General features: G+C 71.6%; 49 protein-coding genes and 1 tRNA gene (2 of these 50 cut by a window edge). 20 read left to right on the top strand and 30 right to left on the bottom strand.

The genetic code is table 11. The annotated features are described in order from the left end of the window. On the top strand, positions 1 to 163 hold the final stretch of the coding sequence (locus ACVGV2_RS00495; protein WP_459163172.1) for an IS30 family transposase. 986 nt of this gene lie to the left of the window's left edge; 163 of the gene's 1149 nt are visible here — the last part of the coding sequence; its start codon lies off the left edge, out of view; its stop codon occupies positions 161 to 163. Positions 164 to 247: 84 nt separating this feature from the next. On the opposite strand, the gene cydD is transcribed toward ACVGV2_RS00495, so the two are convergent. The 7 genes from cydD to ACVGV2_RS00460 all read right to left on the bottom strand — a co-directional run bounded on the left by cydD (position 248) and on the right by ACVGV2_RS00460 (position 11819). Further along, a complete protein-coding gene (gene cydD / locus ACVGV2_RS00490) occupies positions 248 to 3577 on the bottom strand; it encodes a thiol reductant ABC exporter subunit CydD (RefSeq protein WP_459164081.1) in 3330 nt (1109 codons plus the stop codon). 230 nt (positions 3578 to 3807) lie between these two features. Then, a complete protein-coding gene (gene cydB / locus ACVGV2_RS00485) occupies positions 3808 to 4812 on the bottom strand; it encodes a cytochrome d ubiquinol oxidase subunit II (protein ID WP_459164080.1) in 1005 nt (334 codons plus the stop codon). A gap of 28 nt (positions 4813 to 4840) precedes the next feature. Continuing rightward, complete coding sequence (locus ACVGV2_RS00480; protein ID WP_459164079.1) at positions 4841 to 6340, bottom strand: cytochrome ubiquinol oxidase subunit I; 1500 nt, start codon at positions 6338 to 6340, stop codon at positions 4841 to 4843. Between the two features lie 129 nt (positions 6341 to 6469). Continuing rightward, the gene (locus ACVGV2_RS00475) at positions 6470 to 9178 is read right to left on the bottom strand and encodes a glycosyl hydrolase family 65 protein (RefSeq protein WP_459164078.1); all 2709 of its coding nucleotides are present in this window, start codon (positions 9176 to 9178) and stop codon (positions 6470 to 6472) included. Between the two features lie 347 nt (positions 9179 to 9525). Beyond that, complete coding sequence (locus ACVGV2_RS00470) at positions 9526 to 9795, bottom strand: WhiB family transcriptional regulator (RefSeq protein WP_459164077.1); 270 nt, start codon at positions 9793 to 9795, stop codon at positions 9526 to 9528. 265 nt (positions 9796 to 10060) lie between these two features. Beyond that, a complete protein-coding gene (locus tag ACVGV2_RS00465; RefSeq protein ID WP_459164076.1) occupies positions 10061 to 10429 on the bottom strand; it encodes a plasmid stabilization protein in 369 nt (122 codons plus the stop codon). Between the two features lie 238 nt (positions 10430 to 10667). Further along, positions 10668 to 11819 (bottom strand): hypothetical protein, encoded by a 1152-nt coding sequence (locus tag ACVGV2_RS00460; RefSeq protein WP_459164075.1) that lies wholly within the window; start codon positions 11817 to 11819, stop codon positions 10668 to 10670. Positions 11820 to 12321: 502 nt separating this feature from the next. Here ACVGV2_RS00460 and ACVGV2_RS00455 point away from each other — a divergent pair. Further along, entirely contained in the window at positions 12322 to 14436 is a 2115-nt protein-coding gene (locus ACVGV2_RS00455; RefSeq protein ID WP_459164074.1) for a putative bifunctional diguanylate cyclase/phosphodiesterase, read from the top strand. Here ACVGV2_RS00455 and ACVGV2_RS00450 read toward each other — a convergent pair. The 3 genes from ACVGV2_RS00450 to ACVGV2_RS00440 all read right to left on the bottom strand — a co-directional run bounded on the left by ACVGV2_RS00450 (position 14422) and on the right by ACVGV2_RS00440 (position 17501). Continuing rightward, on the bottom strand, positions 14422 to 14913 hold the full coding sequence (locus ACVGV2_RS00450; protein ID WP_459164073.1) for an STAS domain-containing protein: 492 nt from the start codon (positions 14911 to 14913) through the stop codon (positions 14422 to 14424). The genes ACVGV2_RS00455 and ACVGV2_RS00450 overlap by 15 nt on opposite strands. 519 nt (positions 14914 to 15432) lie before the next feature. Next, on the bottom strand, positions 15433 to 16638 hold the full coding sequence (locus tag ACVGV2_RS00445; protein WP_459164072.1) for a fumarylacetoacetate hydrolase family protein: 1206 nt from the start codon (positions 16636 to 16638) through the stop codon (positions 15433 to 15435). Beyond that, positions 16635 to 17501 carry a hypothetical protein gene (locus ACVGV2_RS00440; RefSeq protein ID WP_459164071.1) on the bottom strand — a complete coding sequence of 289 codons (867 nt, stop codon included), beginning with the start codon at positions 17499 to 17501 and terminating at the stop codon, positions 16635 to 16637. Before ACVGV2_RS00440 ends, ACVGV2_RS00445 begins: the two co-directional genes overlap by 4 nt. 239 nt (positions 17502 to 17740) lie before the next feature. On the opposite strand from ACVGV2_RS00440, the gene ACVGV2_RS00435 reads away from it, so the two are divergent. From ACVGV2_RS00435 to ACVGV2_RS00425, 3 genes are all read left to right on the top strand, one after another. Beyond that, the gene (locus ACVGV2_RS00435; protein WP_459166083.1) at positions 17741 to 18523 is read left to right on the top strand and encodes a DUF2470 domain-containing protein; all 783 of its coding nucleotides are present in this window, start codon (positions 17741 to 17743) and stop codon (positions 18521 to 18523) included. A gap of 468 nt (positions 18524 to 18991) precedes the next feature. Further along, positions 18992 to 19792 (top strand): CPBP family intramembrane glutamic endopeptidase, encoded by an 801-nt coding sequence (locus ACVGV2_RS00430; protein ID WP_459166082.1) that lies wholly within the window; start codon positions 18992 to 18994, stop codon positions 19790 to 19792. A 164-nt stretch (positions 19793 to 19956) separates the two neighbouring features. Beyond that, positions 19957 to 21132, top strand: a complete 1176-nt coding sequence (locus ACVGV2_RS00425) for an arginine deiminase (protein ID WP_459166081.1) — start codon at positions 19957 to 19959, stop codon at positions 21130 to 21132. Between the two features lie 27 nt (positions 21133 to 21159). Here the strand turns inward: ACVGV2_RS00425 and ACVGV2_RS00420 are convergent, their stop codons facing one another. The 13 genes from ACVGV2_RS00420 to ACVGV2_RS00360 form a co-directional block, all read right to left on the bottom strand. Further along, on the bottom strand, positions 21160 to 21717 hold the full coding sequence (locus ACVGV2_RS00420; protein WP_459164070.1) for a ferritin: 558 nt from the start codon (positions 21715 to 21717) through the stop codon (positions 21160 to 21162). Positions 21718 to 21841: 124 nt separating this feature from the next. Beyond that, positions 21842 to 22321, bottom strand: coding sequence for a SigE family RNA polymerase sigma factor (locus ACVGV2_RS00415; protein ID WP_459164069.1), 480 nt, complete (start codon positions 22319 to 22321; stop codon positions 21842 to 21844). 408 nt (positions 22322 to 22729) lie between these two features. After that, a complete protein-coding gene (locus tag ACVGV2_RS00410; RefSeq protein WP_459164068.1) occupies positions 22730 to 23635 on the bottom strand; it encodes a glycerophosphodiester phosphodiesterase family protein in 906 nt (301 codons plus the stop codon). A gap of 63 nt (positions 23636 to 23698) precedes the next feature. Next, positions 23699 to 24610 (bottom strand): DUF4328 domain-containing protein, encoded by a 912-nt coding sequence (locus tag ACVGV2_RS00405; protein ID WP_459164067.1) that lies wholly within the window; start codon positions 24608 to 24610, stop codon positions 23699 to 23701. Continuing rightward, complete coding sequence (locus ACVGV2_RS00400; protein WP_459166080.1) at positions 24607 to 24930, bottom strand: rhodanese-like domain-containing protein; 324 nt, start codon at positions 24928 to 24930, stop codon at positions 24607 to 24609. Before ACVGV2_RS00400 ends, ACVGV2_RS00405 begins: the two co-directional genes overlap by 4 nt. Before the next feature lie 115 nt (positions 24931 to 25045). Beyond that, positions 25046 to 26680 (bottom strand): solute symporter family protein, encoded by a 1635-nt coding sequence (locus ACVGV2_RS00395; RefSeq protein WP_459164066.1) that lies wholly within the window; start codon positions 26678 to 26680, stop codon positions 25046 to 25048. Beyond that, complete coding sequence (locus ACVGV2_RS00390; protein WP_459164065.1) at positions 26677 to 27027, bottom strand: DUF485 domain-containing protein; 351 nt, start codon at positions 27025 to 27027, stop codon at positions 26677 to 26679. The genes ACVGV2_RS00395 and ACVGV2_RS00390 overlap by 4 nt, the downstream gene beginning before the upstream one ends. A 242-nt stretch (positions 27028 to 27269) precedes the next feature. Further along, a complete protein-coding gene (locus ACVGV2_RS00385) occupies positions 27270 to 29033 on the bottom strand; it encodes a sodium/solute symporter (RefSeq protein WP_459164064.1) in 1764 nt (587 codons plus the stop codon). Next, positions 29033 to 29452, bottom strand: a complete 420-nt coding sequence (locus ACVGV2_RS00380) for a hypothetical protein (RefSeq protein ID WP_459164063.1) — start codon at positions 29450 to 29452, stop codon at positions 29033 to 29035. Before ACVGV2_RS00380 ends, ACVGV2_RS00385 begins: the two co-directional genes overlap by 1 nt. 9 nt (positions 29453 to 29461) lie before the next feature. Beyond that, positions 29462 to 30400: a LytR/AlgR family response regulator transcription factor gene (locus ACVGV2_RS00375; protein ID WP_459164062.1), complete on the bottom strand. Its 939-nt coding sequence runs from the start codon at positions 30398 to 30400 to the stop codon at positions 29462 to 29464. 235 nt (positions 30401 to 30635) lie between these two features. Next, complete coding sequence (locus ACVGV2_RS00370; protein ID WP_459164061.1) at positions 30636 to 31550, bottom strand: S49 family peptidase; 915 nt, start codon at positions 31548 to 31550, stop codon at positions 30636 to 30638. A 78-nt stretch (positions 31551 to 31628) separates the two neighbouring features. Beyond that, entirely contained in the window at positions 31629 to 33068 is a 1440-nt protein-coding gene (locus tag ACVGV2_RS00365; protein WP_459164060.1) for a histidine kinase, read from the bottom strand. A 314-nt stretch (positions 33069 to 33382) separates the two neighbouring features. After that, positions 33383 to 33820 (bottom strand): DUF983 domain-containing protein, encoded by a 438-nt coding sequence (locus ACVGV2_RS00360; RefSeq protein ID WP_459164059.1) that lies wholly within the window; start codon positions 33818 to 33820, stop codon positions 33383 to 33385. A 237-nt stretch (positions 33821 to 34057) separates the two neighbouring features. On the opposite strand from ACVGV2_RS00360, the gene ACVGV2_RS00355 reads away from it, so the two are divergent. Together ACVGV2_RS00355 and ACVGV2_RS00350 are read left to right on the top strand one after the other, a co-directional pair. Further along, positions 34058 to 34129 (top strand) — tRNA-Gly (locus tag ACVGV2_RS00355). Between the two features lie 126 nt (positions 34130 to 34255). Beyond that, positions 34256 to 34813 (top strand): TIGR03086 family metal-binding protein, encoded by a 558-nt coding sequence (locus tag ACVGV2_RS00350; RefSeq protein ID WP_459164058.1) that lies wholly within the window; start codon positions 34256 to 34258, stop codon positions 34811 to 34813. 266 nt (positions 34814 to 35079) lie between these two features. Here the strand turns inward: ACVGV2_RS00350 and ACVGV2_RS00345 are convergent, their stop codons facing one another. Next, positions 35080 to 35256, bottom strand: a complete 177-nt coding sequence (locus ACVGV2_RS00345) for a hypothetical protein (RefSeq protein WP_459164057.1) — start codon at positions 35254 to 35256, stop codon at positions 35080 to 35082. Beyond that, on the bottom strand, positions 35253 to 35516 hold the full coding sequence (locus ACVGV2_RS00340; protein WP_459164056.1) for a zinc finger protein: 264 nt from the start codon (positions 35514 to 35516) through the stop codon (positions 35253 to 35255). The genes ACVGV2_RS00345 and ACVGV2_RS00340 overlap by 4 nt, the downstream gene beginning before the upstream one ends. A 152-nt stretch (positions 35517 to 35668) precedes the next feature. Between ACVGV2_RS00340 and ACVGV2_RS00335 the strand changes: the two genes are divergently transcribed. Both ACVGV2_RS00335 and ACVGV2_RS00330 read left to right on the top strand, forming a co-directional pair. Further along, the gene (locus ACVGV2_RS00335; protein WP_459164055.1) at positions 35669 to 36607 is read left to right on the top strand and encodes a helix-turn-helix domain-containing protein; all 939 of its coding nucleotides are present in this window, start codon (positions 35669 to 35671) and stop codon (positions 36605 to 36607) included. Between the two features lie 18 nt (positions 36608 to 36625). Further along, positions 36626 to 36826 carry a DUF397 domain-containing protein gene (locus ACVGV2_RS00330; RefSeq protein ID WP_459164054.1) on the top strand — a complete coding sequence of 67 codons (201 nt, stop codon included), beginning with the start codon at positions 36626 to 36628 and terminating at the stop codon, positions 36824 to 36826. 278 nt (positions 36827 to 37104) lie between these two features. Here ACVGV2_RS00330 and ACVGV2_RS00325 read toward each other — a convergent pair whose 3' ends face one another. Both ACVGV2_RS00325 and msrA read right to left on the bottom strand, forming a co-directional pair. Continuing rightward, on the bottom strand, positions 37105 to 37821 hold the full coding sequence (locus ACVGV2_RS00325) for a CAAX protease (RefSeq protein ID WP_459164053.1): 717 nt from the start codon (positions 37819 to 37821) through the stop codon (positions 37105 to 37107). A gap of 280 nt (positions 37822 to 38101) precedes the next feature. Beyond that, positions 38102 to 38767 carry a peptide-methionine (S)-S-oxide reductase MsrA gene (msrA, locus tag ACVGV2_RS00320; RefSeq protein WP_459164052.1) on the bottom strand — a complete coding sequence of 222 codons (666 nt, stop codon included), beginning with the start codon at positions 38765 to 38767 and terminating at the stop codon, positions 38102 to 38104. Positions 38768 to 39042: 275 nt separating this feature from the next. On the opposite strand from msrA, the gene ACVGV2_RS00315 reads away from it, so the two are divergent. The 4 genes from ACVGV2_RS00315 (at position 39043) to ACVGV2_RS00300 (ending at position 42428) form a co-directional block, all read left to right on the top strand. Further along, a complete protein-coding gene (locus ACVGV2_RS00315) occupies positions 39043 to 40656 on the top strand; it encodes a hypothetical protein (RefSeq protein ID WP_459164051.1) in 1614 nt (537 codons plus the stop codon). Between the two features lie 235 nt (positions 40657 to 40891). Next, the gene (locus ACVGV2_RS00310) at positions 40892 to 41200 is read left to right on the top strand and encodes a hypothetical protein (protein WP_459164050.1); all 309 of its coding nucleotides are present in this window, start codon (positions 40892 to 40894) and stop codon (positions 41198 to 41200) included. 60 nt (positions 41201 to 41260) lie between these two features. Beyond that, positions 41261 to 41830, top strand: a complete 570-nt coding sequence (locus ACVGV2_RS00305; RefSeq protein ID WP_459164049.1) for a DUF3558 domain-containing protein — start codon at positions 41261 to 41263, stop codon at positions 41828 to 41830. 16 nt (positions 41831 to 41846) lie between these two features. After that, positions 41847 to 42428 carry a DUF3558 domain-containing protein gene (locus ACVGV2_RS00300; protein WP_459164048.1) on the top strand — a complete coding sequence of 194 codons (582 nt, stop codon included), beginning with the start codon at positions 41847 to 41849 and terminating at the stop codon, positions 42426 to 42428. Positions 42429 to 42702: 274 nt separating this feature from the next. Here the strand turns inward: ACVGV2_RS00300 and ACVGV2_RS00295 are convergent, their stop codons facing one another. After that, on the bottom strand, positions 42703 to 46038 hold the full coding sequence (locus ACVGV2_RS00295) for a methyltransferase domain-containing protein (protein WP_459164047.1): 3336 nt from the start codon (positions 46036 to 46038) through the stop codon (positions 42703 to 42705). A 164-nt stretch (positions 46039 to 46202) separates the two neighbouring features. On the opposite strand from ACVGV2_RS00295, the gene ACVGV2_RS00290 reads away from it, so the two are divergent. The 5 genes from ACVGV2_RS00290 (at position 46203) to ACVGV2_RS00270 (ending at position 51866) form a co-directional block, all read left to right on the top strand. After that, positions 46203 to 46526: a hypothetical protein gene (locus tag ACVGV2_RS00290; RefSeq protein WP_459164046.1), complete on the top strand. Its 324-nt coding sequence runs from the start codon at positions 46203 to 46205 to the stop codon at positions 46524 to 46526. Further along, positions 46504 to 47985 carry a sensor histidine kinase gene (locus ACVGV2_RS00285; protein WP_459164045.1) on the top strand — a complete coding sequence of 494 codons (1482 nt, stop codon included), beginning with the start codon at positions 46504 to 46506 and terminating at the stop codon, positions 47983 to 47985. Before ACVGV2_RS00290 ends, ACVGV2_RS00285 begins: the two co-directional genes overlap by 23 nt. Then, on the top strand, positions 47982 to 48644 hold the full coding sequence (locus tag ACVGV2_RS00280; RefSeq protein ID WP_459164044.1) for a response regulator transcription factor: 663 nt from the start codon (positions 47982 to 47984) through the stop codon (positions 48642 to 48644). The genes ACVGV2_RS00285 and ACVGV2_RS00280 overlap by 4 nt, the downstream gene beginning before the upstream one ends. Before the next feature lie 294 nt (positions 48645 to 48938). Then, positions 48939 to 50588, top strand: a complete 1650-nt coding sequence (locus tag ACVGV2_RS00275; protein ID WP_459164043.1) for an SLC13 family permease — start codon at positions 48939 to 48941, stop codon at positions 50586 to 50588. 102 nt (positions 50589 to 50690) lie between these two features. Continuing rightward, the gene (locus tag ACVGV2_RS00270; protein WP_459164042.1) at positions 50691 to 51866 is read left to right on the top strand and encodes a glycerate kinase family protein; all 1176 of its coding nucleotides are present in this window, start codon (positions 50691 to 50693) and stop codon (positions 51864 to 51866) included. A 195-nt stretch (positions 51867 to 52061) separates the two neighbouring features. Here the strand turns inward: ACVGV2_RS00270 and ACVGV2_RS00265 are convergent, their stop codons facing one another. Next, positions 52062 to 53870 carry a gamma-glutamyltransferase family protein gene (locus tag ACVGV2_RS00265; protein WP_459164041.1) on the bottom strand — a complete coding sequence of 603 codons (1809 nt, stop codon included), beginning with the start codon at positions 53868 to 53870 and terminating at the stop codon, positions 52062 to 52064. A gap of 200 nt (positions 53871 to 54070) precedes the next feature. On the opposite strand from ACVGV2_RS00265, the gene ACVGV2_RS00260 reads away from it, so the two are divergent. Further along, positions 54071 to 55111 carry an NAD(P)-dependent alcohol dehydrogenase gene (locus tag ACVGV2_RS00260; protein WP_459164040.1) on the top strand — a complete coding sequence of 347 codons (1041 nt, stop codon included), beginning with the start codon at positions 54071 to 54073 and terminating at the stop codon, positions 55109 to 55111. 33 nt (positions 55112 to 55144) lie between these two features. On the opposite strand, the gene ACVGV2_RS00255 is transcribed toward ACVGV2_RS00260, so the two are convergent. Further along, positions 55145 to 56800: a TM0106 family RecB-like putative nuclease gene (locus ACVGV2_RS00255; protein WP_459164039.1), complete on the bottom strand. Its 1656-nt coding sequence runs from the start codon at positions 56798 to 56800 to the stop codon at positions 55145 to 55147. 406 nt (positions 56801 to 57206) lie between these two features. Between ACVGV2_RS00255 and ACVGV2_RS00250 the strand changes: the two genes are divergently transcribed. Continuing rightward, positions 57207 to 57671, top strand: partial view of a DUF6474 family protein gene (locus ACVGV2_RS00250; protein WP_459164038.1) — the 5' portion only. The gene runs 156 nt beyond the window's last position; only the first 465 of its 621 coding nucleotides appear in the window; it begins with the start codon at positions 57207 to 57209; its stop codon lies off the right edge, out of view.

Genomic DNA, 57671 nt, shown 5'->3' with positions numbered 1-57671 from the left:
CCGACTGCTCCGAGACTTCCTGCCCAAAGGCACCGACCTGGCCCAACACAGCCAAGCCGACCTCGACACCATCGCCAACAAACTCAACGCCCGCCCCCGCTGGACCCTCAACTGGGCCACCCCCGCCGAAACACTCCACCCCACCCTTGCACCCACCCCCTGAACCCGCCCGAGAAAAGTCCAAACCCCTGGGCACAGGATCGGCAGCGTCGCGGGCATCGCATGACGTAGCGCGCTGCATTCCGCTTCAGGTGAGTGCAGCGGGGGTTTGCCGGTGCGAGTCCGGTCCCGACGCGAGACCGGTCCCGGCACTGGTCCGGTCGCGGAGCACCGCGACCTGCCCGTCGGCCACGCCGAGCACGACGTCGGCGTGCTCGGTCTCGGCCCAGCGGTGCGTCACGTGCACCACGGTCCGGTCGCGCAGCGCCCGGCGCAGGCCGGTGACCACGGTGTCGGCGGTGGCGTCGTCCACGTGCGCGGTCGGCTCGTCGAGCAGCACCAGCGCGGCGTCGTCGACGAGCAGCGCCCGCGCCAGGGCCAACCGCCGCGCCTCCCCACCGGAGACGGCCAACCCGTCCGCGCCGACCAGCGCGTCCAAGTGCTCGGACCAGCCGGACAGCCCGGCCAGCCGCAGCGCCCGCCCGAAGCGCGCGTCCGACGCCTCGGGGGCGGCCATGCGCAGGTTCTCCCGCACCGTCGTGGACACCAGCTGCGGTTCCTGCGGGCACCAGGACAACCGCGACGGCGCCGCGACCGCGCCGCCCTCCGGGGCGAGGTGCCCGAGCAGCAGCGCCACCAGGGTCGACTTGCCGCCGCCGGACGGTCCGACCACGGCCACGTGCGTGCCGGCGGGGACGCGCAGGTGCGCATCGCGCAGCGCCGGTTCCGCCGCCCCGGGCCACCGCGCCGTCACCCCGTGCAGCTGCACCTCCGCGGCGGGCTGCGGCGCGTGCTGCTGCCCGTCGCATTCCTCGGCCGCCGCGAGCACCGGGGCGACCCGCTGCTGCGCAGCGCGCAGCGCGGAGAACTGCTGGGCGGCCGGCGGGAACAGCCCCACCGCCTCCGCCGCGGCCAGCGGCACCAGTCCCAGCACCGGGGCCAGCTCCGGGGCCAACGTCCCCTCGGCGACGGCCGCCGCCCCGGTCCAGGCCCCGCCGAGCACGGCCACCCCGATCGCCAGCGTCTGCACCGCCGTCGCAGCACCGGAGCCGAACGCGGCCCGCCGCGAACGCCGCACCAGCTCCGCGTCCACCGCGGCCAGATCCCGGCGCTGCCGCGCGTCGGCGCCGAAGGCCACGTGCTCGGCGATGCCGTCGAACAGCGCGAACACCCGCGCGGCCACGCGGCGCCGCCCCTCGGCCGCGGCCGCGGTGGCGCGGCGTTCCGCCGCGAGCGCGACGAGCGGTCCGGCCACGGCCGCGGCGACCCCGCCGCCGGCCAGCCACCACCCGGCCGCGGGCAGCACCGCCATCTGCACCGCGATCGCCCCGAGCAGCACGACGCCGCCGACGACCGGGGGGAGCAGCACGCGCGGGACGAGGTCGCGGATCGCGTCCACGTCGTCGACGAGCCGGCGCAGCCCCTCCCCGCGGCGCAGCCCGGCGGTGCGGGCGGGACCGAGCCGCACGAGCGCGCGCCACAGCTGTTCGCGCAGCCGTCCGGACAGGCGGAACGCGGCGTCGTGGCTGACGACGCGTTCCACGTAGCGCAGCACCGCTCGGGACAGCGCGAACGTGCGCACGCCGACGACGGCGACGGTCAGCGACATGATCGGCGGTTGCTGCGAGGCCCGTGCGATCAGCCACGCCGAGGTCGCGGTCAGCGCGAGACCGGACAGCAGCGACAGCGCGCCCAGTGCGATGCCGGCGAACGCGCGGGGAGTGAGCAGCCGCCGCACACGCCGCCTCCGCGGACCGTCCACATCGGAAACGCCGGCGATCTCGCGGGTTTCGCCGCCGCCGGTCTCCGCGACCGGGTCCGGGTCCTCGGGGCGGTGGCTGGCGAGCACCACCACGTTGCCCGCTTCCGCGGCGCGCTGCACCGCCGCGTCGACCCGCCGCGCCGCCTCCGCGTCGAGGTTCGCGGTGGGTTCGTCCAGCAGCAGCACGCGCGCGTGCCCGCGCAGCCGCAGCAGCGCCCGTGCCAGGGCCACGCGTTGGCGCTCCCCCGTGGACAGCCGGTCCACGGGCCGATGCAGCAGCGCAGCGGCGCCGATCTCGGCGAGCGCGGCCTCGGCCGCCTCGCCGGTGCCGGGCGGCTGGTCCGAGGCCGCCAGGGCCAGCTCGTCGGCCACGGTGCCGCCGCTGAACGCGGGCCGCTGCGGCACCCACGCCACGCGTTGCCGCCAGGCCGCCCGGTCCAGGTCGTCGAGCGCGGTGTCGCCGTAGCGGACGCTGCCCTCATCGGCGCGGGTGAAGCCCAGCAGCACCGACAGCGTGGTGGACTTGCCGCTGCCGCTCGGCCCGACGTCGCCGAACCCGTCGAGCCGCAGCACCTCGCCGGGGTGCGCGGTGAAACCGAGCCCGTCGGGCGCGTAGCCGGTGCGGCGCAGCACCCGCAGCCCGCGGACCCGCAGCGGTGCGGCTTCCTGCGCGGGTCGGGCGGTGCCGCAGCTGCGCGCCTCCGGTTCGTCGCGCAGCGCCTCGTCGACGCGCCGCACCGCCTCCACCCCGTCCTCGCTGGCGTGGTGCGCCGTTCCGACCGAGCGCAGCGGCAGGTACACCTCGGGGGCGAGGACGAGCACCATCAGGCCGGTGGCCAGGCCGAGGTCGCCGCCGGCCAGGCGCAGCCCGATGCCCACCGCCACCACGGCCACCGACAGCGAGGCCAGCAGTTCCAGCACGAGCGCGGACAGGAAAGCGATGCGCAGCGTGGACATCGTCGTGCGCCGGTGCTGTTCGCTGACCCGCCGCACGACGTCGCCCTGCTTGCGGGCTCGGCCGAAGGCGGTGAGCACGCCGAGCGCGCGGACGAGTTCCAGCAGTTGGGCCGACAGCAGCTCGACGGCGCGGGCGGCGCGGCTGGTGCGGTGTTCGGTGTAGCGGCCGACGAGCCAGCCGAACAGCGGGATCAGCGGCACGGTGAGCACCAGCACCAGCGCGGAGATCCCGTCGTGCAGCAGGATCCACGCGCCGAGCGCGGGCGGCACGATCCCGGCGGTGATCAGCGCCGGCAAGTACTGGGTGAAGTACGCGTCGAGCGCGTCCAGCCCACGTGTGGACACTGTGGACAGTTCGGCGCGGCCGTGCCGGTCGACCCACTCCGGGCCGCGCCGCACCGCGGCCTGCACCAGGTTGCGCCGCAGCTCCTCCTTGGCGCCGGCCGCGGCGCGGGCGGTGACCGCTTCGGTGGCCCAGCCGATCGCGGCGCGTGCGGCGATCGCGCCGGCCAGCACCACCAGGTGCGGGGCGACGGCGGCGGGTGCGGCGGCATCGGTGACCACGGCGGCGAGTGCGCTCACCAGCGCCCACGCCTGCACCACGAGCGCGAGGGCCTGCGCCGCCGCCAGCGCACCGCCGAGCACGAGGGCGCGCCGCGCGGACGTCGACAGTCGCGGCAGGGCTCCCAGCGGGGACATCGGCCTCCTGGTCGCTACTCGATGTCCGCTGTCCGGGGCGGGCGGTCGGGGGTGGCTGGGCGTGCAGGAGGTTCCGCTACGCATGCGCAAACGCCCTAACAAAGTCCTACGGTCTGTTTCATAAGCGGTGTAGTGGGCCACATGAGGAGGGGCACCCGCAGTCCAGGGAAACGCTGAGGTTCCGCCACGGAAGCCCGCACGCAAGCCCACATGTGAAACTCTTCCTGGTGTCAGTGCGCGTGCACGGGGATGTGCTGCGTCCCGATCCGCTTGCGGAACACCCAGTACGTCCAGCCCTGGTAGATGAGCACGGCAGGTGCGCCGATCAGGGCGGTCACGCTCATCACGGTCAGCGTGTACGGGCTCGACGAGGCACCGGCGACCGTCAGCGACCACTCCGGGTTCAACGTGGACGGGATGACGTTCGGGTACAGCGCGCCGAACAGCGTGACGACCACCGCGGCCAGGCTGAGGCCCTGCAGCGCGAACGCCTGCCCCTCGCGCCAGGCCGCCATCCTGGCCAGTGCCGCCAGCGCGGCCAGCAGCGCGATCGCCAGCGGCACCCAGGTCCAGCTGCCGCCTTCGGCGAGCTGCGCCCACAGCGCCAGCGCGACCACCGGTGCCAGCAGCGGGACGCCGCCGTAGACCGCCAGCCGGTGGGCCCGTTCGCGCACCTCGCCTTCGGTCTTGAGCGCGAGGAACACCGCGCCGTGCAGCACGGAGAAGGCGCACACGGCCACGGCGCCGAGCACGGCGGGACCGGTGAACACCCCGTACCACGGTCCGACGCGGTCACCGATCGCGTTCAGCGGCATGCCGAACACCGACAGGGTGAGTATCAGGCCGACGACCAGCGGCGAGATGTAGGACGACAGCACGATCACCACGTCCCAGGCGCGGCGCCAGCGCGGCGAGTCGACCTGGTGGCGGTACTCGAACGACACGCCGCGTCCGATGAGCGCCAGCAGCAACAGCAGCAGCGGCAGGTACACGGTGCTGAACAGCGAGGCGTACCAGGCCGGGAAGGCGGCGAAGGTAGCAGCGGCTGCGACGATCAACCACACCTCGTTGCCGTCCCAGACGGGTCCGATGGTGTTGATGAGCACGCGCCGCTCCTGCTCGTCGCGGCCGAGGATCGGCAGCAGCATGCCGACGCCGAAGTCGAAGCCCTCCAGGAAGAGGTAGCCCAACCAGAAGAAGGCGATGACGATGAACCAGACGGTGGGCAGATCCATGGGTCGTGTCCTCGCTTGACGGTGCGTCTCAGTACGCGAACGTGAGGGACTGCTCCTCGCCGTCCCCGCCGGAGCCGGACGACTCCTCCTCCTCGGTGATCCCGCCGCGCACGACGCGGACGATCAGGAACAGCTCGACGACGAGCAGCACTCCGTAGACCGTGCCCAGCGTGATCAGCGAGGTGAGGACCTCGCCCGCGGCGAGGTTGCCGGACACGGCCTGCGCGGTGTGCAGCCAGACCCCCTCCGCTCCGGAGGGGTCCGGGTTGGGTGCCACGACCCACGGTTGGCGGCCCATTTCGGTGAACACCCAGCCGGCGATGTTGCCGAGGAACGGCAGCGCGATGCTCAGCACGGCGCCGAGCGTCCAGATGCCGTGCCGCGGGAACCGCCGCTTGCGGGTGAGCACGAGCACGAGCACCGCGCCGAACGCGGCCAGGCCGCCGAAGCCGATCATGAGCCGGAATCCCCAGTAGGTCACCGGCAGGTTCGGCACGTAGTCGACGGGCTGGCCCGCCAACGGCCCCAGCCGCGGGTCGTCCGGGTAGTGCGTGCCGAACTCCTCCTGGTACTGCGGGATGAGCGACTGCACGCCCTGGACCTCGCTGCTGAAGTCGCCCTCGGCCAGGTACGACAGGACGTAGGGCACGGTCCAGCTCTTGACTTCCTCGCAGTTGGGCTGGCTGACGTCGCCGACGGCGAAGATGGAGAACGAGGCGGGCGCTTCGCTGTGGCACAGCGCCTCGGCCGAGGCCATCTTCATGGGCTGCTGCTGGAACATGAGCTTGCCCTGGAAGTCGCCGCTGATCGCCAGGCCGATGAACGCGATCACTCCGACCCAGGCTCCGAGCCGCAGCGAACCGTGCCAGGCGCGGTAGTTCTCCTCCTCGCGGTCGGAGTTGCGGTGGTGGCGCCACAGCTGCCAGGCGGAGATGCCGATGAGGAACGAGCCGGCCACGGCGAAGCAGCCGAAGATCGTGTGCGGCCACGCGGCCCACAGGGTGCTGTTGCCGAGCACCGCCCCGATCGAGCTCAGGCGCGGGCGCCCGTCGACCATCTCCACGCCGACGGGGTGCTGCATCCACGAGTTCGCCGCGAGGATGAAGAACGCCGACAGCACCGTGGCCAGGGAGAACGCCCAGATGCAGGCGAGGTGCACGCCCTTGGACAGCCGGCCGGCGCCGAAGATCCACAGGCCGAGGAACACCGACTCGACGAAGAACGCCATGAGGCCTTCCATGGCCAGCGGTGCGCCGAAGACGTCCCCGACGAACCGCGAGTAGGAGTTCCAGGCCATGCCGAACTGGAATTCCTGCACGATGCCGGTGACGACGCCCATGGCGAAGTTGATCATCATCAACTTGCCCCAGAACAGCATCATCTTGCGGTACCGCTGCTTGCCGGTGCGCCACCAGGCCGTCTGCATCGCGGCGACGAGGATGGACAGTCCGATCGTCAGCGGGACCATCACGAAGTGGTAGACGGTCACGACGCCGAACTGCCAGCGGGCGATGTCGAGCAGTTCCACGACTCCACCCTGGCGCGGTGACGCGCGCGTGCGCAGAGTTGGACGTCCCGGATCACTCGGCCGAAGGTCGCCGGTTCGGAGGGACTTTCGTCCCGCGAACCGGCGACCTACCGATGAAACGCCATGCGATCACTCCACGCGCAGCTCGCGCAACCCCGCGTGCTGCTCCTGCTGCGCCGGACCCGTCAACTCGACCCGGACGAAACGGGCTGTGCGGGGCGTTTCCGGCTCAGCCGGCGTTTCGGTGAAGTGCTCCCCGTCGAGCGAGGTGGAAAACCGCACCCCCTCCGGTCGCACATCGGTCCAGCTCGGGACGATCCGCTCGACCGGGGCGGGCCTGCCCAGGTCGACGGTGAGCGCACCGGAACGCTCGTCCAACGCCCACGTCGTCGCCTCGCTGCCGTCCACGGCGGCCTCCGCGTACTTGCCCGGCTCCTCCGAGGTCGCGGTGGCCCGCTCGCAGCGGGCCAGGTTGTCCGTCGGAATCCGGTCCGGCCGCCGCGTCTTCATCGTCAGCGGCGCCCGCTCGCTGACGACGTGCTCCCCGTCCGGACCGCGCACCGTGAACGGCTCGCCCCGCCGGAGCTCGACGCTCGTCGTCTCCGAACCGATGCGCACGTCGAAAGTGCGCCCCTGCCAGTGCAGTCCCGTCAGCTCCACGCCGTCGCGCAGCTGCGGCGGCAGCATCGGATCCAGTTTCACGCCGTCCTCGCGCAGGCGCAGACCGCTGAACCCGTGCGTGAAGACCTGCTGGAAACCACCGCCACCGGTGAGGAAGTTCAACGCGGGCGCGCCGGCGTCCTGCCCCGCGGTTTCACCGCGGGCCTCGGAGAACTGCGCGAAGGGTTCGCGCATGAACGGCCGCACCGAGCGGTCGAGGTACGTGTTCGCCGCGCACCCGGGCTCGCCGTTCGCGGCCGCGTTGATCGCGTGCACCGCATCGGTCATCGCCGGACCGTCCGGGTCGGTGCGCGGCGCGTAGTAGTCGAGCGTGTTGCGCGCCGCCTCGTCCGACATCGGCCACTCCAGCGGGTACTGCAGCAGCACCGAGTCGGCCTGCTTGATCTCGTGCCCGTCGTAGCCCTCGTACTGCACGAACCGCTCGTTCTCGGCGTCGAACGGGATCCGCAGGTTCTCGGCGATGTGCCCCCACTGCTGCGGAGCTTCAGCGCCGATGATCCGCGCCGCGCGCGTGGCCTGCCGCAGCGCGGTGGCCGCACCGGCGTTGGTGAACACCCCGTCGTCGACACCGTTGCTGTACTCGTCCGGCCCGGCCACGTTGTTGATCGAGTAGCTGCCGTCGTCGTTCGGCGTGACCCGGCCCGCCCAGTACTCGGCGATCGACCGCAGCACCGGCCAGCCGTGCTCGCGCAACCACTGGCGGTCCCCCGTGGCCAGGTAGTACTGCCACGCGGCGAAGGCGACGTCGCTTTGCAGGTGGTTCTGCGTCAGGCAGTGCGGCGGGTCCCAGCTGTGGCAGTCCTCCTGCAGATCGCCGCTGTTGGCGCTCGTCCACGGGTAGAACGCGCCCTGCTGGCCGATCGACTCGGCGTTGCGGCGCGCCGCCGGCAGCAACTTCTCCCGGTACTCCACCACCGACCTGGCGAGCTCGGGGTTTTGCAGCAGCATGCTCGGATACATCCACAGCTCGGTGTCCCAGAACACCAACCCGGCGTAGTTGTCGCTGCTCAGTCCAGCGGGCGCGATGCTGTTGCCGCCTTCGGCGCGGGCGCTGGACAGCGCCGCGTAGCGGGTCGCGCGCAACCACTTCTGCATGTCCTCGCGCCCGGGCGTGCGGACGTCGCTGCGCCACAGCTCGAGCCACCGGCGCACGTGCTCCTCGCGCACGCCGTCCCAGCCGCGGTCGGCGGCGTCGCGGGAGTGCTCCGCGGCGGCCGCCGCGTGCCGCGGCCCGGTGTCCACGCCGACGAACTTGGTGAACTCGTAGCTGCGGCCCTGCTGCACCCGGAAGTCCAACCGCTGCCGCGCGGTGAGCCCGTCGCGCTCGTGCGCGGAGCCCGTGGCGCTGACGTGCCGACCGGGCTCGAGCGTGGAGGCGACGGTCCCCGTGTCGCCGACCTCGGTGGTGCTGAAGCTGACGTGCTGCGTTCCCCCGCCGTGGCCGGTGTTCCCGCCGTGCCCGCCGCCGGTGGCGTGCATCCGCCGCGCACCGCGGCCGTCGAGCGCGTCGGTCACCCGCGCCGTGCCGCTGTAGTGCGGGGTCATCGTCACCCGCACCGCACCGACGTGCTGATCGGCGCGGTCGGCGAGGATCTCGTAGACGAGATCGGTGCTCTTGCCGTCCGGGGCCGTCCACGTCAGCGAGGTGCGCAGAATTCCGCAGTGGACGTTGAGGGTCTGCCGGTAGTCGGAGATCTGCCCGGCCGGCGTGTCCGATGTGTACTCGTGCTGGCCGGTGCCGACGTTGAGCGTCGACCAGGTGGGGATCGCCGCGATCGCGCGGCGCGGCTCCGGTGTCTGCGCGGTCGGCGCCTTGCCGTACACGCCGGCCACGAACGCCCCGTCGTAGCGCGGAGTTTCCAGCGGGAAGCCGGTCTCCTCCCCGGTGGCCGCGTAGCCCGTCCCGTTCGGCGGCACGCGCTGCGACAGCAGGCCGTTGCCGACGAAGGCGTGCCGCGTGTACTCGTCGTCGAGCTGCCGCGTCGACATCTCCCAGCCGGTTCCGCGGGCGCAGCGCGGATCCCCCGCGGCCGGTTCCGGTGCGGCGGCGCGCGCACCGGCGCGGGCCGCCCCGGTGCCCGGCACCTCCGGAACCACGACCAACGTCACGGCCAGCAGCACGCTGCCGACCAGCCCTGCAGTGCGCAACGATCGCATCGGACCACCCCGCCGACTCGTTCGGTGAATCGATCGATCGCGCAGCCAAGTGTCTTTCGTCCGTTCAGTCAAGAGGGGCACGAGAACCCGACGGAAAAACCACCGGATCGGGCACACCGGACGGGACGGGGAGGGTGACCGGCACGCACAGCTGCCGGCCAGGGGCCGGCAGCGGCGACGTCAGCACGCGCGCTCAGCGCTCACCGGCGTCGCTGCCGCGTTGACCTGCGGCCATGGGGCGCCCTGCGGTCATGGGGCGCCCTGCGGCCGTGGGGCGCCCTGCGGTCGTGGGGTGGAGTGTTCCGGGAGCGGGGCCGGCGTCCAGCGCGCGTGCCCCGCCCCGGTGCTCACGGTTTGCCGACGCCGCGCTCGCGCGTGGCGAGCCCGCCCCAGATCCCGTACGGTTCGGCTGCGGCGACGGCGTGCTCCAGACACCACGACTGCACCGGGCACGTGGCGCAGACCGCTTTGGCCCGTTCCTCACGACGCTGCCGGGCCGGTGCGCTCTCGTCAGCGGGGCCGAAGAACAACTCGCTGCTGGACCCGCGGCAGGCAGCATGGCGCTGCCAGGCATAGGCTTCGGTCGTGACCCGGGGAAGACGCTGCGTGCTACTCATCCGTGCTCCCCCGTCCGCGGTGCCGGCCGCGGCAGTGCCCGCACAAGGCGAGGGAGGCGACGTGCCGCCCGTCCTGGCCCAGGAGGTCGGCCGGATCGGCCGGGTGTCCACATCGGGCGCAGGCCTACTCCGGGGTGTTCTGGTCGCGGCGACGTAGCCGCAAGTAGGCCTCAGCCATCTCCGTTCGATCTCCACAAGCATCCATGGGCGCTGCCCGCGAAAAGCACGTGACACGCCCGAATCGGTAGCGTCCGTGGCTGGCGGATCAGCGCGCGAGGTGCTTTTCCAGCTCGGCCTTGCTCATCTTGGAGCGGCCCCTGATGCCCTGCGCCTTGGCGTCGGCGTACAACTGGTCCTTGGTGCGCCCGCCGGGACCGTAGCGGTTGCCGGAGCGGATCCCGCCGCGGCGCGGTGCCGAGATGTCCTCCGTGGACCTCTTGCTCCGCTGCTCGGCCTGCCCGCTGCGAGCGCGCTGCTTGTTCACGGTGCGCGCCGCGATCTCCTCGGCGCGGTCCCGACTGGCACCGCGTTGCTCCTGGGACGCTTCGATCTCCTCGTACTGCCGGTTGGCCTCGGGACCCCAGTCCTGCTCACGGGGGTCCCGCCGCTGCTGGCGGGAACTCTGACGCGGCATGGTGCACTCCTCGCCGAGACGTCTGCTCTCGTCGCGGACTGCCCACCTGGCGCGGGGTGCAAACATCACCGGTCACGGGACGCCCGGCTGCTGGGCACGGGTGCGGCGGTGTGCACGGTGCCCAGCTCCCGCGGGGGCACGTGACCGTGCGCGCCCGCTCACAGCAGCAGTGGCGGGGAGGCGAGCACGGAGGTGCGCGAGCCCGCCCCGCCCTCATCCCCTCCGGGGCATCGGGTGATCAGGCGCTGCGCTCGGAGCTGCTGTACTGGATGCGGCGCTGCTGTTCGCGGTAGCCGTAGGCGGCCCGGCGCACGGCGCGGTCGGATTCCAGGCTCGAGCCCAGCGCGCCGGCGACGGCGCCCATGGTGGTGAACCCCCAGGCCAGGTTGAGGTAGGTGCTGAGCTGGCCCGGGGTTTGCAGGGTGGAACGCAGCACCGCCTCCGGCACGAGGAAGGACGCCATGCCGAGGTTGAGCAGGAACAACCCCAGGTACAGGCCGGCCACGCCGATCGACAGCGTGATCGCGGTCGAGCTGTTGTACAGCAGGCGCAGCGTGCCCGCGCCCGTGCTGCGCCGGCTTTCCCAGAGCCCGTGCACGGCGATGAGCCAGAACACCAGCAGGCCGACGGAGAACAGCACGGCCAGGACCTGCCGCGCTGCGGGCAGGCTGTCGGCCAGTTGCCAGATCGTGCTGGAGGAGAGCCCGAACGCGCTGGTGGCGATGGCAGCGACCAGCGCTCGGCGCAGCCCGAAGACCAAGCGCCACGGGCGGTTGGTGCGCACCATGCCGGACAGCAGCCGCAACCATCCGCTCGCCCGGTTGGCGGTGTAGAGCACTCCCTCCTCGCCGTCGCTGCTCGTGCGGTGCACCGGCGCCAGCGCGTTGGTGAGCCAGCTGTAGAGCCGGTGGTTGCTCGAGGCGGCGGTCGCCCGTTCACCGCCGTGCTGGAACTCCTCGAGCAGTTGGATCAGCATCTGCCGCATCCGGCGGTAGGGCTGCACCCCGCCCAGGGCCGGCAGCGACACCAGGGCCACGCTGCGGGAAGGGTAGACGCTCGCGATCAGCGGGCGGTGGTGCAACAGCACGGGCAGGTCCGTCAGGCAGACCGCGTAGACCCACTCGCGTTCCGCGCGGTAGCTCTCCATGCTCCGCAGCAACGTCTCGCGGTCGGTCATGCCCGCGGTCAGCGGTTCGGAGACGACTTCGATCGTCCACTCGCCACCGACGTTCTCGTCGAGCCAGTCCGTCAGCTTCGCGGCGAGGTGGGACCCGACCATCGTGGGCATGTCCGGCTCGGCGAGGATGCCGAGGACCTGCGCACCACCACCTTCGCGCGCTTGCACCTTCTCGTCATCGCGCTGGACGTCTTGTAGCACACGAGCCCCCATCAGAGTACGAACGTGCGTGATATCGCGCTCGAGCAGTACCCACCGCGCGGCAGCACCGGCAACTCGGCGAGGCGGTGGCCTCCCGCGACGCCACCGGCCGAACCGAGGTCCATCGTGATGTGCCAGCACAACAGCCGACCTGACAGGCGAAAAGCCCGTCAGGCACGGTGGCCGGTTCGTGCTTGACGGACTCGAAGGAGCGAGGCTCCTGCTGGTCGGCCCAACCGCAGGGCTGCTCTGAGCAAGCTGTTGGTCGAACTTGGCTCGCTTCCCAGAATGACTCAACCTGGCGGGTTTGTCATCGCAGCGACCCGTGGGGTGATCCTGCGGCAGCGGCGTCCTCCGCGCCCGCCGGTCGAGCACTGCTCTCCGCGGTGAGACCCGGACGTGTCGTGCTGCCCGTTGCAGCGCATGATGGATGTGTCCACGACGAACGCGGCCGTTGCGGTGCATCGTGGACGCGTTGTCCACGGCGAGACCGCCCGCGCTCGGTTGGGGAAGCATGAGCGGACCGCAGGAGCACGAGCCCCGCGACCACGGCGAGGGGACGGAACACCCGCCCTCGCAGGGCGAGATCCGCCAGCTGCTCTCTTCGCTGCCGGAGAGCATGAGCGAGTACGCGATCTTCTCGTTGGATGCGGGCGGGCGCATCCGGACCTGGAGCGCCGGTGCCGAGCGGATCCAGGGCTACCGGCCCGAGGAGATCATCGGCACGCACTTCTCGGTGTTCTACCCGCAGGAGCAGGCCGCTTCCGGCTACCCGGACCGGGAACTGGAGCGGGCCGCCGAGATCGGCTTCTACATCGACGAGGGCTGGCGCCTGCGCAAGAACGGCGAGCGTTTCCGGGCCCAGGTGGTCATCACGGCGCAGCGGACCCCGGACGGGGCGCTGAGCGGTTTCATCAAGGTGACGCGGGACCTGACCGAAGCCCGCGAGCGGGAACGGCGATCGCGCCGGCAGTTCACCGACCTGTTCTACCTCGCGCCGGTGGGCATCTGCGTGCTCGACGACTCCGAGCGGGTGCTGGACGCCAACGAGGCGATGTGCGAGCTGCTGGCGTGCCGGCTGCCCGACCTCCACGGCACGACCGCCACCGACCTGCTGCACCCCCGGGATCCAGGCGGAAAGCTCCTGCCCACGAGCCCGGACGAGCCGGAGTTCTCGGGGCGTGCACGCACGCCGCTGCGGATCTTGACCCGCTCGGACGGGCAACCGGTGGAGTGCGACGTGCACAGCACGCCGTCGACGCAGCAGGACGGGCTCCGCCTCTGGCTGGTCGCGTTCCAAGACGTCAGCGAGCGGGCCCGCCACAGCGAGGAGCTGCACCACCAGGCCACCCACGACGACCTGACGGGACTGCTCAACCGCACGGGCCTCAACGAGCTGCTCGAGCAGTTGCGCGCGAACCCCGCAGGGCAACCCGCCGTGCTGTATTGCGACATCGACAACTTCAAGCGGGTCAACGACTCGCTGGGCCACGACGCGGGTGACGAGCTGCTGGTGGCACTGGCTCGGCGCCTGCGCAGGAGGCTGCCGGAGCAGTGCGCGGCGGCTCGGCTCTCCGGCGACGAATTCCTGCTCGTCTGCCCGGACGTCGACGCCGTCGACGGCCTGCGCGCCTTCGCCACGTGGGCCGCGGAACTCCTGCACACGACGCTGCCGATGCGTGGTGAGGTGGTCCGCGTGTCGGCCTCCGTCGGGGCCACGCCGTTCGACCCCACCAGCATGGCCGCCGACGACCTGCTGCGCATCGCCGACACGGCGATGCTCAACGCCAAATCGGGCGGATCCGGGCGCATTTCCCTGGCAGATCCGAACCAGGTCACCACGCTCAGCGGGCAAGTACGCCTGGAAGAGGAGCTGCGCCAGGCAATCGACCACGACGGCCTGGCCCTGCACTACCAGCCGCTGGTGGACCGGGACGGCTCCGTGGTGATGGCCGAGGCGCTGCTGCGCTGGCCCCATGCCGAGCGGGGTCAGCTGGCTCCGGACGTCATCATGCCCGTGGCCGAGCAGGGCGACCTGCTGCGCGCCCTGGACCTCTGGGTGCTGCGCACGGCGACGCGTGAGGCTGCGGACTGGCCGCGCTCGCACGGCAGCCCCGTGGCCATCGGTGTGAACCTCGCCGGGCTGCTGCCCGACGACCCGTCCTTCGCCGCGGAGATCAGCACCGTCGTCACCGACAACGGCCTCGACTGGCACCGCCTCGTGCTGGAGGTGCTGGAGACCGTTCTGATCGACCTGCCCGCGCAGTCGCGGGAGGCCATGGCCGAGCTCGCCGGGAACGGACTGCGGTTCGCCATGGACGACTTCGGCACCGGCTACTCCTCGCTGGCCCGCCTGGACGAGATCCCCACGCAGATCATCAAGCTCGACTACCGGTTCGTCTCCCGGCTGGACAACGCCGCCGATTACGCCATCGCGCGGGCCGTGGTGGACATGGCCCACGCCATGGGGCGTGCCTGCGTCGCCGAGGGGGTGGAGACCCCCACCCAGTTCCGGCTGCTCGACGAACTCGGAGTGGACGTCTTCCAGGGTTTCCTGTTCTCCCGGCCGCTGGCGCCCGATGACTTCCGCGCCCTGCTGAACCGCGGGCCGCTCTCAGCGCACCCGTAGTTCGGGGTGTGCGCCCGAGCTGGAACTCCGCGCTCCCCCGGCCTCGGGGGCAGCGCCGCCGGCGGCTGGTAGGGCCTCCTGCAGGTTGCTGTCCAGCAGGTCCTCGTCGAGCCCGGCGACGTGCAGGGCGCGCAGGACCTCGTGACCGGTGGCCACGACGCGCAGGGTGATGTTCTGCTCGGCCGCGCTCAGGCGGGACTGCTCGAGCAGCTGCAGCCCGGCCACTCCGAGGAACTCGACCGCGGAGAGGTCGACCACGATCCGGTGCAGCGCGGTCAGCAGCCGCGGGGCCAGGGCCTCCTCCAGCCGGACCACGGTGTGCTCGTCGATCTCACCGGCCAACCGCAGCAGCACGGTGGTGTCATTCGGGCGGGTCGCGGTGATCCTCAGCAGCGAACCCAGCTCCTCGGGTTCGATGCTCCGGGGAGGGCGGTCGTTGTCAGCATCGTCCGGAAACGGAGGTACCGCACTGCTCATCCGGAACGCCTCCTCTCGCATCCCCTGCCGGCGAGACAGCAGCGCCGATCACGGCCACCTGACCCCGCGCAGGGCAGGTCACCTCTCCCGCCACGGAGAGCGCGGTGCCCGGGCGTCGGGTCGGAACGGACCACTGGCCTCGTCGGCAGGAGGCTCGTTGCTCCCTCGGCTGACTGCTCAACCACCTCCAGCGTATGCAGCGGACGCAAACTGCGACTCGGTCGCCGTCGGTCAGCACGCGACGAGCAGTACCACCAACTGCAGGAGCTGGCTCGTCGGCGCCACCTGCCCATGTCCACCATGGCCCGCTCCTGGATCCTCGAACGCCTCGATCAAGAACGCCGCGCCAGCTGACATCAACCGGCAAGCTCGCTGGTTGCAAGCTGCCTGGTTGCCCGGGAACAACGCGGGAGCAGGCCTCGGCTGCAGCGCCGATCACCTCCCGAGCACCGGTTTCGCCGTCCGACTGCCCGCGAACGGGCCCGCGAGGCGTTGCTCCACGACCGGGACAAAGTCCTACTAGCGCCGGGGAGCGGCGAGCACGGTCCCGGTCACCTCACCGAGCCCCACGACGGACCCGTCCGGCCCGGGCCCGCTGCCGGTGAGCGTCACCCGGTCGCCGTCCTGCAGGAACGTGCGCTGCTCGCCGTCGTCGAGCGTGACCGGTTCGGCACCGCCCCAGGTGAGTTCGAGCAGGCACCCGCGCTGGTCCCGCTCCGGCCCGGACACGGTTCCCGAGGCGTAGAGGTCGCCCGGCCGCACCGACGCCCCGTTGACCGTCAGGTGCGCCAGCTGCTGGGCCGGCGACCAGGACATGTGCGCGAACCGGGGCTGGGCGACGGGGGTTTCGTTGCACCGCACCGCCAAGCGCAGGTCGAGCCCCCACGGCTCGTCCTCGACCAGGTACTCCTGCAGCGGGTGCTCCGGTTTCGGCACCTCCACCCGGGCCTGTTCGAACGCCTCGAGCGGGGTGATCCACCCGGACACGGACGTGGCGAACGACTTCGACAGCATCGGCCCGAGCGGTTGCGACTCCCAGGCCTGGATGTCCCGCGCCGACCAGTCGTTGACCAGGACCACGCCGAAGACGTGCTCCGGCAGCTCGGCGGGGCGCAGCTGGCTGGCCGCTTCACCGCCGCAGACGAACCCGACCTCGCACTCGAAATCGAGCCGGCGCGTCGGGCCGAACGCCGGCTGCATGTCCCCGGAGGCGCGGCGCTGCCCGCACGGGCGGGGGATGTCCGTGCCCGACACGCACACCGTCCCGGCACGCCCGTGGTAGGCCACGGGCAGGTGCGTCCAGTTGTCCGTCAGCGGCGGCGCCGTGCGGCGCAGGATCCGCCCGACGTTCTCCGCGTGGTGCCGGGACGAGTAGAAGTCGACGTAATCACCGACGGTGAACGGGCGCACCAGGGTGTGCCAGTCGGCGCGGATCAGCTCCGCACCCCGCGGCGCCCGCTCCGCCGTGACGATCTCGGTCAGCCGCTCGCGCAGCTCCCGCCACCGCTCGCGGCCCGCGGCCAGCAGCGGGTCGAGCGAGTCCCCGCCGATGAGGTCGGCGAGGCGCTCGGAGAACTGCTCGGCGATGCCGCGCAGGGGCAGCGCGTGCCGCCCCACCCGCACCGCGACGACCGGTCCACTACCGGTCACCAGCACCCCGTAGGGCAGGGTTTGCGGCCCGAAGGGCTTGTCCGCGGCGAACTCGGGATCGTCGATCCAGCTCACAGCAGTTCCAACCTTTCCAGGTCGGTTACCGGATCACTCGGTGAGACAGCACCGCAGGAGGCGAACACGTCCCGCACCGCGCGCACCGCTTGCTCGGACAGGGACCGAACTTCCTCGGCGAGTGCCGCACCGTCCGTGTTCCCCAACGCCGCCCGCACGTCCCTGCCGGACAGCGAGCGGGCGGTGGCCACCAGGAGGTTGAGGAAGCCGTGGTACACGGTTCCGGTCTCCTCGTCGGCACCGCGCACCGCGGCGTGCATGCCCGTGGTCGTTTTGAACGGTACGTCCAGACCGCTGGCCACCGCGAGGAACTCGGCCACGACGTCCACCGATGGCACCGATTCGGGGGTGTGCCCGGCGCACCGGAGCTTCGGCCAGCAGCCGTGCTCGGCCACTCTGCGCACCCCTTCGAGCCACTCGGCGCCGCCGCGGCGCGGCTCCACGACGCGCACGACGTCCTCGGGCACGAATTCGGAGACGCGTTCCAACCACTGGTCGTCGACGTCGGACGGGGCGGGCATCTCCACCATGCGCAAGTCCAGCAGCTCCTGTCTCCCCTCGATGATGGACAGGGCCTTGGGTACCCCGCCGAGCCCGCTGTCGCACACCAGCGACAGGGGGACGGGGCTGCTGGGCTTGATCTTGGCCAGTTCGGTGATCAGTTCGGGCAGTCTGGACGCGGGGCAGAGCAGCGGCCCCAACACGCCGGCGAACTCCCCACCGCGCACGTCGAGGTGTGCGGACACGGCCTGCGGCGCGGAGGCGGTGTCGCTGGAGAACAGCGACGCGTCGTCGACCAGACGGGCGAACAGGGGCGGGATGCCGCGCGGACCTGGCGCGCGTAGCTCAACAGCGCTTGACACGGCAGACACGCTAATGCCGCGGCAAAGAGTGAACGAAGTTGCCCGATACACGGACGTCTGCGTCATTCGAATCGGCAGGAAACGGGCATGATGCCGCGCCTGCCGGGCACGCAGCGTGGCCGATCCCGGCACGTGAACACTTCGCGAATCTTCCGGGGCCCACCCGCTCGCCTCCTTTGCGCTCTCTCCCCAATGAGTTAGGGTTGCCTAAGTCGGAGGTGAGCAGAGCAGTGGGCAACATGACGACATCAACATCCCGCCGTCCCGCTACCCCGAGCCCGGCGGAACGAGCGCGCACCATCGCCAAACGCATCGGACGCGCCGAACTGCTGTCCTGCGGCGTGGAACCCGAACGCAGCACCCCGCTGCTGCACCACGTGCACGCGGACGGCACCGCCACGGTGCTGCTCGACGACGAGCACGAGTTCGTCGACCTCGCCCGGCGCTCCCCCAGGCGGGAGGTCGGCGCGGTACTCGAGATCACCGACTCGGCGCCCGTGCCCATGCGCGAACCCGTGCGCGGGCTGCTGTGGCTCACCGGGTGGGTCCGGCTGCTCGAGCACGAAGCCGCCGCGCGCGACGCCGTGCTCGCAGTCGCCGAGGAACGCCCGGACTCGCGGCTGCTCGACGTGGGACACGGCGCGTCCGTGCTGCGCGTCGAATCGGCCTCGCTCGTCCTCGCCGACGCCGAGCACAGCGGCGCCATCGACCCCTCGGGGTTCCGCGCCGCCGAGCCCGACCCGTTCTGCCTGCTGGAGAACGGCTGGCTGCAACACCTGGAAGTCGCCCACCGCGACGTCGTCGGACTGCTCACCCGGCATCTGCCGGAAGAGCTGCGCGGCGGTCACCTGCGGCCACTGGGCATCGACCGCTACGGCATCCGCCTGCGCGTGGAGTCACCCGACGGGGACCACGACGTGCGGCTGGCCTTCTCCCGGCCCGCGGCCACCACCGAACACCTCAACCACGAGCTGCGCCGTCTCGTCGGCTGCCCCTTCCTCGCCACCCAGCGGCGCGGGTGAGCGGACCGAACCGCGGCCCCCCCAGCGGCACCCGCGGCCGACCCCAGCAGCACCCGCGGCCACCCCCAGCGGCACCAGCAGCACCCGCGGCCGGCCTCCAGCGGCACCCGCAGCCGACCCCCAGCGGCACCCGCGGCGTGCGGGGCTGTCCAGAGGGGGCTGCCCATCGCGCAAGCCTTTCACGGCAGGAGCTTTCCCATGGCGGGATCTTTCCCAGCCACCACTCTGGATTCGTTCCAGACAGCACAATTTTCATGAAAATTGTGGCCCATCCCCACACGAACGGGCGACAAGTTGTCCACAACAACCCCCGTGTCGGGCTTGCTCAGGACGACACGGTGCACGGCCGTGCGGTGAACTCGACGTCCCGCTGAGCTTGAGATCCCGGCGGACCGCACGGCCGGGGCGCCCGGGCAGCTCCGGGTGCGGGCGCGCTGCACCTCGGCCGATACGGTTCCGGCCGTGAGCCTGCGCGCCTGGGTGGTCCCGCCCCGCCCCGCACAACCGGAGACGGTCACCGACCGGACCGGGCGCCGCGCGATCCTCGCCGAGCTGCTGCTCGTCCTCACGATCACGCTCGGGCTGTCCGCGGCGCAGAGCCTGCTGTCCCTGGTGGACTCACTGCTGCGCCCGGAGCCGCTGTCCGACCAGCAGGTCGCCCTCAACGCCCCCGGGGCGCGGGCCGATCTGCTGGACCTCGCGCACCAGCTGCTCGGCGTGCTGCGCCTGCTGGCATGGGGCGCCCTCGGCGTGTTCCTGCTGTGGCGCAGCGGACTCGGTCCGCGCCGCATCGGACTGGACCGCACGCGTCCGCTGGCCGACGGCGCGGGCGGAGCCGGATTGGCGGCGCTGATCGGCGTGCCCGGGCTCGTGCTCTACCTCGCCGCGCACGCCGCCGGTCTCGCACTGACCGTGCAGCCGTCCACGCTCGACGACACGTGGTGGCGCGTACCGGTGCTCGTGGCCTCGGCGCTCGGCAACTCCTTCGCCGAGGAAGCGCTCGTCGTCGGCTACCTGCTCACGCGACTGCGGCAGCTCGGCCGCTCGGAGAACGCGGCGCTGTGGATCTCCGCCGCGCTGCGCGGGTGCTACCACCTGTACCAGGGCTTCGGCGGGTTCGTCGGGAACGTCGTCATGGGACTCGTCTACGGGCGGGTCTGGCAGCGCACGAACCGGCTGTGGCCGCTGGTCATCGGTCACGCCCTCATCGACGTGGTCGCCTTCACCGGTTACGCCCTGCTGCGCGACCACGTCGGTTGGCTGCCGTAGGCCGCGCTGTCGAGCACCCCGGCTCGGCGCTGAGCTCCGCCTCGGGGTTGAACGTTTCTCGAGAAAAGTCGCCGACGTTTCTCGAGAAATGTCCAAACCCCTGCGAGTACCGGACCCGGTGCGCGCCAGGCCTACTAAGCTGGAGCAGCGTGACGCGCGCACAGGTGGACAGCGAAGTCGAACCGCTGCGGACGGTGCTGCTGCACCGCCCGGGGCCGGAGCTGAAGCGGCTCACGCCGCACAACAGCGACCAGTTGCTCTTCGACGCCATCCCCTGGGTCGAACGCGCCCGCGAGGAGCACGACGCGTTCGCGGAACTGCTGCGGCAGCGCGGAGTGGAAGTGCTGCTGCTGCGCGACCTGCTCGAGGAAACGCTGCAGGACGAGCGCGCCCGCACCGCGGCGGTGCGGGCGGCGGTGCGCGAGCGGGAACTGGGTGCGCACGTGGCCGACGCGCTGCGCTCGCACCTGTCCAGCGCGGACGAAGCAGGACTGGCCGAGGTGCTCACCGCCGGGATGACCTTCGAAGAACTCCCCGCCGGTGAGGGATGCTCGCTGGTGCGGCGGATGCGGCACCCGCACGACTTCGCCGTCGAACCGCTGCCGAACCTGCTGTTCACCCGGGACTCCTCGGCCTGGCTCGGTCCGCGCGTGGCGATCGCCTCGCTGGCGATGCCCGCGCGGCGGCGCGAGTCCGCGCTGACCGACCTGATCTACGCCTACCACCCGCGGTTCACGCACGCGCCCCGCGCCTACGGCGCCCACTCGGCACCGGTGGAGGGCGGGGACATCGTGCTGCTCGCCCCGGGAGTGGTGGCGATCGGCGTGGGCGAACGCACCACCCCGGCGGGCGCGGAGTCCCTGGCGCGGTCGCTGTTCGCCGACGGGCTGGCGCGGACCGTGCTCGTGGTGCCGATCGAACAGGCGCGCGCATCGATGCACCTGGACACGCTGTGCACGATGGTCGACCGGGACGCGGTGGTGATGTATCCGGCGGTGCAGGACTCGCTGCGCGCCTACGTGCTGCGACCCGCGGGCGACGACGTGCGCATCAGCGGTCCGGCGCCGTTCCTGGACAGCGCGGCCGAGGCGATGGGAGTCGAGCGGTTGCGGGTCATCGACACGGGTCTGGACCCGGTCACGGCCGAGCGCGAGCAGTGGGAGGACGGCAACAACACGCTGGCACTGACCCCCGGAGTGGTCGTGGCGTACGAGCGGAACGTGGAGACCAACGCCCGCCTCGAGGAGGCGGGGTTCGAAGTGCTCCGCATCCGGGGTTCCGAGCTCGGAACGGGCCGGGGCGGACCGCGGTGCATGTCCTGCCCGGTGCTGCGGCAGTGACCGCGGCCGCGCCGCGCGTTCCGAGGTTCACACGGCGCCGCCGGCCGCCGCCGGTGCCGTCGGGTCCGCTCCGCCGTCGCCGAGCTGCTCGCGGGCCAGGAAGGTCTCCACGTCGAACATGTTGCCGCGCGAGCGGTCCACCACGTTGAGCAGCGTGGACATCTGCGAGACTTCCTCGACCTGCTCCTTGAGGAACCACTGCATGAACTGCTCGCCGATGTAGTCGCCCTCGGAGCGCGCAGCCTTGGCCAGGGCCTCGATCTCCCGGGTGACCTCTTGCTCTTGCTCCAACGCGAGAGCGACGAGTTCGCGCGGTTCGCCGAATTCGTTGCGCACCGCTTCGACCCCCGGGATGTTCGGGGATATCCCCCGATCCAGGAGGAACTGGACGATCATCATGGCGTGGTTGCGCTCTTCCAGCGACTGCTTGTAGAAGTGCTGCGCCAACCGCGGCATGTCCTCGTTGTCGAACCAGGTCGCCACGGCGATGTACTGCTGCGACGACGTGAACTCGTTTTTGACTTGCTCTTGCAGCAGCTGCCGGAACTGCGATTCCTGCTGCTGGAACTTCTCTGCTGTGGTCATGCCGCCAGCCTACTCTGGAACAAATCAAGATACATCCAAGGCAAGCCTCACGTAACTTTGGTTCGCCTTTCCTCAGCACCTCAATTGTGGCGCAGATCCCCAGAAATATTCCGGATCGCCGGGATCAGGCGAGCTCCTTCTCCAACCGGCGCCGCATGGTGGTCAACGCCTTGCTCGACTGGCTCTTCACCGTGCCGCAGCTGACGCCGAGCACCTCGGCGATCTCCCCTTCGGACAGCTCGTCGAAGTACCGCAGCACGAGCACCGCGCGCTGGCGCGCGGGTAACGCCCGCAACGCCTGCCGCACCGGTTCGTCCTCCCACCGGTCCCGTTCGGCGCGCGCGGGAACCTCCGGGCACTCGGCGAACAACGTCTCCCGGCGTTCGCGGCGCCGCCGGGAGATGTGCGCGTTGACCATCGCCCGGCGGACGTACGCGCCCAGGTCGACGCCGCCGCGGATCCGCGTCCACCGCGCGCCGACCTTCTCCAGCACCGCCTGCACCAGATCCGCCGCGTCGTTCGGGTCCCCCGTCAGCGCGTGACCGTAGCGGAGCAGCCCGGGCATGCAGGCCCGGACGAACTCCGCGAACTCGTCATCCCCCATGCTCCCCTGCCGTTCCCGCCCCGGAGGTCACCGGAGGCTCGACGGAATGTCCCGGCATCCGCGACCGAAGAGCAGGAGTCATCGCCGCCGCTCCCCTCGGCCGGGTGTCGACGGAACAAGCCGGTTCACCGCATCAGGTTGCCCTCGACGACGGTTGAACGCTCGGCGGGACGGGAACGCGGAGCTCAGCGCGCGGAACCCAGCGCTCGGAACCCAGCGCATCGCGGTCTGCCACCTCGCGGATGCGGACGCGGGTGCTCCCCAGCGCGCTGCCCCACCTGACCAGGGGGTTTGTACATTTCTCGAGAAATGTCCGCGACTTTTCTCGAGAAATGTACGCCCCCCGTCAGGGTGAGGTGCTTGCGAAGCGGCCGTCGGTGTGCGCAACGGTCCGAGCGACCGCACTGCTCAGGAGGCGACGCGCTCGGCGGGCTCGGCGGGCTCGGTGGGTGCGGCGGGCTCGGCGGGCTCGGCGGGCTCGGCGGGTGCGGTGCGCTCGGCGGGTTCGGCTGGTGCGGCTTGGCGCAGGTGGTCGCGGGTCCGCGCGGGCGCGTTCGTGGCGAGGTAGCGCACCCCCGCCTGGCGGCACAGCGCGATGTCGCTCGGCTCGTCCACGGTCCAGCAGTAGGTGCCGTGCCCGTGCTGGGCAGCGCGGCTGACGAACGCGGGGTCGGAACGGACGACGTCGGCGCTCGGCCCGGCGTGGTCGACCCACGGCGGCAGGATCCCGGAGCGCCAGCGCCGCGCGTTGTCGAACAGCAGCACCGTCGGCACGGCGGGGGCGAGCCTGCGGAAGCGGCGCACCGCGGCGGGGGAGAACGACATCATCGCCGCCGAGGGAGCGTTCTCGCCGGGGGTGAGCATGCCGTGGCGGTGCAGTTCGCCCGCCAGGATCCGCTCGACGAGGCCGCCGTAGCGGACGGGGTGCTTGGTTTCGACGAACAGGCGCACCGGCCGGGCGAAGTCGCGGATCATCCCGAGCAGTTCGGGCAGGGTCAGCACGCCGCGCTCCGGTTCCAGCGGTTCGCGCAGCAGCCAGTCCGCCGAGGCGGGCCAGCGGCGCTGCCAGCTGCTGAAGTCCCACCCGGACATCGCGGGCACTGTCAGGCTGCTCACCACACCGCGTCCGCTGGACGTGCGGTCCACCCGGCGGTCGTGGACGAGGACGAGCTGGCCGTCCCGGCTCACGCGGACATCGCACTCGACGGCGTCGGCGCCCTGCCGCATGGCCAGTTCATAGGCGCCGCGGGTGTGCTCGGCGCGGTCGGCCGAGGCCCCACGGTGCGCGACGACTTCGGGAGACGACTGCGACACACCCTCAGTGTGCTGACACTGCGTGAGCAGTGTCCCCCGAGTGTGACCTATGCGGCTACGGTGTCACCGAGGTGAGTTATGCGGGCGTGCACGCCGCGGAGGCAGTTCGGCACCGCGCACCGCGACGACCCGGTCGCGCCGCAGCTCCGTCGGGTCGACCGGCGCGAGCAGCCGCCGCAGGTAGCGCACCACCCGGGCCGAGAGCACGGCCACCGCTGCGGCCACCGCGGCGATCCACGCGTGCAGCACCACACCGTCGGCCTGCGCCTGCACACCGTCGCGGAACGCCCAGGCGAACCCGGTCCAGCCGAGCACCAGGCTCACCACCCAGCACACCCACCACACCCGGACCAGCGGCGAGGGCGCAGGCCGTGCGCACGAGCGGCGGTCCCCGGTGCCGATCAGCGCGGTGTGCTCCAGCTCGGCCAGCGCAGCACCGGGCACGAGCAGGTTCCACCCGGGCACGAGCGTGCCCAGCACGACCGCCCAATCCGAGCGGGCGTTGCGCACCCCGGCCCTGCCAGCCGCCGCGGCTCGGGCGCGCACCAACCACACCAGCGCATGTCCCGCGCCGATCACGGCCGTGAGCGGCAGCAACGTTCCGCTCAGCACCACGAGCGCGTCCGATGCGGCCACCGCCCACCAGGACAACGTGCCCGACCGGCTCATCAGCAGCAGCACGTAGCGCCACAGCTCGGCGCCCGCGGCGAGCAGCGCCACGACGGCGGTGCACCACAGCCACAGCGCGGTCGGCCGCGTGATCGCGGCCATGCGGACGCCCGCGTCCGCGTGCGAGTCCGCGGGCACGGCACGCGGCCGCCGCCACGCCACCCGCGGGAAGCCCCAGCGGGGCGGTGCCGCGTACGCGGGCGGGCCGGTGTAGCGGCGCGGGGCGCGCCGCACCGGCCGGGAAGGCGTACCGCCCGGCGGTGTGGCGACCCACCGCACCGGTGGGCGCTGCGGCCCGGTGCTCACAGCACGTGCGGTTCCGCGTCCGGGTCGTCGGCGACCACGCTGCGCCCGCTCGCGGCCCAGCCGTTCATCCCGCGTTCCACGTTGACCGCGTCCCAGCCGTTGGCGTTCAGGTACGCGGTGACCTTGGACGAGCGGCCGCCGGAACGGCAGACGACGTAGAGCTGGTCGGCCTCGGGCACCTCGTCGAGCCGCTGCGGGATCTCGGCCATGGGGATGTGCACCGCCTCGGGGGCGTGACCCGCGGTCCACTCCTCGTGCTCGCGAACGTCCAGCAGAGCACTGCCTTCCGGGAGCTGCGCGGGCATGTCCTCCGGCTGCACACCGGGAATCTGACCAGGCACTGGAGTAGTCACGTCCCGATGCTGCCACGCGGGCCCGGCCGCGCGCCGCCGGGTCGGCGACGCGGACCGGGCCCGCGCTCGGTCGAGCAGCCGCTCAGTGCTCGGCCGTGGCCTTCTCGGCCCCGGCTCCGGTCAGCGACCGCACCTCCATCTCCGCGTACTTGTCCGCGTCGAAGGAGTCCTTGCTCAGCACCGTGCCGAGGTAGCCGAGCAGGAACGACAGCGGGATGGACACCAGCCCCGGGTTGGACAGCGGGAACCAGGAGAAGTCCACGCCCGGGAACATCGCGTCCTCCGAACCGGACACCGCCGGCGAGAAGACGATCAACCCGACGGTGCTGATGAGACCACCGTAGATGCTGCACAGCGCGCCGGTGGTGTTGAACCGCTTCCAGAACAGCGAGTACAGCAGCGTCGGCAGGTTCGCCGAAGCGGCCACCGCGAATGCCAGCGCCACGAGGAAGGCCACGTTCTGCCCGTTCGCCGCGATGCCGCCGAGCACGGACACCAGCCCGATCACCACGGCGGTGATCCGGGCGACCTTGACCTGCTTGACGCTGTCCTCCTCGCCGCGCTTGATCACGTTGGTGTAGATGTCGTGCGCGAACGAGGCGGAGGCGGTGATGGTCAAACCGGCCACCACGGCCAGGATGGTGGCGAAGGCGACCGCGGAGATGAACCCGAGCAGCAGCGGGCCGCCGATCACGAAGGCCAGCAGCGGCGCCGCCGCGTTCTCCCCGCCCGGCGCGTTCTCGATGGCCTCCGGCCCCACCAGGGCCGCCGCGCCGTAACCGAGCACGAGCGTGAACAGGTAGAACAGGCCGATCAGCCAAATGGCCCAGACGACCGAGCGGCGCGCCTCCTTCGCGGTCGGCACGGTGTAGAAACGCATGAGCACGTGCGGCAGGCCGGCCGTGCCCAGCACCAGGGCCACCCCCAGCGAGATGAAGTCCAGCCGGCTCATCTGCGATTCGCCGTACTGCGCACCGGGGTTGAGCAGCGCTTCGCCACCAGCGCCCGCGGAGTCCACAGCGGACCCCAGCAGACCCGAGAGGTTGAAGCCGAACATGGCCATCACCCACACGGACATGACGCCGGTGCCGGCGATGAGCAGCGCGGCCTTGACGATCTGCACCCACGTGGTGCCGCGCATCCCGCCGATGAGCACGTACACGATCATGACCATGCCGACGACCGCGATGACCAGCGACTGCCCGGTGCTGCTGCTGATGCCGAGCAGCAGCGCGACGAGTCCGCCCGCGCCGGCCATCTGCGCCAGCAGGTAGAAGAAGGTCACGGCCAACGTGGACAGTGACGCCGCGGTCCGCACGGGCCGTTCCCGCATGCGGAAGCTGAGCACGTCGGCCATCGTGTAGCGGCCGGTGTTCCGCAGCAGTTCGGCCACCAGCAGCAGGGCCACGAGCCAGGCGACGAGGAAGCCGATCGAGTAGAGGAACCCGTCGTAACCGTAGAGGGCGATGGCGCCCGCGATCCCGAGGAACGAGGCGGCCGACAGGTAGTCGCCGGAGATGGCGATGCCGTTCTGCGCGCCCGAGAAGGCGCGTCCGGCGGCGTAGTAGTCGGTCGCGCTGCGCGTGTTGCGGCTGACGCGGAACACGATCACGAGCGTGGCCACCACGAACAGCGCGAAAACCGCGATGTTGAGCCACCGGTTGTCGGCGGTGGGGTTCTGCGCGAGCGGGGAGAGTTCGAGTGCGGGCCGAATCACCGGTTGCCTCCTTCCACCTCGCTGCGGATGCGCTCGGCGGCCGGGTCCAGCCGTCGGTTGGCGAAACGCACGTACAGCGTGGTGATCACGAAGGTCGACACGAACTGCAGCAGGCCCAGCACCAGGCCGACGTTGATGTTGCCGACCAGCTTGATGCTCATGAAGCCGTGCGCGTAGTCGGCGAGCAGCACGTAGATCAAGTACCACGCCAGGAACAGCGCGGACACCGGGAAGACGAAGCGACGCAATCGCCGCCGGAGGTCCGCGAATTCGGGACCGGCTTGCACTTCCGCCCAGGTTCCGGGAGCAATTCCCGACCCGGGGTCGTGCTCGTCAGTCGTGCTCACTGTGCTCCTTCCAGGTGAGTAGGTCCCCCGCCGGAAACCGCCGCCGATGACGCACATCGGCCGGTCCGACCTGCGCACGCTACGGAGGACTCCCGGAATTGTGAAGGGATGCGGAAAGACCGGAGGCTAACGATCGAGTGACGCGAAAGGACTTGCCGCACGTTTCCCGGAGCGAACGTTCCGCCGTTCGGCGGTAGACATCGGAAATTCACCGAGCAGCGGGGCGATCGCCCGCCGGCGGCCTAATCGCGGTGGTGCCGCCCGCCGCGGTAAGCCCGCCCATCGTGCCGCGGCTCCGCCTCCCGCTCGTGGAAACCCAACCGGTCCGGCGCGTGCAGCCGCAGCATCACCCGGCCCACGCGCGGCGGCACCCGACCGCGCGTGGCGCGACTGACCACCCAGGTCACCGCGAACGCCAGCGGAACGGTCACCAGCGCGGGCTGGGCGAGCAGCGCCGACCACCAGACCTCGCCGCCGAGACCGGTGAGCACGTTCGCCACCAGCGACACCAGTACCAGCACCCCGCCCGTCACCACGCCGCTGAGCGCGCCGGCCGCGGTCAACCCGCGCCACCACACCCCCAGCACCAGCACCGGCCCGAACGTCGAAGCGGCCAGCGCGAACGCCATGCCCACGCTGCGCACCAGGTCCTGCCCGCCCACCGACAACGCCACCAGCGCCGCCGCCAGGCACGCCACCACCGCCATCGAGCGCACGTCCCGGAAGCGCTCCGGCACCACGTCCACCGCCAACACCCCGGCCAGGCTCACCACCAGACCGATCGACGTGGACAGGAACGCCGCGAACGCGCCGGCACCCACCACCGCCGCCAACGCGCCGCCCGCCCAGTTGTCCAGCATCGACTGCGGCAGCAGCAGCACCGCCGCATCGGTCCGGCCGGTGACGAGCAGCTGCGGCACGTACAACCGGGACAGCAGCCCGAACACCGTCGGGAACAGGTAGAACGCCGCCAGCAGCGCCAACACGTACAGCGCGGTGCGCCGCGCCGCCTGCCCGTGCGGGTTCGCGTAGAAACGCGCCAGCACGTGCGGCAGCCCCATCGTCCCGAAGAACGTGGCCACCAGCAGCGAATACGTCTCCACCAGCTCGCCCGCGCCACCGCTGAACGGCCGCAGCCAGTCCGCGTTGGTCGCTTCCGCGCCGAGGACGACCGGTGCCGGACTGCCCGCCGGGAACCGCAACTCGCTGCCCGCGCTGATCGCGTGCTCGCCCGGTTGCAGGTGCACGGTGCTCACCTGCCCGCCGGTGCGCTGCTCCAACCGCGCCGGAGCGGTGACGCGCACGTGCACATCGGTGTCCACCGACACCGTCGTCGCGTGCTCGAACACGGGCGGCGCCGGCGCGTCCAACTCCTGCGGCACGTCCGCCCGCGCGCTCAGGAACACCACGAACAGGGCGAACGCGGGCAGGGTGATGGCGAACAGCTTCACCCAGTACTGGAAGGCCTGCACCACGGTGATCGCCCGCATGCCGCCGGTGAGCACGCTGGTCAGCACGACCGCGACGACGGCGGCCAGCGCGGTGGCGAACGGTAGCCCCGTCACCGCTGCCAGCGTCGACCCCGCCCCCTGCAGCTGCGGAACGAGGTACATCAGACCGGCGAGCACGACGAACACGGTGCACACCCGCCGCAACCGCGGCGAGTCCAACCGTGCCTCGGCGAAGTCCGGCAGCGTGTACGCGCCGGAACGCCGCATCGGCGCGGCCACGAACAGCACCAGCGCCAGGTAGCCAGCGGCGAAACCGATCGGGTACCACAGCGCGTCCGCGCCCTCCTTGACCACCAGCCCCGCCACGCCGAGGAAGGAGGCCGCGGAGAGGAACTCGCCCGAGATCGCAGCGGCGTTGCGCTCGGCCGGCACGAGGCGGCGAGCCGCGGCCGGATCCGTGGTCATCCGGGCCGAACGCACCGCCCACAGGCCGATCGCCAGGGTCGCGCCGGCGATGGCCACCATGCCCGTCAGCGACCACGGATCAGGCGGCACTACCGCTCCACCATGCGCACGAACTCCCGCTCGTGGCGTTCGGCCAACCGCGTCGCCCCGAAGCCGACCAGCAGCAGGAACGGGTAGACCAGCACCCCCAGCAGCAGCCACGGCAGCGGCACGCCGAACACGTCCGCGCGCGCGAACGCGGGAAACGCCCACAGCAGCAGCGGCAAGGACAGCAGCACGAGCGCGAGCGCTCCTGCAGCCGCGAGCACCGTGCGCGCCTGCACGCGGACGAGGTGGCGCACCAGCACCTCACCGACGCTGGTCTGCTCCTCCAGCTCCACCATGGTGCGCGCGACCTGCCTGGTCCGCCGCCGGTCGGCCAGCACCACGCGCTTGCGGCGGGGCCGGGCAGGTTCGGCGGACCGGCCGCGCAGCTGGACGACCTGCCGGCTCATGCGCTCGCGGGCCATCACGTCGCCCTACCCCCAGCCCTGGCGCGGAGCCCGCACCAACCGGTCCTTCAGTTCCCGCGTGTGCCTGCGGCTGACCGGCAACTCCTCCTCGGGGTCGCCGAGCACCACCGAATACCCCGAGGAGGACATGCGCAGCTCGGTCACCTGCGCCAGGGACACCAGGTACGAGCGGTGGATCCGCAGGAACCCGGCGTCGCCCCACCGCTCCTCCAGCTGCGCCAGGGGGATGCGCACCAGGTGCGAACCGTCCGCGGTGTGCAGGCGGGCGTAGTCGCCCTGGGCTTCGACCCAGCGCACCGATCGACGCGGCACGAGCTTCGTGGTGCCGCCGAGCTCGACGGGGATGACCTCGTCGTCCTCGCCGGCGGCGGAGGAGGGCAGCGTCTGCTGCCCAGGCCCCTGCTGCCCGGGCCCCTGTTGCCCAGGTGCCTGTTGCCCGGGTCCCTGCTGCCCGGGCCCCTGCTGCCGGGTCGGCTGCTGTCCGGCCTGCTGCTGACCGGACTCGATCGCCGTGTTCACCCGCGCGTTGCGCTCCACCGCCCGCAGCGCCCGGTCCACGCGCTCGGTGTCGGCGGGTTTCATGATGTAGTCGATCGCGCCGACCTCGAAGGCTTCCAGCGCGTTCTCCTCGTGGCCGGTGATGAACACCAGCGCCGGCGGGCGGCGGAACGCGGAGAGCACGCGCGCGAGTTCCATGCCGCTGAGGCCGGGCATGGACACGTCGGCGAAGACCACGTCGACGGGGGGTAAGTCCTCGGTAGCCCGCCGCACGAGCTCGGGATCGTCGCCGCGCAGCACGCGCAGCGCCTCCGCGGCGTCGAACACGCTGATCACGCGTCCCACGCGCGGGTTCGATTCCAGCAGGTACTTCGTTTCGTCGAGCCCGGCCACCTCGTCGTCCACAGCGAGGACGACGAGCCCGGAAGCGTGCTCTCGGGTACTCACTGCACTGCCACACCCTGCCGCGCCGACGGCGCACTGTCCACGGTTTCCACCCAGCGCACGCACGGCGTGATCCACGACATGCGCTGAACGTTCAAAGTACGTGCTCACGCAACGCACAGAACATCGGGGCGGCACCGAGCGTCACCACCGCCGGAGCACGTCCGGCAACTGTGCCCGGAACACGACCGTCCCCGCGGGGGCGACCTGCCGGTATCACCTGATGTTCGCAACCGGCTCACAGGCCGAAACGCGACCACAGCGACCGGTGCTCCAACGCCTCCACTGTGGACATGACGGGGTCCGATCCGCCGCCGAACACCGAGCTGAGCCCGGTGGAGGCCGGCGAAGCCACCCCCAGTCGCGCCAGCAGCGGTTTGCGCGGTTCGACGGAGACCAGGTGCGCGTCCGGGAACTTCTCGCGCACGACCGAACGCATCGTGCCCAAGCCGTCGAGCAGGCCGAGGTCGACGGCCTTGCGCCCGGTGTAGACCTCGCCGCTGAACAGCTCATCGTCCTCGGTGAGCCGGTCCCCGCGGCGCGTGGTGACCCACTCGCGGAACTGCTGGTGCAGTTCGCCCTGCATGCCGGTGAGCCATGCGACGTCGTCCTCCTTCTCCGGGCGGAACGGGTCGAGACGCACCTTGTTCTCGCCGACCGCGTGCACGCGGCGTTCCACACCGATCCGGTCCAGCAGGCCGTTCAGCCCGAACCCGGCGGTCACCACGCCCACCGAGCCGACCATCGAGGTGCCGTGCGCGTAGATCTCGTCCCCCGCGCAGGCCAGCCAGTACCCGCCGGAGGCGGCCACGTCCTCGCAGAACACCAGCACGGGCACCTTCTTCTCCGCCGCGAGGTCGCGGATGCGCTCGGCGATCAGGGCCGACTGGGTCGGCGAACCACCGGGCGAGTTGATCGCCAGGGCCACCGCCTGCAGCCGCTCGTGCGCGAACGCCCGCGACAGCGCGCTTTCCACGTTCTGCATCGAGATCGTGGGGCGGCTGACCGGCGAGGGCGTCGAGGTGATCACGCCGTGCAGCCGGACGGCGGAGACCACCGGTCCGCGCTCGGCCCGTTCGCCCAACCTGCCCGGCAGCTTGCCCGGCAGGCCGGTGAGCACGTCGGAGAACTTCTGCGGAGTCTTATCGCTCATGTTCCGCACGCTACCGAGCCGCGCCGACTCTTCCCACCGGCCACGCCAGGTGCTGTGGACAGCTCGCAGGCCTGTGGATCAACGCTGCACATCTTCGCCGGAACGGGTGATCGCGAGTTCGCCGTCGGAATCATCGCGGCCATCGCGGTGATCGCGCTCGTGCCGCGCAGCACCGCTGGCGGGCTGCTGCTCGGCGGGCGCCCCCTCCTCGGCGGGCCGTTCCTCCCCGGAGGGATCCCCGTCCTCGGCGGAGGACTCCTCGGCGGGCTGCTCCTCCTCGGCGGAACCCCCGCCCTCGGCGGGCTGCTCCTCGGCGACCGGCCCGGAGGCCGCCCGCACTCCCGGGGCGAACTTCGGCACCCGCATCACGACCTTCATCCCCGCGCCCTGCTCGGTTTCCACCACGAGCGCGTAGTCGTTGCCGAACGTGGCCCGCATGCGGTTGTTGATGTTGCCCAACCCCACGTGCGCACCGGTCATGTGCGCATCGGCCAGCTCGGCGTCGAGCCGCTCCGGATCCATGCCCACGCCGTCGTCGTCGACGCTGATCAGCGCCTCCGCACCGTTGTCCTCGGCGACCAGCGTGACCGTCCCGCCGCCGGGCTTGTCCGCCAGGCCGTGCCGCACCGCGTTCTCCACCAGCGGTTGCAGCGCCAGGAACGGCACGACCACGGGCAGCACCTCGGGCGCGATCTTGAGCTGGACCTTGAGCCTGTCCGGACCGAACCGGGCCCGCTCCAGCGTGAGGTACCGGTCGATGTTGCGGATCTCGTCGGCCAGCGTGGTGTAGAGCCCGGTGGTGCGGAACGAGTACCGCGTGAAGTCGGCGAACTCCTGCAGCAGGTCCCGCGCGTGGTCGGGGTCGGTGCGGATCAGCGAGCTGATCGTGTTCAGCGCGTTGTAGATGAAGTGCGGGGAGATCTGCGCCCGCAGCGCGCGCACCTCGGCCCGGGCGAGCTGGCGCCGCGACTCCTGCAACTCGGCCAGCTCCAGCTGCGTGGCCACGTGGTGGGCGACCTCCTCGCTCGCCCGCAGCAGCCGCTTGCGGTCGCCGTCGGCGATGATCACCAGCGCACCGCGGGTCTCGCCTTCGACGTCCAGCGGCACGACGATCGCGTGCCGCATCGGGCAGGACCGCTGCTCGCACGAGACGTCGGAGTGCTCGGCGTACTCGCGCTTGCCCGTGCGCAGCACCTGTTCGATCGTGCCGCGCAGGTCCTCGTAGTGGTGGTTGGCGCCGCCGTCCCAGCTGAGCAGCCGGCCCTCGGCGTCGACGATGCCGACGGCGCCGCAGGAGAGCAGTTCCCGCAGGTGCGGGGCGGTCTTGTCCGCCGACTCCTGGCCCAGGCCGTCCCGCAGGTGCGGGGCGGCGTTGGTGACGCGGTGCAGCGCGGCGAGGGTGGCGTCTTGCACGGAAGTGCTCACCCGGCGGGCGCGGCACAGCAGCACGAACATCCCGAGCACTGCCAGCGCGGCGAACGTCGTGAGCACCGTGCGCTCCGTCAACAGCTCCGGCACGGGGTTCACTATTTCCGATGGCCACCGGCCGGGGCAAGGCGATCACGTCGGGTGCACTTCGTGCGTCGATGAGCGGTGCTCCACTTCTGCTGAGCAGAACACCTGCGGCCGAACCCGCGGTCTGCTCCAGCAGCCGCGAGCACCTGGTAGGACCCCGTTGGGTTGTTTTGCGGGCGGCCTTCTGCGACGGAACCTCCTGCACGGCTCTCGCTCCGGGTGCTCGACGCTGCCGCGTCGAGATGGAGAACGCACCAGCACCGCTGCTACGGGCAGACACCAGCGACATAACAAAGCACTGGAAGAACAATTACCTACTACTCGACGGGTTGCAGTTCGCCGTTCATGTCGGGCTCGGAGTACAGCTCGATGTGCCGGGCCACCTGCGCTGCCTCCTGGCGCACGTTGATGGGCCCGCGCACGGAACCGGTCCACTTCTCCGGCGGGTGCTCGTCGGCGTCGCCCGGGGTGCTCGCGGTCAGCTGCCAGGGCCGACGCAGGACCCAGCGCACCGGGAAGAACAGCACCACCACGGCCAGCGCCAGGAGGAGCCACACCGGCACGACGACGCCTTCGGGCGTCCACAGCACGAACAGCACCACGAGGAACAGCAGCGCCCCGCCCATGAGGATCGGCGGCATCGAGCCGCCGTTGATGTCGTGCTCGAACTCGTCGGGCGCCAGTGGGTTGGTCCATTCGAGATGAGCCTCGATGGACCACTCCCGGCCATCGGATCCCCGTACGACCCGGTTCATCCTCGCCTCCTGCCAGGCGGTCCGCACACCCGTGCACGTTGATCAAGCGCGCGGACACCGTACCTCGCACGGCCCCCTCGCCGAGAGGGAAGCGCGGCCGAACCACCCCCATCGTTGGAGCGAACGGGAGCGGGCGCACCGGGCGCACCGGCCCGAGGGACCCCCGTCGGAGCCCGTACGAGGGTGCGTTAAGCTGGGGACACCGGCGAACGAGGCCGGGTCGAAACAAGAGAACACGCGGATGTAGCGCAGCGGTAGCGCATCAGCTTGCCAAGCTGAGGGTCGCGGGTTCGAATCCCGTCATCCGCTCTGCCCGAAGCCCCGGTTCCGTCGAACCGGGGCTTCGTCGTGCGCCGGCCGCCTTCGCTGGCTCTCCCCCTGCCGTGCCCTCGCCCGGAAGATGTGCGCACCGGCTTCGCGGGCTACGTTGCCGCCATGGACATGAAGCGGACGTTCTTCGACGGCCTGGACCTCTTCAGCGATGCGGTGCGCGCCGTGCCCCCGGACGCCTGGAACAACCCCACCCCCTGCGCCGACTGGGACGCGCGCCGGCTCGTGGGGCACCTGGTGAGCGTGCTGGAACTGGCGCACGCCACCGTCCGCGGCGATGAGGCCCCGCCCGGGTCCACGGCCCCGTCCGAGCTGGGCGCCGACCCGGCCGCGGAGTGGCCGCGCACGGCTGCGCGCACCCGCGCGGAAGTGGAGCGGGCCGATCTGGACGCGGTGCGGACGACCATGTTCGGGGAGGTTCCGCTGCGGCAGGCGCTGGGATTTCCCACGGTCGACCTGTACCTGCACACCTGGGACCTCGGCCGCGCCCACGGGCGCCGGGTCGCCCTGCCCGAGCACGTGCTGACGTGGGCGGAGCAGTTCCTGCGGCAGGTACCGGCGGAGACGTTGCGCTCACCGGGCACGTTCGGACCGGAGCAACCGGCTCCGGAGGGGGCGGAGGCGACCGAGCGGTTGATGGCGTTCCTCGGCCGCACGCCCTGAGCAGCGGCGACCTGAAGCCGGGGCCGAAGCTCCCCGGGCCGAAGCTCCCCGGGCCGAAGTTTCCCGGTGCGGACGTTCACCGGGTCCGGAGTTCCCGGGAGGGGGCAGCTGATCCTCCGGTGCTGCGCCGTAGCGGGCGATGAACGCGGCCACGCGCGCGGACGACTGCGCCGCGGATGTGCGCGGCCGCTGCAGGGACCACCACGCCGCCGCCAACCCCGCGACGTCCACGGCGATCAGGACGGCGACTACCAGGGGGAACGGGATCATGCGGCGCCTCCCGCGGTGCACCGGTCCTCGTGCGCGTCCAGTTCCTCCGCGTCGGTGGAGTACCAACCGCAGCGGTAGCACGACCGCGACAGCCGCTCCCGGTGCTGCCGCTGGGTCTCATCGGGACGCTTGCACATGTGCGGCGGCTGCTGCCCGCTGCGCTGCCCGTTCACCGCGCCGTCCCGGCGATCGGCCGGTGCGCGCGGATCTCGGCGCGCGAGGGCGCCCCGACCAGCGAGCGGGCGTGCTCGTCGCACTCCGGGCAGGTTTCCCACAGCCACGCCACGGCCCCGGTCGCCGCAGCCACTTCCCTGCCGCACAGCGCGGACACGACGGCATCCGGCGGATAGGTGCGGCCGCTGTTCGGCGGGCGCGGATCGGTGGTGGCGTGCCTCGCACCCTGCGCCGGTACCCACGAGAACGGATGGGGCATGTCGGGGCTCCTGCCTTCCTGCGCTGGAGGTGAGCGGGCCGCTCACTCGAGCATCGCGCCAACCCACTCAAGATCTTCCGATGAGACATTCACACAGGACATGTCCTAAATCAAGTTTCCAAGGGACACTTCGCCAGACATCCACTCGAACGATGTACAACGATCACGGCAACGATGCACGTGCCACACTGCTCAAGCGCCAGGTAGCCGCTTCCGGAAGGTCAGCCATGACACGTACTCCTGGGCCGAGCGTCCGTCGTCGGCAGCTCGGTGCCATGCTGCGCCAACTGCGGCAGGAGTCGGGCCATACGATCAAAGACGCGGCCGAATGGCTGGGCATGGGCGAAAGCGGCGTCTCGAAAATCGAGAAGGCCCGGTCCGTCATCAAGGCACAGACCATCCGGGCGCTCGGCCAGTTCTACGATGTCGACGCCGCCAAGCTCGACTACCTGCTCCGCCTGGCCAACGAAGCGAACCAACGCGGCTGGTGGGCGGCTTACCGCGATACGGTCCCCGAGTGGTTCCGGACCTTCGTCAGCCTCGAAGCCGACGCGCTCGATCTCTGGAACTACGAGGCCGAGCACGTTCCCGGACTGCTCCAAACTCCCGGTTACGCGCGGGAACTCCTCAAAGCCAACCGGCCTGATCTCTCCGCGGACGAGGTCGAACGCCAAGTACGGGTGCGGCAGGAACGGCAGACGCAGGTCGACGGCGACGATCCGCCGCGACTGCACTTCTACGTCAACGAAGCCGTGATTCGGCGTCCAACAGCGGACTCGTCCATCTGGCGTGAGCAGCTCGACTTCCTCGTGAAAGCGTCCCAGCTCGATCACGTCTCACTGCGCATCGTGCCGTTCGCCACCGGCATTCATCCCGCCATGGCGGGCGCATTCGTCATGATGCAGTTTCCGGAGGAGGACGCGGCGGCGTTCGTGTACGTCGAGAACGAACGCGGCGGGATCTACCTGGAAGACCCCGGTGACATCCACCGCTACACGTTCATCGTGCACACGCTCGACCGGCAACAGGCATTGAGCCGTGCAGACTCGCACACGATGCTGATGGAAGCAGCCGAAGCGAACAGCAAGTAAGCGGAAAGGCACACGACGATGTCCGGCACCGACAAACCAACCAACTGGCGCAAACCTCGACGTTCAGGAAGCAACGGCGGTAACTGCGTCGAGGTCGGCAGCATCGGCGGCGGCGCCGCCGTGCGCGACACGAAGAACCGCGCGGCCGGCCACCTCACCACCGACCGCGCCCAGTGGCAGGCGTTCATCACGGCCGTGAAGACCGACCGCTTCACCTGAGCACGACCGCCGCACCGCAACGGCGCCCCTGGACGACGCGGGGGCGCCGTGCACACCACCTGCTCGGCTCGGGCCCATCCGAGGTGCTCACGCATCTCGCGAACCCGCTTTCCGAGTTCGAACGTCAAGCGCGCAGCTTCGTACGCTTCTTCCGCTCCGGGCTCGCTCATACGACTGCTGCGGAGCTCGCGCCCTCGGCGACGACCGAGACCCTGACGCGACCCCGACTCGCCGGCAGCGGGGCCGACGTCCGACCGGACTCAGCGCATGATCCATCGTCAGAAGGAGTGATCGAGAATGGCCGGCGTGCGTGATTGGGCAGCGAGCCATTCACCGACGTCGGGGGAGATCCAGCGCATCATCTTGATCAGGTCGCTGTGGAGCTCACGGGGCCCGCAGTAAGCTTCCGATGCCGAACGAGCGACACCGGGCTGGCGGACGCCGTAGATGATCGGCTCGTGGTGAGCGATTCGGTTGCGAAGCGCATACAGCCGGTGCAGCACGGAGTGCACCTCGGCGCGCGTACCCCTCGCGCCGGGAAAGGTGCGGTGCAGAGCGGGTTTCCACAGCAACTCGTCGTAGTTGCGGCGACTGCGATACGGCGGACGGCCGACGTAGCCGCCGGCTTCCAGCAGATGGACCCAAAAGCCCATCGGCAGCCTGGCGAGCGTTTTTCCCGGCGGGTCGTCAGCACGACACCCCGCATCGGACCAGGCTTTCACGACCGCAGTCTGTGAGCGTTCGTCCAACAGCCTGTTTTCAGCGAACCAGGATTCCCCGTAGGACGCGGCCAGCTCGCGGTCCATGCTGTTGCGAAGACACACCTCCAACAACGCCAGGTCCGCGTGCATGCTGGCAGCAAGCTCGACTCCCACCAGGTAGAGCTGCACCGGCCCGCATCCCCAACGCGGGCCGTGCCGTTCGTACGTGGCCAGCCGTTCGGCGCTGAGCAGCGGAGCGAGCCCATCCACCGGCTCGACCTGGTGGTATCCCATCCGGGCGTCGTACCAGCACTCCGGTCATCACCGAGCACCGCCGTCTGCTACGGTGAAGAGTGAAGTCCCCCGGCTAGCCTCTGCCCCTGCGGGTTCTGCCCTCGCGGGTATCGCACCGGGGGTTTTTCCTGTCCAGACATCTCGTGGTTTCGCCTGGGCCACCGGGGCATGCACGGCAGGACTGCGACTCCATCCGCTCCATCCCGATGCTCACACTGCGTACGTGCGACCGAAACCCTGACGCGGCCCCGACGCACCGGCAGCGGAGCCGACGTCCGACTCACTCTGCGGTGACGCCGAGCCCCGCGGGGCAGGCCACACCGGTGCCCGCGATGCCGCAGTAGCCGAACGGGTTCTTCGTCTCCGCCAGGTACTGCTGGTGGTAGCTCTCCGCGTAGTAGAACTCGCCGAGAAGCGCGATCTCCGTGGTCACCTCGCCGTATCCGGCCCTGCGCAGCGCGTCGGCGTAGGTGTCGCGGCTGGCCTGCGCCTGGTGCAGCTGCTGCTCGTCGGTGCAGTACACCGCCGAGCGGTACTGCGTGCCCACGTCGTTGCCCTGTCGCATGCCCTGCGTCGGATCGTGGTTCTCCCAGAACACGCGCAGCACGTCGGCGTAGCTGATCCGCTGCGGGTCGAACACGACCAGCACCACCTCGGCGTGCCCGGTCAGACCGCTGCACACCTCCTCGTAGGTGGGGTTGGGGGTGTAGCCGCCCGCGTAGCCGGCCGCCGTGGACCACACGCCCTCGGTGCGCCAGAACACGCGCTCCGCGCCCCAGAAGCAGCCCATGCCGAACACGGCCGTGCGCAGGCCTTCCGGAAACGGCGGCACGATCCGGCGGTCCGGGTGCACCTCGTGGTGCTCGGCCACGGACAGCGGCGTGGACCGCCCCGGCAGGGCGGAGTCGGGCCCGGGCATCTTCGTCTTGTCCCCGAAAAGCGCCATGGTTGCCAGGGTACGCGCGCGGAGGAGCTGCGCGTACCCGTCGCGCCCGCGATCAACCCGGCGCCCGCGATCAACCCGGCACGCCGGCGCGCGTGCGCTACCGCACAACTGCGCGCGGTACCCGGTCGCGGGCCCCCGGCCGAGCCCCTTCCCGAGATCGCAATTCCGAGGAGATCACACCTCGGGTGGTGTATCCAGCCAGCAGCGCGGCATGCAGAATGACGACTGGTCGCGTGCCGGTTGCGCGCGGCCGGAATCCGGAAAGGGAATCATCCGTGACCTGGCAAGACGAGCTGCAGCAACTCGACGCGGAGTTCGAGGCGGGCCGCATCTCCGCCGAGGAGCACCGCCGGCGCCGCGAGGCGCTGCTCGGCACCGCCGATGACGCCGTCCAGTCGGACGAGCAGGGCGCGTCGGCCCCGCCGGAGCACGCGCAGCACAGCTCGGCGGGGGTAGCTCAGGAGCCCGCAGCGGGCAAGGTCGATCCGTTTCCGCCGCCGTTCACCTGGCCCGGTTCGAACCGCAGTGGGCAGGACCGCGGTGCTGGACAGGGCCGCAGCGGTGAACAGGGCCGCAACGGTGAACAGGGCCGCAGCGAGCAACCGCAGCAGCACGACCCGGCGCAGTCCCAGCCGCAGCAGCCTGCCCAGTCGCAGAGCCAGCAGCCGCAGCACTCCGGGCAACCGATGCAGCCGCAGCCCGCACAGCCGCAGCAGGGCCAGCAGTCGGCTCCCCAGCAGTCGGCTCCCCAGCAAGTCGAGCAGTCGCAGAATGGGCCGAGCCAGCCCGCACAGCCGCAGCAGGGCCAGCAGCCGCTGTCGGAGCAGGCAACGGAGCAGAACGCGCCGGTGAGTCGCGCGGCGCAGCTGCCGCCGGAAATGGGCCGCGCGCAGTCGCCGGCCGACACCAACAGCACCCAGTTCGTCGACCAGCAGCAACTCGGCCAGGTCCAGGCGGCGCAGCAGGCCCAGCAGCAACCACCGCAGTTCGCACCGCAGGCACAGCCGCAACCGCCCGGCACGACCGGCCAGCCGCAGCAGCCGGTGCAGCAGCCCTGGCCGCAGCAGCCGTGGGGAACCCAGCAGCCGCAGCAGAACTGGGGTGTGGACACCGCGGGAACGCCGTGGGGCAACGCGGAGATCCCACCGCCGGACGGCGGTGCGCCGTGGCTGCGCAACATCCCCGGCGGTTTCGACGAGCCGATCGAGCGCAAACCCAAGCGCGGCAAGCTCTACGCCTGGCTGTCGGTCACCGGTGTGCTGGTGGTCGTGGCTGCGATCGCGGTGGTGACGTTGCTCGTGCCGCTCGGCGGCGGTGACGAGCAGGCGCAGCCGCAGCCCACGTCGCAGCCGGCGCCGCCTCCCCCCTCGCCCACGACGAGCTCGCTGCCGGAACCACCCGCCCCGAAACCCGCGCCGCCCGCCTCGGACCAGGTGCTCATCCCCGCGCCGGAACCGCCGCACCCGTGGGTCGGCGGACTGGACAGGCGCGCGTGGGCGAGCCCGAAGGGCCAGCTGCTCAAGCCGCGCCCCGTGCGGGACTTCGCCCTGGACAACGGGCTGCGCGGCGGCTGGTTCGCCGGCAACGGCGGACCCGGGCCGCGCGTGACGATGCTCGCCCTGCGGATGCCGAACGAGCGCACCGCGGGCTCCGTGGCCGACCGCTACTTGCAGGCCCAGCAAGAACTGTCCCCTGTGGACGAACTGTCGTACCGGGGAGTCGAGGTGCTCGGTGGTGACACCACGTACCGCACCGCCTACGCCGCCCACGACTGGGCCGTGATCGTCGCCGTCAGCGCAAAACCGGACCAGCGCAAGCAGGCCGACTCGCTGTTCTCCCGGGTGCTCGACGCGCAGTTGGCCAAGACCCCGCCGACCGTCCGCGACTAACGGCGCCGCAAGTCACCGCGACCGGGGAAGCCCTCCGACCACTGGCCCGCGGACTGCGGGCACGAGACCTCCCTGCCGGCGTGATCGCCGATGAGCGCGAGGAGCGGGCGCGTTTCCCGACGCAGCAGTGATCATCGACACATCGATGATCGTTCCATTCCCTGCGCCCGGTGAGGGGCGTTCGAGAAGATGGCTCGATCAGAGGTGAGTGCGTCCCAGGGGAGGAGGCGTGGCGATGTCGGGCTACGACGTGGACCCGGTGGCGTTGCGTGGCGCCATCAACAAGCTGGTGCAGGCGCGAGAACGTACGAGGTCGCTTCGTAGTGAGGCGGCTCGCCTGGAGCCCGGTGAGTTGACCGCGAAGGACAACGCCACGAAGTTCGCCTACGACGCGATGAAGGAGCGCGCGGTGGGCGAGGAGGGGTCTCTGGTACGCCACACGGATAGTTTGATCGAGAAGCTCGACGCGAAGATCCAGGCTTATGAGGAAACGCTGCGGGAGTACGAGCAGCGGGATCGCGACGCCCTTCCCGGGCAGTTGTGAGAGCCGGCGCGGTTGAGTCGCATGAAGATGATCGGAGGTAGTTCGTTGAGGCGTGGGGCGATGGCCGCAATGGCGCTCGTGTCTGCCGGCGCGCTCGCCGGCTGCACGAGCGGCGGAGACGAGGGAACCGGAACCGCGGACCAGGCGCGGGGACAGCCCTCGCAGGAGAAGCAGTCGGGGGTGCAGATCGACAACCCCAAGGACGCCTCGCAGATCGACCTGTGCGGACTGATCTCACCGGAGTCAGCGGAGAAGTTCGGCTTTTCCCCGCAAGGGAAGTCCGAGGCATCGATCACCACCGGCGAAGAGACGTGCACGTGGAACAACCTCAACGAGGGGAGCGGACTGGATATTACGGCGATCGGCGACCGCTCGCTGCAGACGTACCTCGACAACCGCGAGCAGTACACGGACTTCGAACAGGTGCAGATCGCCGGGCACCCCGCCGTCCGAGCGAACAAGGGGGAACCTCCACAGGAGGGCGGCCGATTCTGCGACTTCTTCGTCGCGCTCAACGACAACCAGGTGCTGTCCTCGCAAGCCACGGCAGCGAACCCGGACGTGGATGACCCGTGCCAGATCTCGCGCCAGGGCGCGGAGGAAGCCGTGTCGAACATCCCCGCGAAGTGACTCCGGAGGTAATTCGTTGAAGCGCGGGGCAATGGCCGCGATGGCGCTCGTGTCTGCCGGCGCGCTCGCCGGCTGCACGAGCGGCGGAGACGAGGGAACCGGAACCGCGGACCAGGCGCAGGGACAACCCTCGCAGAAGAAGCAGCAGTCGGGAGTGCAGATCGACAGCCCCAAGGACGCCTCGCAGGTCGACATGTGCGGCCTAGTCCCACCGGAGCTGGTGGAGAAGTTCGGCTTTTCCCCCGAAGGGAAGTCCGAAACATCGATCACCACCGGTGAAGAGATGTGCAGGTGGAGCAACCCCGACGAGGGCGGCGGACTGAGCTTCTCGGCGATCGGCGACCGCTCGCTGCAGACGTACCTCGACAACCCCGACAAGTACGTGGACTTCGAACAGGTGCAAATCGCCGGGCATCCTGCGGTGCGGGCCAACGAAGGGAATCCGCAGGAAGACGGGTTCTGCGACTTCTTCGTCGCGCTCAATGACAACCAGGTGCTGTCCTCGCAGGCCACGGCAACGAACCCGGGCGTGGATGATCCGTGTCAGATCTCGCGCCAAGGTGCCGAGGAAGCCGTGTCGAACATCCCCGCGAAGTAGGAGAGCCACGGATTGGCTGACGTCGCGGGGGTCCGGACGGGAGCGCCTCAGGCGCCGCCTCGCGCCGGAACCGGCTACACGTACGCCGACACCCACCCGACACGCCGGGACACTGTGGACAACCCGACCCCTTGTGGACAGGTTGTGCTCCATCCGTGTGGGGATAACTCACAATTTTCATGAAAATTGTGCTCCCTGGAACGAGTCCAGATTGGCGGGCAGGTGGGGCTCGCCGAGAGGGGCTGCGGGTGTTCGCGGGGTGCGAGGGCTGCGCTCACCCGTCCACGTTGATCTTGCCGAGTTCGAGCAGACCGCGCACCGCCGCGCGGCCGGCCTCGGGACCGCACTGCTCGGCCACCGCCGCCCGCCCGGCGCGGGACAGGTCGTACCACTCGCCATCGTCGGTGAGCAGGCGTGCCGCGGACTCGGCCAGCTCCTCGGGCGTGCGGCCGATCCGGATGCCGTCGCCATCTCCGAGTTGCAGTCCTTCCGGCGCGATGCTCGTCCCCACCACCGGAACACCCCGGGCCAGGCTCTCGCCGACCACCTCCGCCGCCCCCGCGCCGAACCGCAGCGGCGCCAGGATCATCCGAGCGCGCGCGCACCACCGCGCGAGATCGACGCCCCCCTCGTGCACGGCCACGCCCGGCCGCTCCAACTCGCGCACCTCGCCGACCGAACCGGTACCGACGACGTGCAACCGGGCCTGCGGACACCGCCGCCACACCAGCGGCATGATCTGCTCGACCGACCACCGGGCAGCGTCCACAACGGACTCATCCGCGAAACATCCCGCGAGCAGGATCTCCTGGCGATCAGCAGGACCATCCGCGACAGATTCCACGCGGAGCACAGTGGACAGAACATGAATCCGCGCTTCCGGGACGATCTCGGCCAGCATCCGCCGGTGCGCCGCACCGGAGACGAGAACGGCATCGGCCGCACGCACCGCCGCGAGTTCCCTCTCCCGCGCAGCGGCGCACCGCCGGTGCAACGCGCTCGCCGCGTCCGCCTCGCCGAGCTCCGCCGCCAACTCCGCCCGCCTGCGCAACCCGAGGAAAGCCGGCTCCACCGCGTCGTGGACGACGACCGCCCCGGCCGCGCTGGTGCGCAGCTGCTCCAGCAGCGTCCACGCCGCGCTGGGGCCGGACAGCACGGCCAGCGCGACCTCCGTGCCCGCCTGGCGCAGGAACTCCTGCTGCGAAGCGGCCCGCGGCAGCACGATCACCCCGAGCCGCCGGAGCTCGCTCGTCGACGGCTCGGGCTCGCCGTGGTCGGCCGGGAAGAACACCACGCGGCAGCCGAACTCGCGCAGCTGCTCCAGCAGAGAACGCATCCGCCGCGCCCCGGCCTCGGCATCCGACCGCGGCACGCGCTCGCCCGCGACCAGCACCACGGTGCCGTGGTGGCCCTGCGGACCGCGCTGCCGCGCCAGCCACGGGGTGCCCGCGTCGGAGGCCGACAAGTGCTCGCGCTCGAGCGCGTCCGCCCACTTGTCCGCGAACGCCGCGCGGTCGCGCTCAACGCCGGCAGCGCGGTCCTCATCGGACTCCTGCACATCGGTCTCATCGCCACAGCCGGCCCGCTGCACGACGACCGCGCGCGGCTGCACCACGGTGCGCGATCCCGCGGCGCGCGCGGCGAAGGCCAGGTCGGCCGCGGCGTAGTCCGATGTGGAAAAACGGATGTCGAAACCGCCGAGGCCGTCGAACAACTCCGCCCGCACCAGCAGCGCCGACGCGGAGCAGTAGTCCACATCGCGCAGCACCTCGGAGACCGGGTCCTGCCCGTCGAGGCCGGCTGTCGGCGAGTGCGCGGTGCCGTCGGAGAAGACGGCGCCGCCGGCCTGCCGCAGCCGGCCGTCCGGCGCGACGAGTTCGGCCCCTACCAGGCCGATCGACTCGTCCGAGCGCAGCACCTCGACAAGACCGTCCAACCAGGACTCGGTGACGTCACCGGCGAGGAACAGCAGGAACTCGCCCCGCGCGTGCTCCGCACCGAGATCGCAAGCACCTGCGAACCCGAGGCGCCGCTCACCGCGCACCGCTCGCACCCCGCCGCACTCGTCCAGGCGCCGAACCACGTCCTCGGCAGCGGATTCACCGGAGGCAGCTGCGTCGAAGGCGGTGCTGCCGGCGGATTCCCCGAAGGATCCGTCGGAGGTCGCGTCGCCGGCGAAGTCACCGGAAGCCACCTCACCGGACGTGCCGTCGACGACGGCGATCACCTCGAACGGCACGGAGACCACGTGCCCGGCCAGCAGCCGCAGCTGCTCACGCGTGCGCGCCCACGCACCGCCCGCGGGGAGGATGACGCTGACCTCCGGATTCCGCGCCCGCGGCACATCGACCGGGCCGCCCTCCGCACTCGTGAGGTCGGCCCCGCCCGCAGAACCGGCCCCACCCGCGGAACCGGCGCCGAAACCACCGGAACCACCACCGGAATCGGCATCCTCGGACCCCGACAGGTGACGCAGCACGCCGTCGAGGAGACCGCGTCGCCGGGTGCCGCTGGGAGCGAACCGGTCGACGCCGTGCTGCACCAGGGCGCTGCGCTGCCGCCGGTCGTCCTCCTGCGCGGCCAGTTCCGCGACCCGGCTCTGCGCCTCGGCGGCACGTCCCTCCAGACGTGCGGCCGTCTCCCGCAGCCAGTGGACCTGCTCCTCGGCGCGCTGCGCCCGCTGCCCGGCCTCGCGCTCCCGCTGCTCGGCCTCGCGCTCCCGCTGCTCGGCCTCGTGCCGTCCCTGCTCAGCCTCGTGCAGCCGCTGCTCGGCCTCGTGCCGTCCCTGCTCGGCGCGCTGCACCCGCTGCTCGAGCTCCTCGTCCGCGTCATCACGCGCCAGCGTCAGGTCCTGGTCGAGCAGCACCGCGGCGGCAGGCAGCCTCGGCAGCTGCCGGTCGGAGGCGAACCCGATGAGATCGGTGTGCGGCACGCCCTGCCGCACCTGCCACCCCGCAGCGGTGCGCTGCACCGTCTGCAGCCGCACACCTTCGATCGCCGTGTCCAGGTCCCCCGGATCGCTGGGCACGACCAGCGACCCCGTGGCGAGGTTCTGCTGCAGCACGGCCACGTGGCGGAACGCGCCTTCCAGCAGCGAACCGAATTCGGCGGCGGTGAGCCGAGCAGCGGGGTCCGCGGTGCCCTGCACGGAAGGGCCCTGCGCGGAAGACGTGCCCCGCGCCGCGGCCAGGTCCGAGGTGCTGACGAGGACCAGCCCGCCGGGCGCGAGGAGCGAGCGGATCACTTCCAGGACGGATTCGGGGTCGTCGAGCTGCTCGAGGACGTGGAAGCACACGACCACGTCGAAGGGGCGCTCCCGCGCCGGCAGTTCCGGATCGGTGACCGAACCGGCGTGGAACACCAGCCGTCGTCCGCTGCGGCCGGCACGCGCGTGCTCGACGGCTTCCGCGTCGTCGACACCGACCACCTCCTCGGCCTCGGCGGCGAGCAGCGCGGAACCGCGCCCATCGCCGCAGCCGAGATCGAGGACGCGTTTGCCCCGCCCGTAGCGCGAAGCCAGCACGTACCGGTGGTAGTGCTCGTAGACCAGCCGCGGCTCGTCCTCGGGAACGCGGCGCCGACCGCTCCGCTCGCTCGATCCGTCCTGCATCTCACCGTCACGCTCCGTGCGCGTCCGTCCGGTTGTGCGCACAGACCCTAGCGGCTCGCGGGGAGGAAGTTCGACATCTCCATCGCCGGGGACGTCGCTGCGGATGAAGATCTCTTCATCCGAACTTCACGTCCGTTCCACCGCCACCGGCCATGATGGTGCACATGCAGCCAGCTTCCAAGGTGGCGCTGCTGCTCACCGCGCTGGCCCTGCCGATCGGGGCCGTCCTGGTGAGCTTCGCGTTCACCGACGAACCCCGCGCCCCGCAAGTGCCCGCCCGGGTCGAAGTGCGCACGACCGGTGGGACGGCACCGCCCGGAGAAGGGGCGGCCGAACCGTCCCCGGGGCAGGCCCCCGACAACACGACAGCACCCCGCAACACCCCGGGCCCGGGCAGCACCACGGGCCCGGGCGACCTTCCGCCCCCGCCGCCCGCGGACGAGGACGACGCCGACGACCGGTTCGATGACGACCAGCACGACGACTGACCAGACCGAGCACTCGCAGGAGGACCCCCGCCGCCGCACCGGCACGCGCATCCCGGCCCGCGCGCAGATCATGGGCTGGCTGCTGCTCGTGCTCGTGGTGGTGTTGCTGGCGGTGATCCTGCTGACGCGCCAGTTCCTGCACACCGACGTGCTCAACAAGAACAGCGCCGCGCTGGAGCAGCAGGCCCGCGAGTTCAGCGCGTTCGCCGAGCAGGGCCGCGATCCGGCCACCGGGCGCGCGCTGGACGGTCCGCACGCGCTGTTCGAGACGTTCCTGTCGCAGCAGTACCCCGACTCGGAGGAGGCGCTGGTCGGCACGTGGCGCACTCCGCAGGGGCCGCGTGCGCTGTCCCAGGAGCAGTCCCCGGCGGTGGAGGCCGTGGCGCAGGATCGCGCCGTGCTGCAGCGCCTGCTCGACGACCCGCGGATGAGCGGGCGCATGGACACCGCCCACGGACCGATGCACTGGGTCAAGATCCGCGCCGACACCGAGCGGGGGCCGGCCTGGTTCATCACGGAGCGGTTCCCCGGCCAGGACATGGCCAACGCCGACCGGACGGTGCGGCTGATCACCGGGGTGAGCGCGGTCGGCGTCGTGCTGGCCGCGGTGGCCTCGTGGATCATCGCCGGGCTGATCCTCGCGCCCGTCCGGGACGTGCGGCGCACCGCCGCGGAGATCAGCGAGCACGACCTGACCCGCCGCATCCCGGTGCAGGGGCGCGACGACATCGCCGCGCTGGCCGAGCAGTTCAACGCCATGCTGGACCGCCTGCAGGAGGCCTTCGCCACCCAGCGGCAGTTCGTCGACGACGTCAGCCACGAGCTGCGCACGCCGATCACGATCGTGCGCGGCAACCTGGAGCTGCTCGGCGACGATCCCGCCGAGCGGCAGGAGGTGGTGCGCCTGTGCACCGACGAGCTGGACCGGATGACGCGCATCGTGGAGGACCTGCTCGTGCTGGCCAAGGCCGAGCGGCCCGACTTCGCCGCACCGGCCGCCGCCTCGCTGGCCGAGCTGACCAGCGACGTGGAGACGAAGATCCGCTCGTTGGGCGATCGGCGGTGGGTGCTGGAGCACCTCGGCGAGGGCGCGGTCGTGGTCGACGAGCAGCGCGTGACCCAAGCGATGGTGCAGCTGGCGCAGAACGCGGTGCAGCACACCGCTGCCGGGTCGGAGATCCGGATCGGCTCGCGGCTGCGGCAGGGTGCGGCCCTGCTGTGGATCACCGACCACGGGCCGGGCATCGCCCCGGAGCAGGCCGAGCGGATCTTCGAGCGCTTCACGCACGACGGCCAGCAAGCCGGTGGTGCGGGCCTGGGCCTGGCGATCGTGCGCGCCATCGCCGATGCGCACCGCGGGCGGGTGCGCGTGTGGTCGCGCCCGGGCGAGGGTGCCACGTTCGCGCTGGAACTGCCCGTCGCCGGACCGGACGAGAGGGAGGAGCCGCAGCAGGCATGAGCAGGATCCTGATCGTGGAGGACGAAGCCCGGATCGCCGCGTTCATCGAGAAGGGGCTGCGTTCGAACGGATTCGTCCCGACGGTGCTCAGCCACGGCCCGACGGCGCAGGACTACCTGGTCACCGGCGATTTCGATCTGGTGGTCCTCGATCTGGGACTGCCCGACCGGGACGGGTTCGCGGTTCTGCGCGCGGCGCGGGAGCAGCGGGTGACCGTGCCCGTGATCATCCTGACCGCGCGGGACTCGGTGCGCGACACGGTCGCGGGGCTCGAGGGCGGCGCGGACGACTACATGACGAAGCCGTTCCGCTTCGAGGAGCTGCTGGCGCGGGTGCGGTTGCGGCTGCGCTCGGCCGACGGGACGGGCGAGGCGACCGTGCTGCGCGCGGGCGAGCTCTCGCTGGACCTGCGCAGCCGCCGCGCGAGCACTCCGGACGGCGCGGTGGAGCTGACCGCGCGCGAGTTCTCGATCCTGGAGGTCTTCCTGCGGCATCCGGGCCAGGTCCTGGCGCGGGAGCAGCTCCTCTCGCACGTGTGGGGGTACGACTTCGACCCGGAGTCGAACGTGGTCGACGTCCACGTGCGCGGACTGCGCCGCAAGATCGGCGCGGAACGCATCCGCACGGTGCGTGGCATGGGGTACCGCCTCGACGGGTGACAGGGCCACACGCTTGTGGACAACTCTGTCCACAGGTGTGCACAAGCCGGGTCGATCACTCGTTTTCGCTGATCAAACCTTGTGGATGGATGTGGATCGCCGCTGGCGGAAAACATCGTAGATCAAGTTGTCCACAGGGAGATCAAGTTGTCCACAGGGTTGTGCGGGCCGGTGCGCCTCTCGGCCGCGCCCGTGCGGCACCCGAGCACGTGGACAGGCTGCGCACGGGCCGGATGAAGAAGCCCTCATCCCGGTTTCACGGCTGTCTCAGCCGCCATCGGGAACGTGTGGAGCATGCGACGCACGGACGAGACCGGGGCGGCCGAGACAGCAGCGCTCGAGACCGGCACCGGGCCCGGCGGCACCGGGCCCGGCGGCACCAGGCCCGGCGGCACCAGGCCCGGCGGCACCGGATCCGGCGGTAGCGGTACCGCGAACAGCGGCGCTGTCGACAGCGGGACCAGCGGCAGCGTCGAGTACGCCACACCCCTGCGGGCGGCGCGGACCGCCCCCGAACCGGGCTCCGACACCGGCTGGGGCGTGGGCGTGACCCTCGGCGCGCTGGCCGTGCTCGGCGCCATCGCGCTGCTGCTCGGGCCCGCACCCTCCGCACCGGAGGGCACCGGGCTCAACCCGACCGCGCTCGGCACGATCGCCGTGTTCGCCGCGGCGGTCTGCGGTTGGGTCAGCCGCCACGCCGACGACACGTTCGTGGCCCTGGCCGCGGCCGCGGCGGTTGTCGTGCTCGGTGCTCTCGAAGCGGAGGACCTGTTCGAAACCCTCGGCTCCGAGCAGATCTGGCTGCTCGTGGCCGCGTTCGTGCTCGCCGCGGGCATCAACCGCACCGGCCTGCCCGCCCGCGTGGCGATCAGCATGGCCGCCCGGGCGCACCGGCCCCGCGGACTGGTGCACCTGCTCACCGCCGGACTGGTGATCACCGCGCTGCTCGTGCCCAGCACGAGCGGACGCGCCGCCCTCGCGGTGCCGATCCACCGGGCGCTGGCCGGAGCCTTCCCCCGCAGGCCGGGCCTGGTCCGCGGGCTGGCACTGCTGTTTCCCACCGTGGTGCTGCTGTCCGCGATCGCCACCCTCGTCGGCGCCGGCGCCCACCTCATCACCAGCCAGATCCTGGACAGCACCGTCGACGGCGGCATCGGTTTCGCCGCGTGGCTGGCCTGGGGGCTGCCGCTGGCCGTGGCGAGCTCCCACCTCGCCGCCGAGATCGTGCTGCTGCTCAGCACGGACCACGCCGAGCGAGCCACCCCGCTTCGCGTGGACGCCGCGGCGCTGCGCACCGAACTCGGGGTGCCCGCGCGGATCCAGCACTCCGAGCGGCGGGCGCTCGGCCTGCTGACCGCCGTCGTCCTGCTGTGGTGCACCGAACCGGTGCACGGCCTCCCGCCGGCGCTGGTGGCCCTGGCCGGCGCCCTGCTGGTCACCCTGCCGCGGACGGGCACCGTGCCGTTCAACTCCGCGATCTCCGAGATCCCCTGGTCGCTGCTGCTGTTCATGGCCGCCACCACCGCGCTCGGCGCCGCCCTGCTCGAGACCGGCGTGGCGGAAGGGTTCGCCTCGCTGCACGGGAACCTCTCCGGCGGGGCGCTGCTGGTGTCGGTGGTCGTGCTCAGCGCCGCGGCCCACCTGGTGTTGCAGTCCCGCTCGGCGCGCTCCTCGGTGCTGATCCCGCTGATCATCCCGGCCGCGGCGGGCGCGGGTCTCAACCCCGTGGCCCTCGCCTTCGCCTCCACGGCCGCGGCGGGCTTCTGCCACACGCTGCCGGCCTCGGCCAAACCCGTCGCGATCTTCGCCCGGCTCGACTCCGCCCCCACGTTCGCACAGCGCGACCTGCTGCGGCTGTCCGCCGCGCTCGGCCCGGTGCTGGTGGGGCTCGTCCTCGTCTTCGCCGTGTTCGTCTGGCCGGCGCTCGGCCTGCCGCTGCGCTGACCGAAACCCGGCTCCGACGCCCGAGACCGGCCACCCGGTCTTTAGGTCCTATTAGGACTGTCCTGCCACGACGGAACAACTGACCCCGCACAACAGCGAAGGATGGAGCGACCCGTGCACGTGCTCATCGCCCCCAGCGGCTTCAAGGAATGCCTCGACGCGGAAGAAGTCGCCGAGGCGATCAACCGCGGCATCCACCGCACCGCGCCGACCGCCGACACCGACGTGCACCCGCTCGTCGACGGCGGCGAGGGCTCGGCCCGGCAGCTCGCGCGCACCACCGGCGGTGAACTCGTCCCGCTCGTGGTCACCGGGCCGACCGGCCAGCCCGTCGCGGCGCACATCGCGCTGCTCGGCCCCGAGGGGCCGCTCGGGGCCGAGGGCACCGCGTACGTGGAACTCGCCGCCGCGGCCGGGCTCTCGCTCGTGCCCCACCAGCTCCGCGACCCCGGAGCTACCACGAGCTGCGGAGTGGGCGAGCTGATCCGCGCGGCGCTGGACAGCGGCGCCCGCCGCATCCTCCTCGGCTGCGGCGACTCCGGGGTGTGCGACGGGGGCGCGGGAGCGCTGCGCGCTCTCGGCGCCCGCGTGCACGACGCCGACGGTGTCGAACTGCCACCGGGAGGGGCGGCGCTGACCCGCGTGGCCGGCATCGATCGCAGCGGCCTCGACCCGCGGCTGGCGGGCGCGGAGCTCGAGCTCGCGGTGAACCCGAACAACGTGCTCGGCGGAGAGCGCGGCGTGGCACGCGTTTTCGGTCCGCAGAAGGGAGCTGGCCCGCTGCTGGTGGACCGGCTCGACGCGGCCATGCGCGCCTGGGCGCGGGCGCTGGCCGCGTGCGGTGCCGGCGACCTCACCGCGGTGGCCGGCGGCGGCGCCTCCGGCGGCCTCGGCGCCGGTCTCGCCGGTGCGCTCGGCGCCCGCCTGCGCTCGCGGTTCGACGCGTTCCTCCCGGAGGACACATTGGACGCACGGCTGGCGCGGGCGGACCTGGTGATCACCGCGGAAGGCGCGATCGACGCCTCCACCGCGGGCAAGGTCCCGGCCGAGGTCGCCCGCCGCGCGGACCGGCTCGGCAAACCGGTGATCGCCCTGTGCGGCACGATCGGCCCGGGCGCGGAGGCGAACCCGCACGCCGGCATCGACGCCGTCGCCAGCATCCTCACCGGCCCCGTCGACCTCGGCGCCGCCATCGACCAGGCGCCGGAGCTGCTCGCCGACGCCGCCGCCCGCAGCCTGCGGATGGTGATGGTCGGCCGGCGCCTGCCCGCCGCGTGAGGCCGGCCCGGACGGCCCGGCCCGGACGGCCCAGTCGAGTCACGCAGTCGAGTCACGCGGCCGGGTCACGCAACCGAGTCGCGCAGCCGGGTTACACGGCCGAGTCGCGCAGCCGGGTCACACGGCCGGGTCAACGGCCGGATCACGCGTGCACGTGTGCGCGTTCGCGGCCTGTTCAGGCGAAACCGGGCACGTTCATCGGCCGACGGCGTAGCCCTGCGCCCCGCGGGGGTTCGCCGCCGCCCGCAGCACCCCCGTCCCGGGGTCGCGGGAGACCGCCGAGAGCCGCCCCAACGCCCACGGCCCCGCGTCGACGACCTCGTGGCCGCGTGCCCGCAACGCGGCGAACCGCTCCTCGCCCAGCCGGGACTCGGCCATGACCCGGCCCGGCTGCCAGGACCGCGGGAAGAACGAACCGGGGAAGGCGGTGGTGTGCCAGGCGGGCGCGTCGATCGCCTCCTGCAGGTTAAGACCGCCGTGCACGTGCGCCAGCCAGAAGCACAGCTGCCACTGGTCCTGCTGGTCCCCGCCCGGCGTGCCGAACGAGAGCACCGCGTCGTCCCCGCGCAGCGCCATCGACGGGCTCAGCGTCAGGCGCGGCCGCTTGCCCGGGGCCAGCGAGCCCGGCAAGTCCTCGTCCAACCAGCACATCTGGGCCCGGCTGCCCAGGCAGAACCCGAGCTCCGGGATCCACGGGGAGGACTGCAACCAGCCGCCGGACGGTGTCGCCGAGACCATGTTGCCCCACCGGTCGACGACGTCGAGGTGCACCGTGTCGCCGCGCACAGCCCCCGTGGTGGCCACCGTCGGCTCGCCGAGGCCCACCCCGCTGGTGTCGATCGCCATTCCGCGGCCGCGCTCTTCGGCGATGTGCCGGGGCAGCACGGCCTCCCGGCCGCCCGGCCGACCGGGCCGCAGCTCGAAGGAGGCCCGCTCGCCCAGCAGCGCACCGCGCTGGCGCGCGTAATCGCGGGAGATCAGCTCGTGCACCGCGGCCGGGTCGGCCGAGTCGCCGTAGAAGGCCTCGCGGTCGGCGAAGGCCAGCTTCGCGGCCTCCAGCGCCAGGTGCACCGTGTCCGCGTCCGGCACGCCGTCGACGTAGCGCAGCCGCTCACCGCACCCCTCGAGCATGCGCAGCTGCTGCGCCAGCACCGGCCCCTGCGTCCAGATCCCGAACTTCGCCAGCGTCCACCCGCCGTCCAGGTCGGTCAGCAGCGGTTCCTCGTAGCTCGCCCGGAAAGCGGCGAGGTCCTGGGCGGTGATGACCCCGGCGTGATCGCGACCCGAGTTGTCCCGGTGCGGGGTGCGCACGAACTTCTCGATCGCCTCGGCGACGAAGCCCTCCGACCAGGCGCGCCGGGCCGCGTCGATGCGGCTCTCCCGGCTGCCGCCCGCGCTCTCGCCCTCGGCCACCAGCCGCTCCCACGTGTCCGCCAGCGCGGGGTTGCGCAGCATCGACCCCGGTCGCGGCGCCTCGCCGCGGACGAGCCACTGCTGCGCCGAGCTCGGCCAGTGCTCGGTGAACAGCGCGCGCACCGCCTCGATCGTGGTGCTGATGCGCTCCACCGCGGGGAACCCGCCGCGGGCGTAGCCGATGGCGTGGCGCAGCACCTCCGGCAGGGACTTCGTGCCGTGGTCGCGCAGCAGCGTCAGCCACCCGTCCCACGCGCCCGGCACCGTCGCGGCCAGGAAACCCGTGCCCGGGACCAGCTCGAGGCCGAGTTCGTCGCGGTAGTGCGCGATCGTCGCGCCCTGCGGGGCCGGGCCCTGCCCGCACAGCGCGCGGGTGCGGCCCTCGCGGGCGCTGTGCAGCAGCGCGGGCACCTCCCCGCCGGGGCCGTTCAAGTGCGGTTCGACGACCTGGAGCACGAAACCGGCCGCCACGGCCGCGTCGAAAGCGTTGCCGCCGTCCTCGAGGACGGCCATCCCGGACGCGGAGGCGAGCCAGTGGGTGCTGGCGACCATGCCGTGCGTGCCGGCCAGTTCGGGGCGCGTGGTGAACATTGCCTCACCGTACGTGGACGTCACGCGAACGAGCGATACCTGCGGGAAGTCGGCCGCACTGGCGGGCACGCCGCGCATCCTGTGCGCAGCGTCCCGCCACGCGGACGGCCGCGGCGAGGGTTCGAGCAGCGGGGATTCAGGCGGCGGGGATTCAGGCGGAGATTCAAGGGCGACAGGACGAGCGGAAGGGAACCGGGTGCATGAGAGCCGTGCAGTACACCGAATTCGGAACGAAACCCCGCCTCAACGAGGTCCCCACGCCCGAACCCGGCCCCGGCGAGGTGCTGCTGCGCGTCACCGCCGCGGGCATGTGCCACTCCGACCTGGCCGTGATGGACTGGCCCGCGGAGCAGTTCCCGTACGAGCTCCCGCTGACGCTGGGGCACGAAGGCGCCGGCACCGTCGCCGCCGTCGGTGCCGGCGTCACCACCATCGCCGAGGGCGAGGACTACGCGGTGTACGGGCCGTGGGGGTGCGGCCGGTGCCACTCGTGCGCGCTCGGCCGGGAGAACTACTGCACCCGCGCCGAAGAGCTCGGCATCCGCCCGCCCGGCCTCGGCGCGTCCGGTGCGATGGCCGAATACCTGCTCGTCGACGACCCGCGGCACCTCGTCCCGCTCGGCGGGCTCGACCCGGTCCAGGCCGCGCCGCTCACCGACGCGGGACTGACCCCGTACCACGCGATCCAGCGCTCGCTGCCGAAGCTCGTCGGCGGCAGCACCGCCGTCGTCATCGGTGTCGGCGGCCTCGGCCACCTGGCCGTGCAACTCCTGCGCACCTGCACGCCCGCCCGGGTGGTGGCCATGGACGTGGTCGACGAGAAGCTCGAGCTGGCCCGGGAAGTCGGCGCGCACGAAACCATGTACGCCGACCACGCCGCGATCAGCGAGGTCGCCGGGCTCACCGAGGGCCGCGGTGCCGAAGTCGTGCTGGACTTCGTCGGCGTGGAACCGACGGTGCGCCTGGCTCCCCGCCTCGTCGCCGTGGCAGGCGACATCACCGTCGTCGGCATCGGCGGCGCCCCGCTGCAGGTGGGGTTCGGGTTGCTGCCGTTCGAGACCACCGTGGCCTCCCCGTACTGGGGCACGCGCGCGGAACTGATCGAACTGCTCGCGCTGGCGCGCAACGGCGACGTGCGCGTCCGCGTGGAGACCTACGAGCTGCAGCGCGGTCCCGAGATCTACGACCGGTTCGAACGCGGCGAGGTCCGCGGCCGGGCGGTGCTGCTGCCGCACGGCTGACGCGCCGGGCGGTTCGCAGCCGCCCGGCGGAATTCACAGATCCGCGGCGGCGGGGACGTCGTAGACCTCCGGGGAGGTCATCCACTCCCGGACGGTCCACGTCGCCCGCACGTCGTCCTCGTTGTAGGCCAGCAGACGCGCCTGCTGCTGCGGTGCGGCGGGCGCGCCGCCGAGCCCGACGGCGGCGCGGTACCAGCGCATCGAGTTCGCCCCGCCGGCTTCCGCGTCGCGCCAGGCGAAACCGGCGCACGGGGCCACCACCTTGAGCCCCTTGCCGTTCGGGCACAGGAACTGGTCGCGCACCACGGCGAACAGGTCGACCCACTCGTTGGACTTGATGAACCCGCGCACGTCCGCCACCGGGGGCACACCGGGTTTGCCGGCGAACCGCAGCGCCGAGGACAGCAGCCACCGGTTCTCGGCGAGCTCGTTGTAGCAGTACGCGCGGAAACTCAGTCCCCGCTCGGCCGCGGTCCGGCGCACCCGGCACAACCAGGTCCAGAACTCGGCGAACGAACGGGCCTCGTCGTCCGACGGAAGCGGATCCCACGTGGCGAAACCGTGGTAACCGCGGCGAATTCCGATGTCCACACCGGACAACCAGCAGCCCCACAGGTAGGCGCCGGAGTCGGCGTAGCTTTCCATGTCCACATCGACTTCCACGTCCGCGCGCGGCACCCGGACGGTGCGATTGCGCCGCACCATCGGAAAATCACGCAGCCACGCCTTCGCCAGCAGCACCATGTCCGCGTTCTTGCCACTGATCAGCGGCAGCTCGGCAACGCCGCTGCGGGAAAGCGCCGCGAGTTCATCCACTGTGGATATTCCGTGCGCGCGCAGTTCCGCCGCGTCCTCACCGCGCACCACGAGACTGACGTCGCGCGCGGCGTGCAGCTGCTCCGCGCACACCGGCCACCACTGGCACGTCTTGCACTCGTTGACCCGCGAGGGCTGCGCCAGCGGTTCCGCTCCGGTCGCGGCCGCGGTGGCCACCGCCACCCGGTCGGCGAACCGCCGGTCGTACTCGGTCAACGCCGTGCGCCCGTCCGGCCAGCTCGGCGAACCGAGATCGTGCCAGAGCACGGTGTCGGCATCCACGCCGATGACACCACCGACCGGACCGTGCAGCGGCGGAACGGGAGTCGTGGCACCCATCCCGCACGCCTGCAGCAACCGCATCGCGTGCGCCAACCGCAACTGGTCCCGCGCGTGCGAGCGCGGCTTGCGGGTCTCGTCCACCCACGCCGCATCCGGCACCGGTTTGTCCACAGTGGAAACTCGCGCGCCCCGCCCCGGATTCGTCGTCTTGTGCCGCACCACCAGCACCGGCACGTAACCATCGCCGAAGCGGACCAGCAGATCGATCCCGCCGGTCGCACCGCGCTGCGCGTCGCTCGGTAACTGGGCGTTCGAGATGTAAGCTGCCCCGGCGCGCATCGCCCGCCGGGTGGCGTCCTCGCGCGCGGCGCGCTGCTCGGCCGCGGGGACCACCACGAAATCGGAGCCGAACAGGTGGCCGAGCCGCTCCGCGACGAGCGAGCGGTGCTCGGCGGCGTCGGCGATGCGCTGTTCCGCGCCCGGGTCCTGCGGCGCGGTCACCGCGCCGCGCATGCTCGGGTCGTGGTCCAGGTGCACCCGCCGACGGCAGCGCGAGACCTCGGCAGCCTCGAGTAGCACCCGTTCGTTCACGATTCGCAGCGTAAGCCCCATTGCCGGCGAGGATGGAGTGCACCCCGCCCGCACCGTGCGCAATTTCACCTACTTAGAGAGTCCGCGGATTGGCTGGCGTTGTGTGTTGGGAGAACCTCAGGCGCTGCCTCGCTGCCTCCGGCCACCCGCCCGGACAGCGGACATCGGGTAGCCCCGGTACGCGGTGGACCCGGATGCGAATGCCCCGGGTGTTCACCAGAATCGGGGCACCCCGTGCGCAACAGCACGAAACAGCTCTCCCGCTCCCGACACGCGAGCGCCCGACACGCGGGGCGGAGGCCACGCTGAGTCGTGCGCAACCGGCCGCCGACGTACAGTGATCGTCGAGGTGTACGGGTGAACGGCACCACCGACCGCGAGCGAACGATCCTGGAGGTCGGCTGCGATGACACGAGCGGGGCGACGGGCATCGGCCAACGGCAAGCCCAGCAGCAAACCCAGCGGTAGGCACAGCGCCGTCGTGCAGTCCGCTCAAGAGGAGCGCAAAGCGGCCGCCGAGCACCGCAAAACGGCGAAGATCGAGAAGCAGGCGCAACAGGCGGAGCAGAAGGCCCGCGAGAAGGGCGAGCACGGCCGGGTGACTCCCGGCAACGCCAAGAAGCTCCTCGGCGTGGCCAAGATCCTCGGCCCGCCCCTCGCGCCCTACCTCGCCGCTGCCGCCGGGGCCGCCCGCGAACGCTACGACCGCATGCGCGCCCGCCGCCTGGGCGTGGCCGTCGAGGACATCGGCCAGTACACCGGCCACGGCGCCGCGCTGCACGCGCGCATCGCCGGCGACCACCGCGCGCTGACCGACCTGCGGCAGCAAGCCGCGTACTCGAACGCGGAGGAGAAGGCCGCCACCGAGCAG

This window comes from Bounagaea algeriensis, assembly GCF_054491375.1.
The sequence above is the reverse complement of the archived record's forward strand: the minus strand, read 5'-3'. Positions and strand labels throughout refer to the sequence as shown.

Coding starts and splice junctions, on each gene's coding strand:
- cydD (WP_459164081.1), bottom strand. CDS start 3,577: ATGTCCCCGCTGGGAGCCCTGCCGCGACTGTCGACGTCCGCGCGGCGC.
- cydB (WP_459164080.1), bottom strand. CDS start 4,812: ATGGATCTGCCCACCGTCTGGTTCATCGTCATCGCCTTCTTCTGGTTG.
- ACVGV2_RS00475 (WP_459164078.1), bottom strand. CDS start 9,178: ATGCGATCGTTGCGCACTGCAGGGCTGGTCGGCAGCGTGCTGCTGGCC.
- ACVGV2_RS00470 (WP_459164077.1), bottom strand. CDS start 9,795: ATGAGTAGCACGCAGCGTCTTCCCCGGGTCACGACCGAAGCCTATGCC.
- ACVGV2_RS00465 (WP_459164076.1), bottom strand. CDS start 10,429: ATGCCGCGTCAGAGTTCCCGCCAGCAGCGGCGGGACCCCCGTGAGCAG.
- ACVGV2_RS00460 (WP_459164075.1), bottom strand. CDS start 11,819: ATGGGGGCTCGTGTGCTACAAGACGTCCAGCGCGATGACGAGAAGGTG.
- ACVGV2_RS00455 (WP_459164074.1), top strand. CDS start 12,322: ATGAGCGGACCGCAGGAGCACGAGCCCCGCGACCACGGCGAGGGGACG.
- ACVGV2_RS00450 (WP_459164073.1), bottom strand. CDS start 14,913: ATGAGCAGTGCGGTACCTCCGTTTCCGGACGATGCTGACAACGACCGC.
- ACVGV2_RS00435 (WP_459166083.1), top strand. CDS start 17,741: ATGACGACATCAACATCCCGCCGTCCCGCTACCCCGAGCCCGGCGGAA.
- ACVGV2_RS00420 (WP_459164070.1), bottom strand. CDS start 21,717: ATGACCACAGCAGAGAAGTTCCAGCAGCAGGAATCGCAGTTCCGGCAG.
- ACVGV2_RS00415 (WP_459164069.1), bottom strand. CDS start 22,321: ATGGGGGATGACGAGTTCGCGGAGTTCGTCCGGGCCTGCATGCCCGGG.
- ACVGV2_RS00380 (WP_459164063.1), bottom strand. CDS start 29,452: ATGGCCCGCGAGCGCATGAGCCGGCAGGTCGTCCAGCTGCGCGGCCGG.
- ACVGV2_RS00370 (WP_459164061.1), bottom strand. CDS start 31,550: ATGAGCGATAAGACTCCGCAGAAGTTCTCCGACGTGCTCACCGGCCTG.
- ACVGV2_RS00360 (WP_459164059.1), bottom strand. CDS start 33,820: ATGAACCGGGTCGTACGGGGATCCGATGGCCGGGAGTGGTCCATCGAG.
- ACVGV2_RS00350 (WP_459164058.1), top strand. CDS start 34,256: ATGGACATGAAGCGGACGTTCTTCGACGGCCTGGACCTCTTCAGCGAT.
- ACVGV2_RS00340 (WP_459164056.1), bottom strand. CDS start 35,516: ATGCCCCATCCGTTCTCGTGGGTACCGGCGCAGGGTGCGAGGCACGCC.
- ACVGV2_RS00335 (WP_459164055.1), top strand. CDS start 35,669: ATGTACAACGATCACGGCAACGATGCACGTGCCACACTGCTCAAGCGC.
- ACVGV2_RS00330 (WP_459164054.1), top strand. CDS start 36,626: ATGTCCGGCACCGACAAACCAACCAACTGGCGCAAACCTCGACGTTCA.
- ACVGV2_RS00325 (WP_459164053.1), bottom strand. CDS start 37,821: ATGGGATACCACCAGGTCGAGCCGGTGGATGGGCTCGCTCCGCTGCTC.
- msrA (WP_459164052.1), bottom strand. CDS start 38,767: ATGGCGCTTTTCGGGGACAAGACGAAGATGCCCGGGCCCGACTCCGCC.
- ACVGV2_RS00310 (WP_459164050.1), top strand. CDS start 40,892: ATGTCGGGCTACGACGTGGACCCGGTGGCGTTGCGTGGCGCCATCAAC.
- ACVGV2_RS00305 (WP_459164049.1), top strand. CDS start 41,261: ATGGCCGCAATGGCGCTCGTGTCTGCCGGCGCGCTCGCCGGCTGCACG.
- ACVGV2_RS00295 (WP_459164047.1), bottom strand. CDS start 46,038: ATGCAGGACGGATCGAGCGAGCGGAGCGGTCGGCGCCGCGTTCCCGAG.
- ACVGV2_RS00290 (WP_459164046.1), top strand. CDS start 46,203: ATGCAGCCAGCTTCCAAGGTGGCGCTGCTGCTCACCGCGCTGGCCCTG.
- ACVGV2_RS00285 (WP_459164045.1), top strand. CDS start 46,504: ATGACGACCAGCACGACGACTGACCAGACCGAGCACTCGCAGGAGGAC.
- ACVGV2_RS00280 (WP_459164044.1), top strand. CDS start 47,982: ATGAGCAGGATCCTGATCGTGGAGGACGAAGCCCGGATCGCCGCGTTC.
- ACVGV2_RS00275 (WP_459164043.1), top strand. CDS start 48,939: ATGCGACGCACGGACGAGACCGGGGCGGCCGAGACAGCAGCGCTCGAG.
- ACVGV2_RS00270 (WP_459164042.1), top strand. CDS start 50,691: ATGGAGCGACCCGTGCACGTGCTCATCGCCCCCAGCGGCTTCAAGGAA.
- ACVGV2_RS00265 (WP_459164041.1), bottom strand. CDS start 53,870: ATGTTCACCACGCGCCCCGAACTGGCCGGCACGCACGGCATGGTCGCC.
- ACVGV2_RS00260 (WP_459164040.1), top strand. CDS start 54,071: ATGAGAGCCGTGCAGTACACCGAATTCGGAACGAAACCCCGCCTCAAC.